The organism is Streptomyces sp. DT2A-34, assembly GCF_030499515.1.
GTDB lineage: Bacteria > Actinomycetota > Actinomycetes > Streptomycetales > Streptomycetaceae > Streptomyces.
In genome coordinates this window covers 2,978,237-3,034,845 of the sequence record NZ_JASTWJ010000001.1, presented here as the reverse complement: position 1 = coordinate 3,034,845, position 56,609 = coordinate 2,978,237, and the positions used below count along the sequence as shown (strand labels likewise).

Genomic DNA, 56,609 nt, shown 5'->3' with positions numbered 1-56,609 from the left:
TTTGAAGGCTCGTTTTCTGCTCCTGGTAGTCGAGCTTCCAGAAGGCTTCAGGATTTTCTGGTGACAGCACGGTAGGCGTCCCAGGGCCGTGACTCCAACTTCCCGAAGGGCCTATCGAGAAGCGTCCTTACGGATCTGCAAGCCCCCAACTCATGATTACTGCGGTTCCGCGCCCGATGTTGACGGCGTGAACACAAACGCACGAGCGGCTTGTGCCGTCTTCGAACGGTCCTACTATTGCTGTTGAAGCCTTGACGATTACCTTGCCTCCCTCTCTTCGCCATCGGGCATGTTCAGCGACAGCGGTCGCAATCGATATAACGATTGCTGTGACAGCAAGTGCGGTTTCCATAGGCGTGTCGAGTCCCGCTCCTCTTCGCAAGTTGTTTCAAGCATGCACCGCAGCACACCTCGATCGTAGTGAAGGAGGTATGGGGCGTCTGGCACTCAAGGTGACGACTCCCGGGGCGGGGGTCGGGGAGGTCGATGACTGCCCAGTTGTAGACGCGGTGGCCCTTGGCCCCGGCCCCTGCGGAGAGCTTCTGCCAGGCCCGCTTGGGCACCTTCTTGGCCAAGATGTCCGCACGGAACTTCCCCGCACCGGTGGTGACTTCGTGCGAGCAGGCCACCGCGAGGACGTAGCCGGTGCCGCGTTCCTCCAGTGCGGTTCGCAGCTTCGGGTTGCCGCCGTAGACCTCGTCGCCGGCAACCCATGCGGCCTGGTGGCCGGCGTCCAGGAACCGGGCGACCATACGACCAGCTCCGGCTTGGTGGCGAAGGTGGTTTCCTCGGCAAGGCCCGCGGCGCGGCAGCGGTCGGGGTCGGAGGTCCAGCAGCGCGGAACGTAGAGTTCCCGGTCCACTGCGGCGTGGCCGCGCTTGCCTGCGTAAACCAGGTAGACGGCGACTTGGGAGTTCTCGATCCGGCCGGCAGTACCGGTGTATTGGCGCTGGACGCCGACCGTGCCAGTGCCCTTCTTCACATCGCCGGTCTCGTCGACGACCAGCACCGCCCGGTCGTCGTGCAGGTGCTCCACCACGTAGCCGCACACGTCGTCGCGGACCTGATCGGCATCCCACTTGGCCCTGCCCAACAGGTGCTGCATGCCGTCCGGAGTGGTCTCGCCAGCCCACTCGGCGATGGTCCAGCAGTTCTTGCGCGGCAGGTCGGCCAATAGACCGAACACCAACCGCGCCGCCCTGCGCCGGGGTTCGACCCGGGCGAAGCGCCCCGCGATCCGGCCCATCAGGCCCTCGAACGCGTCCCGCCAACGGGTGGGTTCTATGCTGTGACCTGCGGCCACCGTCTCTTCGTCAGTCCACACAACTCACGATGATCAACGGTGGCCGCACCCGTCTCCACAACGCGTCAGGGTCGCGCAGTTCCGCCTGCCGTCCTGAGTCAGGAGGACATGTGCAACGTGGCGAAGTCTGGTGGGTGGAGTTCGACGAGCGGCGGCTGGTCGTACTGCTGGCGGCAGACGACGCGTCCAGGATCCGAGCGATGCAGGTCGTCACTCCTGCGGGCGTCGACATCAGCGGTCTGGGCGTCGAAGTGCAAGTAGGTGCCATGGAAGGACTGCCCTTTGAAGGTGTGCTGCGGTTCGCGTTCCCGCGCCCGGGCTTTACCCCCTGCACGTGGCTGACCACCGTGTCCCAGGACGACCTGATCGAGCGGGCGGGCGTCCTGTCCTCCGCGAAGCTCAGCGAGATTGAGGACGCCCTCCGTCTCGGCGAACAGGCGAAGGAACGGACCCCGGCGACAACCGCGAAGCTCAGCGAGATAAGGGACGCCCTCCGTCTCGGTGAACTCGGGTAGGCGGAGAGGCGCCACTCACCATCGAGATCACGATCTACGGCTGGAGTACTAATACTCCAGCAGGATTTCGCTGTCTGACCTGGTCTTTCGCCGGTGGCGGGAGTGTAGCGGGACTTCGATCGTGCGGGGGCGGTCTCACGGAGACCGCCCCTCGATCGTGCGACAACGCCGCAGGAAGTGACAGCGGCGGGCGACTGCTTGGCGTCGGCGGCGCCAGTTCGACCAGCTCAGCGCGTGGTGTCGTCCGCGGTGTCCGCTCAGGTGCAGGGGCCGGGCACGACAAGCTGCCAGGAGTCGCCGAACCTCCGCCACTGTGAGCCCGATGGCCCCGGTTGTATCACCTGTTCCGCCCCCTTTTCCCAGGGCTGGTGCGCCGTGGCGGCCAGGAAAGCGTGCGCGAGCATGGCCAAAGTGATGTGCCGATACCAGCCCGTGTAACGGCGGACCTCGTACTGGTCCAGGCCGCATTCGTTCTTCGCGGCCTGGAAGCACTCCTCGATCGCCCAGCGCGCCCCGGCGACCCGCACCAGCTCCTGGACGGTGACCTGAAGGGGCGTGTAGGCGAGGTAGTAGGCGATCTCCTCGGGCTTGCTGATACTGCGCCGGGCCAGTGCCCACCGCATCCGGTAGGGGACCTCGCCCTGATAGTCGAACTCGGCGACGGCCGGCAGCCGCACCGCTGCCCAGTGGTAAACGCGGGGCCCCTTCGCGCCGTCGCCGCAGGAGATCTTCTCCCACGCTTCGTCCGGGGCCTGCGCGAATAGGCCCTCGATCCGTGAACAGCCCACGCTGAACTGGGACTTGGGGACGGCCAATACGTAGCCGACACCCGACTGCTCCAGCAGCCGGCGGAATCGGTTGTCCTGACCGTAGGCGGAATCCGCAGTGACCCAGGCAATGGGCAGCGGCGAGGCGAGGGCCCGCAGCACCATGCGCCTGGCCAGTTCGCCTTTGGTGGCGAACTCCCGCTCGTCGGGGACCCTTGCGGTGCGGCAGCGTTCCCGGTCCTCAGTCCAGGACTTCGGGAGGTAGAGCTCACGGTCGACCAGAGCCCGGCCGTGGGCGGAGGCGTAGGCGGCGAAGACGCCGATCTGGCAGTTCTCGGTCCGGCCGGCAGTTCCGGAGTACTGGCGCTGGACCCCGGCTGAGGTGGTGCCCTTCTTGATGAACCCGGTGTCGTCGATGATCAGCACGCCGCCAGCCTCGCCGATCTTGTCGGCGACGTATTCCTGCAGGTCGTCGCGGATGTCATCGGCCTCCCACTTCGATCCGGCGAGAAGGTGCTGCAGGCCGTCGGGCGTGCGGTGGCCAGCCTGTTCGGCCAGCTGCCAGCTGTTCTTGCGGGCCACCGGAGCGAGCAGCCCGCGTACGTAGTCACGCATGCGGCGGCGGAGCTCGACCCGGCCGAACCGATGCCCGATGGTCAGGAAGAGATCGTCCAGTTCGAGGGCCCACTGCGCGGCGGCATACTCGGTGATCACCCTTGGAGGCTGCCCCGCCGCTGTCACTTCCTGCGGCGTTGTCGCACGATCGAGGGGCGGTCTCCGTGAGACCGCCCCCGCACGATCGAAGTCCCGCTACACTCCCGCCACCGGCGAAAGACCAGGTCAGACAGCGAAATCCTGCTGGAGTACTAAAGAACCGGCCCGTGGAAGAGGTCCGGCCCGTGCCGATTCCGCCTCATCTCGTTGCGATCCTGCGGGATCACATCGACACCTTCGGTGTAGCTGATGACGGACGCCTGTTCACCAACGAGCGCGGGGGAGTGGTCGGCTCCTCGACGTACTTCCGGGTCTGGCAGGAGGCTCGCGCGCTGGCACTCCCGCCGGCCGTTTTGGCCTCCCCGCTCGCCGCCCGCCCGTACGACCTGCGGCACTCGGCACTGTCGACCTGGCTCAACTCCGGCGTGGACGCGACCGAGGTCGCCGAGCGCGCGGGCAACAGTGTTGAGGTCCTCCTGAGCCGCTACGCGAAGTGCATCGACGGTCGGCAGGAGATCGCCAACCGCAAGATCGAAGAGCTGTTGCGCGAGTACGAGTGATGCCATACGCGCCGCGCTAGGCTTCACGCCCCTGGATTCGTCCGGGGGCCTTCGCCGTTCCTGAGGCTGACCAGGGACGATGCCTCAAGATCGTGTCCACGAATAGTCCACGGACGCCGACATAGAGCCGCTCAGAGCGGCATACGGCTGCACATACGCGAAGACCCCGTACTCAGCGAACTCGCTGGTCACGGGGTCTTTAGGCACCTCAGAAAGGGTGCCCCCGGCAGGATTCGAACCTGCGCACACGGCTCCGGAGGCCGTTGCTCTATCCCCTGAGCTACGGGGGCGTGTCGGGCGCCTTGCTTGGCGGCGACGGGTAGAACCCTACCAGTTCCTCCGGGGTGTTCATGAACGGTTTCCCGGGTGGTGGCACCGGGCGCGACCTGGGGTGGCTCGTCCTCAGGGGGTGGAAGTGGGGAAAACCCGGACGCGGTGGCCGGTCTCGACCTACTCTCGAGTTGTGCCAGGGGCGTCGGGCCGGGTGCTTGTTGTGGACGACAACAAGGTCATCCGGCAGCTGATCAGGGTCAATCTCGAACTGGAGGGGTTCGAGGTGGTGACCGCGGCCGATGGTGCCGAGTGTCTGGATGTCGTTCATCAGGTGCGGCCCGATGCGGTCACCCTGGATGTCGTCATGCCGCGGCTCGACGGGCTGCGGACCGCCGCGCGGCTGCGTGCCGACCCCCGTACCCGCGATCTACCCCTCGCCATCGTCAGCGCCTGCACCCAGTACGAGGTCGACAGCGGCCTCGACGTCGGCGTCGACGCCTTCCTCGCCAAGCCCTTCGAGCCCGGCGAACTCGTCAGCCTCGTACGGCGGTTGATCGAGCGGGAGAGGAGCGGGGAGAGGGGCGCGGAGCTGAGTGGAGAGCGGGGCGGGAACGCCGAGAGTAGGGCCGAGGCCGCGGGGGGCGGCGAGATCGTATTCGGGAGCGTCTTCGGCGCCGGTGAGGCCGCCGGGCGCACCGGCGGCTGACACTCCTGCCGGCAGCGCGGCCGCAGACAACGTTGCGCGGCCCGCGCCGTACAAGGCCCCCGTACCCCGTCCGCCCCACCCCCGCTGACCCACGCCCCCACCCGTCCACATCGCGGGACCCCGCCCAAACCCATTCGCATACCCACCCCCCTCCTCCCCTACGCTTGTCCCGTGACCCCCGTCGAGCTCTCCCGTACCGTGCTGCGCGCGGTGCGTCGTGCTGTCGATGAGGGGGAGCTGCGTGTCACCGTGCCGGAGCGGGCCGTGGTGAGCGCTCCCGGGCCCGGTGGGTGTGGTGACTACGCCACCAACATCGCCCTCCAGCTCGCCCGCCCTGCCGGACAGCCGCCCCTGCGCGTCGCCGAGATCCTGCGGCCGCACCTCGCCGGCGTGGACGGTGTCGCCGACGTCGTCGTCACCGGGCCCGGCTTCCTCAACATCAGCCTGGGCGGCGCCGCGCCCGTCGCGCTCGTCGAGGAGATCCTGCGGCGCGGCACCCGGTACGGGCACGCCCACGGCCCCTCCGCGGACGTCGTGTCGCTGTACTGCCCCCGCGAGGTACGGGCGGTGGTCGTGATGGACGCCGTCGCCCGGATCCTGCGGTCCCAGGGCGCCCTCGTCCGCACGCGTTGCGAGGCCGCGCTCGACCCCCAGTGGGCCGACATCCTGGGCGTACGTGTCGACGCGCACGGCGCGCAGGACTCGCCGGCCCCTCCCCACTTCCTCGTGCGTCCGGTGCCCGCCCCCGCCGACCCCCTCCCGCTCGGCCGCGACGCCGCCCGCTGGGCCCTGCTGCACCCGGCCGCCCACGACCGGCCTCGCATCACCGAGGACCACCTCGTCCAGCGCGAGGGCAACCCCCTCTTCCGCGTCCGCTACGCCCACGCCCGCACCCGGGCCCTCGGCCGCAACGCCGCCGACCTCGGCTTCGCCCCTGAGCCCGGGCAACCAGGCCAACCCGGGCAACCCGGTCCCGGCGAGGACGCGTACCCCCTCCTCGCCGCCCTCGCCGACCACCCCCGCGTCCTGGCCCGAGCGGCAGCGGACCGCGCCCCCGACCGTCTCGCCCGGCACCTCGTCACCGTCGCCGATGCCGTCCTCCCTCTGCTGCCCGCCGTCCTGCCCCGCGGTGCGGAGAAACCCTCGGCCACCCACCGCGCCCGGCTCGCCCTCGCCGAAGCCGCCGGGACGGTGCTGGCCGGTGGCCTGTCCCTGCTCGGCATCGACGCACCCGAACACCTCTGAGAGAGCCCACGACAGTCATGAGCCGTTCCGCCCACCCCGCCGGGCCCCGCCACGCCGACGTCCTCCCCGAGGGGCACTACTCCGCCCCGCCCACCGACCTCAACGCCCTCGACCCGAAGGTGTGGGCCCAGACCGTCGCCCGTAACGCCGACGGCGTCGTCACCGTCGGCGGTGTCGACGTGAAGACGCTCGCCGAACAGCACGGCACCCCGGCCTACTTCCTCGACGAGGCCGACTTCCGGGCCCGGGCGCGGGCCTGGCGCGGCGCCTTCGGGTCCGACGCCGACGTGTTCTACGCCGGCAAGGCGTTCCTCTCCCGTGCCGTCGTACGGTGGCTGCACGAGGAAGGGCTCAACCTGGATGTGTGCTCCGGGGGCGAGCTCGCCACCGCCCTCTCGGCCGGCATGCCCGCCGACCGCATCGCCTTCCACGGCAACAACAAGTCCAAGGAAGAGATCCACCGGGCCATCGAGGCCGGCGTCGGGCGTATCGTCCTCGACTCCTTCCAGGAGATCGTCCGCGTCGCCCACATCGCGCAGGAACTCGGCAAGCGGCAGCGCGTCCAGATCCGGATCACCGTCGGGGTCGAGGCGCATACGCACGAGTACATCGCCACCGCCCATGAGGACCAGAAGTTCGGCATCCCGCTCGCCGGGGGGCAGGCCGCCGAGGCCGTGCGGCGTGCGCTGAAGCTCGACGGGCTGGAGCTCATCGGCATTCACAGCCACATCGGGTCGCAGATCTTCGACATGTCCGGGTTCGAGGTGGCCGCGCACCGCGTCGTCGGGCTGCTGAAGGACATCCGCGACGAGCACGGCGTCGAGCTTCCCGAGATCGACCTCGGGGGTGGCCTCGGTATCGCGTACACGAGTGACGACGACCCCCGCGAACCCCACGAGATCGCCAAGGCGCTCACCGAGATCGTCACCCGCGAGTGCGAGGTCGCCCGCCTCCGTACTCCCCGGATCTCCGTCGAGCCCGGGCGCGCCATCGTCGGGCCGACCGCCTTCACGCTCTACGAGGTCGGCACCATCAAGCCCCTCGACGGGCTGCGGACGTACGTCTCCGTCGACGGCGGCATGTCCGACAACATCCGTACGGCGCTGTACGACGCCGAGTACAGCGTCGCCCTCGTCTCGCGCACCTCCGACGCCGAGCCCATGCTCGCCCGTGTCGTCGGCAAGCACTGCGAGAGCGGGGACATCGTCGTGAAGGACGCGTTCCTTCCCGCCGACCTGGCACCGGGTGACCTCATCGCCGTACCGGCGACGGGTGCCTACTGCCGGTCCATGGCCAGCAACTACAACCACGTGCTGCGGCCGCCGGTCGTCGCCGTGAACGACGGCGAGGCCCGGGTGATCGTCCGCCGTGAGACGGAGGAGGACCTCCTGCGTCTCGACGTCGGGTAACCCCGGAGACAGGCCCGGGTAGAGCCGGGGGCGGAAGATCTCCTGTCATCCGCCCCCGTACAAATGAAATAGATGTCTCACGATCCGGACGAAGGGCAGAAACTCCCGTCCGGTGAGTGAGACTGGTGCAACCGTAGACGGTATGAGGAAACGAGGTCGGATGATGCGTACGCGTCCGCTGAAGGTGGCGCTGCTGGGCTGTGGAGTTGTCGGCTCAGAGGTGGCGCGCATCATGACGACGCACGCCGACGACCTCGCCGCCCGGATCGGGGCTCCCGTGGAGCTCGCGGGAGTGGCCGTACGGCGGCCGTCCAAGGTCCGTGAGGGCATCGACCCCGGGCTCGTCACCACCGACGCCACCGCCCTCGTCAAACGCGGTGACATCGATGTGGTGGTCGAGGTCATCGGCGGCATCGAGCCCGCCCGCACCCTCATCACCACCGCCTTCGAGCACGGCGCGTCCGTCGTGTCGGCGAACAAGGCGCTCCTCGCCCAGGACGGCGCCGCCCTGCACGCCGCCGCCGAGCAGCACGGCCGCGACCTCTACTACGAGGCCGCCGTCGCCGGCGCCATCCCGCTGATCCGCCCGCTGCGCGAGTCCCTCGCCGGCGACAAGGTCAACCGCGTGCTCGGGATCGTCAACGGCACGACGAACTTCATCCTCGACAAGATGGACTCGACCGGCGCCGGGTATCAGGAGGCCCTCGACGAGGCCACCGCCCTCGGGTACGCCGAAGCCGACCCGACCGCCGACGTCGAGGGCTTCGACGCTGCCGCCAAGGCCGCCATCCTCGCCGGAATCGCCTTCCACACGCGCGTGCGCCTCGACGACGTCTACCGCGAGGGCATGACCGAGGTGACCGCCGCCGACTTCGCCTCCGCGAAGAACATGGGCTGCACCATCAAGCTGCTCGCCATCTGCGAGCGGGCCGGGGACGGCCAGTCGGTCACCGCGCGCGTGCATCCCGCCATGATCCCGCTGACCCACCCGCTGGCCTCTGTACGCGGCGCGTACAACGCCGTGTTCGTCGAGTCCGACGCCTCCGGGCAGCTCATGTTCTACGGCCCCGGCGCGGGCGGCTCCCCGACCGCGTCCGCCGTACTCGGCGACCTCGTCGCCGTATGCCGCAACCGGCTCAGCGGGGCAACGGGGCCCGGCGAGTCGGCGTACGCCGCCCTGACCGTGTCGCCCATGGGTGACGTCGTCACGCGCTACCACATCAGCCTCGATGTGGCGGACAAACCGGGTGTTCTCGCCCAGGTGGCGACCGTGTTCGCCGAGCACGGAGTCTCGATCGATACGGTTCGCCAGCAGGGCAAGGACGGCGAGGCCTCCCTCGTCGTCGTCACCCACCGTGCGTCCGACGCGGCCCTCGGCGGGACCGTGGAGGCGCTGCGCAACCTCGACACCGTGCGGGGTGTCGCCAGCATCATGCGGGTTGAAGGAGAGTAACCAGCAATGACCCACCAGTGGCGCGGAATCATCGAGGAGTACCGGGACCGGCTGCCCGTCTCCGACACCACGCCGGTCGTGACGCTCCGCGAGGGCGGCACGCCCCTCGTGCCCGCGCAGGTGCTCTCCGAGCGCACGGGCTGCGAGGTCCACCTGAAGGTGGAGGGTGCGAACCCGACCGGGTCCTTCAAGGACCGCGGCATGACCATGGCCATCACCAAGGCCAAGGAGGAGGGCGCGAAGGCGGTCATCTGCGCCTCCACCGGCAACACGTCGGCCTCCGCCGCCGCCTACGCCGTACGCGCGGGCATGGTTTCGGCCGTTCTCGTCCCGCAGGGCAAGATCGCGCTCGGCAAGATGGGCCAGGCCCTCGTGCACGGCGCGAAGATCCTCCAGGTCGACGGCAACTTCGACGACTGCCTCACGCTCGCTCGCGACCTGAGCGACAACTACCCCGTGGCACTGGTCAATTCGGTCAACCCGGTGCGTATCGAGGGGCAGAAGACGGCCGCCTTCGAGATCGTGGACATGCTCGGGGACGCCCCCGACATCCACGTGCTGCCGGTGGGCAACGCGGGCAACATCACCGCGTACTGGAAGGGCTACACGGAGTACGCCGCCGACGGTGTCTCGAAGCAGACCCCGCGCATGTGGGGCTTCCAGGCCTCCGGCTCCGCGCCCATCGTGCGCGGCGAGGTCGTCAAGGACCCGTCGACCATCGCCACCGCCATCCGCATCGGCAACCCCGCGTCCTGGCAGTACGCGCTGGCCGCGCGGGACGAGTCCGGCGGCTTCATCGACGAGGTGACGGACCGTGAAATCCTGCGCGCCTACCGGCTGTTGGCCGCGCAGGAGGGCGTCTTCGTGGAGCCCGCGTCCGCCGCGTCCGTCGCCGGTCTGCTGAAGGCCGCCGAGCAGGGCAAGGTCGACCCGGGCCAGACGATCGTGTGCACCGTCACCGGCAACGGCCTCAAGGACCCCGACTGGGCCGTCGCCGGCGCCCCGCAGCCCGTCACCGTCCCGGTCGACGCGGCGACGGCGGCCGAGCGGCTCGGACTGGCGTAAGCGGGGCCACACCCCGTCGTAGCGGCGCCCGACCCCGTCGTACGGGGCTCGTGTCCGCGCGTAAGAGGGCGCTCACCCGGGGGACTTCCCTACGGGGGGTGCACAGGGGGCATACGACACGCATCGTGCGCCTCCTGTGCGCCCTATGTCGCCACAGAACCCACCTTCGATAGGCTGTACTGAACCCGCCCGCCGCATATGCCTCCGCAAGGGGCGCGGTGCCGCGCCGTCTCCGCGGCCCGGAAGCGGCCCCAGGGGTCTTCGTACGTCATCGAATGTCGTTCATCGAATGTCTTCGACAATCACCGCAGCTCAAGGAGAGTCATCGAGCGATGGCCGGTCCAGCCTTCCGCGCCGCCGCCGTCCGGGTGCGCGTCCCCGCCACCAGCGCCAACCTCGGCCCGGGCTTCGACGCCCTCGGCCTGTCGCTGGGGCTCTACGACGACGTCGTCGTCCGGGTGGCCGACTCCGGGCTGCACATCGACATCGCGGGTGAGGGCAGCGAGACGCTGCCGCGTGACGAAAAGCACCTTCTCGTACGGTCTCTGCGCACCGCCTTCGATCTGCTGGGCGGCCAGCCGCGCGGCCTGGAGATCGTCTGCGCGAACCGCATTCCGCACGGCCGGGGCCTCGGCTCCTCCTCGGCCGCCATCAGCGCCGGCATCGTCGCCGCCCGCGCCGTGACCATAGGCGGCGAGGCCAAGCTCGACGACACGGCCCTCCTGGAGCTCGCCACCGAGATCGAGGGCCACCCCGACAACGTGGCGGCCTGTCTGCTCGGCGGTTTCACCCTCTCCTGGATGGAGGCCGGTGCCGCGCGGGCGATCAGGATGGACCCCGCCGATTCCATCGTTCCGGTGGTTTTCGTGCCCGGAAAGCCGGTCCTCACCGAGACCGCGCGCGGCCTGCTCCCGCGCACCGTGCCGCACGTCGACGCCGCCACCAACGCGGGCCGTGCCGCCCTGCTCGTCGAGGCCCTGACCAGGCGCCCCGAGCTGCTGCTGCCCGCCACCGAGGACCGTCTCCACCAGGAGTACCGCGCGCCCGCCATGCCGGAGAGCGCGGCGTTGGTGGAGCGGCTGCGGGCCGACGGGATCCCGGCGGTCATCTCCGGCGCGGGCCCCACCGTTCTGGCGTTGGTCGATGCCGACAGCGCCGACAAGGTCGCCCATCTGGCAGGCGAGGGGTGGGCCGCGAACCGGCTCGACCTCGACGCCCAGGGAGCGAGCGTGCTGCCGCTCGCGCCCTCCAGTGACATTTAAAAGCCGGCGGTCGCCGGATTTCGAGAGGGGGAATGTTTGTTGGATCCGGTAGTGTTAACCTCAAGTCTGCACCCGACCCCACCATGGCGAGGTGCTTCGTGTCCCCGTCCGGGACAGACATTCTTCCGGGAGCCTCCCAAGCCGCACTGTGTTTCGTACGACGTACGCGGGCAGTACCTCGTACGCGGGCACTGAGCGACTTGCCGGGCACGCTCCGGAACCGGTGCGACCGAGCCCAGTGACACAGACACTCAGTGCCACGGCTCTGGGAAGCGCCATCACCAGATATTTCCTCCGCCGCTTCGGCGGAACACCGCCCCGGCACGGTCCACACACCAAGGACCGAAGCCGGACAGCACAACCGGTCGCCGAGCCAGACAGGCCGACGTCCGCTCCAGGGAAGGACCCTTCGTGAGCGACACCACCGATCTGATGGGCGCACGTGTCGAGGAGACCGCTGCCGCGCCCGCCACGGACGCCTCCGCGCCTGCCACCGGTGCCGGCTCCCGGCGGCGCCGCGGTACCGGCCTCGAGGGCATGGTGCTGGCCGAGCTGCAGCAGGTCGCATCCGGCCTCGGCATCAGGGGCACCGCGCGCATGCGCAAGAGCCAGCTGATCGAGGTCATCAAGGAGGCGCAGGCCGGGGGAGGTGCCGCGGCTCCCAAGGCCGCGTCCTCCTCCGCCGGGGACGCCACCGAGACCAAGCCCAAGCGCCGCGCCACCTCCAAGGCTCGTACCGGCGAAGCCGCCGAGAAGAAGGCGGACAAGGCGGCTGAGGCCCCCGCCGAGAAGGCCGTGGCCCAGCAGCAGATCGAAATCCCCGGCCAGCCGGCCAGCGATGAGGGCCCGGCCGAGCGCCGCCGTCGCCGCGCCACCGCCGACGCCGGTGCGCCCGCGGCCGCCCCCGAGACGGTTGCCGCCGAGGCGAAGAGCGAGCCGAAGGCCGAGACGCCCGCGCAGTCGCAGGCCCAGCAGGGTGACGCCGGTGAGGGCGGCGAGGGCCGTCGTCGCGACCGCCGTGAGCGCGGCCGGGACCGCGACCGCGGTGACCGCGGTGACCGTGGCGACCGCCGCAAGGGCGACGACCAGCAGGGCGGCGGTCGTCAGGACCGTCAGCAGGGCCAGCAGCAGGGCGGTGGCCGTCAGGACCGTCAGCGCGACAACGCCCCGCAGGACGACGACGACTTCGAGGGCGGCCGCCGTGGCCGTCGCGGGCGTTACCGCGACCGCCGTGGCCGTCGCGGCCGCGACGAGATGGGCAGCCCGGAGCCGCAGATCAACGAGGACGACGTCCTGATCCCCGTCGCGGGCATCCTGGACATCCTCGACAACTACGCCTTCATCCGTACGTCGGGCTACCTGCCGGGCCCGAACGACGTGTACGTCTCCCTCGCCCAGGTCCGCAAGAACGGCCTGCGCAAGGGCGACCACATCACCGGTGCGGTCCGTCAGCCCAAGGAAGGCGAGCGGCGCGAGAAGTTCAACGCGCTGGTGCGTCTCGACTCCGTCAACGGCATGGCGCCCGAACACGGCCGCGGCCGCCCGGAGTTCAACAAGCTCACCCCGCTGTACCCGCAGGACCGGCTCCGTCTGGAGACCGACCCGGGCGTGCTGACCACCCGCATCATCGACCTCGTGTCGCCGATCGGTAAGGGCCAGCGCGGTCTGATCGTGGCCCCGCCGAAGACCGGTAAGACCATGATCATGCAGGCGATCGCCAACGCGATCACGCACAACAACCCCGAGTGCCACCTGATGGTCGTCCTCGTCGACGAGCGTCCGGAAGAGGTCACCGACATGCAGCGGTCGGTCAAGGGCGAGGTCATCTCCTCGACCTTCGACCGCCCGGCCGAGGACCACACGACGGTCGCCGAGCTCGCCATCGAGCGCGCCAAGCGGCTCGTCGAGCTGGGCCACGACGTGGTCGTCCTGCTGGACTCCATCACGCGTCTGGGCCGTGCCTACAACCTCGCCGCGCCCGCCTCCGGCCGCATTCTGTCCGGTGGTGTCGACTCGACCGCGCTGTACCCGCCGAAGCGCTTCTTCGGTGCCGCGCGGAACATCGAGGACGGTGGCTCGCTCACCATCCTGGCGACGGCTCTCGTCGACACCGGGTCCCGCATGGACGAGGTGATCTTCGAGGAGTTCAAGGGCACCGGCAACGCCGAGCTCAAGCTCGACCGCAAGCTCGCCGACAAGCGCATCTTCCCGGCGGTGGACGTCGACGCGTCCGGCACCCGTAAGGAAGAGATCCTGCTCGCCCCTGACGAGCTCGCCATCGTCTGGAAGCTGCGCCGGGTGCTGCACGCCCTCGACCAGCAGCAGGCGGTCGAGCTGCTCCTCGACAAGATGAAGCAGACGAAGTCGAACGCCGAGTTCCTGATGCAGATCCAGAAGACGACGCCGACGCCTGGGAATGGCGACTGAGCACAAGCGCTCCCAGAAAGTCCCAAAAGGGCCGCTCCCCGTCAAATAGTGACGGGGAGCGGCCTTTTGGCGCTGATAGGGACGGGCGTATCAGTGCGCCCCTTCCTACTCTTGTGTCTCTGGGGGGACTTCTTGACCACCACCTTGTCCGGCAGCGGTCGTCACAGACGCCGGATGCGTATCGGGCTGCCCGTCGCCGCCGCCGGTGTCGCCGTGGCCGTCGCCGCCTCCCTGCTGACCTCGTCCGCGGGTGCCGCGACCGCGCTGCCCCACCCCACCGTGAAGCCCGCCACCAGTTCGGCCTCGCTCGCCGAGCTGGAGCGGCGCGTCGCGGGTGCCGTCGCCGGTGACGACACCGCGGGGGAGACGGCGAAGCAGTCGTCGTACAGCGCGAGCACCAGCGGCTCCTCCGGTGACTCCTCCGGTGACTCCACCGTGAGCCCCATGGTCATCGGCGGCACCGACACCACCATCACCTCGGCGCCCTGGATGGCGCAGCTCTGGTACTACGACGACCAGGGCACCGCCGACGAGGCCGACGACCTCGGGTTCTTCTGCGGTGGCGCCGTCGTCGCGCCGACGAAGATCCTCACCGCCGCGCACTGCGTCAAGGGCTACGACTGGTACGACTACGGCGCCGTCATCACCGGCACCGCCCAGCTGCCGACCACCGACGACGCCGGCAACACCGACCTGCACGGCGGCACCGTCACGCTGCCGCACCGGCAGTGGAACCACCCGTCGTACAGCGCGACGACGATCGACAACGACATCGCCGTCATCACGCTGGCGAACCCGGTCAAGGCGACGCCGATCCGCATGACGACGTCCGGCGACACCGCCTCGTACGCCGCCGGGACGAGCGCCAAGGTCTACGGCTGGGGCCGGACCAGCTCCACCAGCCAGGACATCTCCGAGACGCTGAAGACGGCCACGCTGCCCGTCCAGTCCGACAGCACCTGCACGGGCTACTACGGCAGCAAGTTCATCAAGGGCCACATGGTCTGCGCGGGCCCGCCGGCGAGCGGCAGCGACAGTGGCACCACCTCCGCCTGCAACGGTGACTCCGGCGGGCCGCTCGTCGTGAACGGCCGGATCGTCGGTGTCGTGTCGTGGGGTGTGCAGACCTGTGTCGCCAAGGGGGCGTACAGCGTCTTCGCCAAGGTCAGCAGCTACGTCGGGGCCGTCTACCCGCGGGTCGACGACACCAACATCAGCGGTGACCACCGGGCCGACATGTGGGTGCGCAACGCCTCCACCAGGACCGGTTACTCGAAGAACTCCAACGGCACCTCGTTCGCCGCGCGCGAGTCCTGGGGCGACTGGAGCGGCGTGAACGTCGTCCTGCAGACCGACCTCGACCGGGACGGCTACCAGGACCTGGTGTTCCGGCGCAGCTCCGACGGTGCCATGTTCTGGGCGCACTACGTGCCGGCCAGCGGCTCCTGGGCCACCAAGACGCTCTTCAGCAACTGGAAGACCCGCACCCGCGTCGTCGCCCCGGGCGACGTCACCGGCGACTACCTGCCCGACCTGCTCTCGGTCGACTCCGGCGGCGCCCTGTGGATCTACCCGGGCAAGGGCAACGGCTCCTTCGCCACGCCGGTCAAGGTCGGCACGGGCTGGAACCAGTACAACTCCCTGCGCGGACACGGCGACTTCACCGGCGACGGCAAGGCCGACCTGATCGCGCGCAGCAAGACGGGCGGCTACATCTACCTGTTCAAGGGCACCGGCAAGGCCGGCACCGGCGCCTTCGCCACCCGCATCAAGGTGCGCACCTGGTCGACCTACACCGGCTTCGACGCCGTCGGTGACGTCACCGGCGACGGAAAGGCCGACTTCCTGGCCCGCAACTCCTCCGGCACGCTCTACCTGTACCCGGGCACCGGAAAGGCCACCAGCGAGATCTTTGCCACACCGAAGTCCGTCGGCACCGATTTCAAGCAGTACGACATCTTCGGCTGAAATCGCAGGTGAGACGGGTATACCCGGGTATCACCGAATACGCCCCGTGCCCACCGCTCCTCGGCGGTGGGCACGGGGCGTTGTGCAACCCTTCTCCGAGTTTCCCCGTCTGACCGGACGGGGTGACGATGGTGTGGTACGGGCCAAATGGCCACGCCTGACCCTGAAAGCAGGGGGTAACCGACCGGACGAGAACCGAGGAGCACATGTCCGCCGAGAGCACGCCGGAGCCCGGCATACCGGGCGAGACCGGCACCACAGGTCCGCGCCGCCGCGCCAGAGGCCGCCGTCGCAAGCCCCGCGACAAGCGCAGGAGCCTGCTGATCACGGCCTGGACGGCCGCCGGGATCGTGGTCCTGGGCGGCACCGGAGCCGGGTACCTGTACTTCAAGCTCAACGGCAACCTCAAGAGCGTCGACATCGACCAGGCCCTCGGCACCGAGCGGCCGAAGAAGGTCGACAACGGCTCGGAGAACATCCTCGTCCTCGGCTCCGACACCCGTTCCGGCAGCAACAAGGCGCTCGGCGGCGGCACCGACGACGGCAGCGCCCGCTCCGACACGGCGATGATCGTGCACGTCTACGAGGGCCGCAAGAAGGCCAGCGTGGTCTCCATCCCGCGCGACACCCTCATCGACCGCCCCCGGTGCACCGACACCAACGGCAAGACGCACGACGCCGCGTCCGGCGTGATGTTCAACGAGTCGTACTCCACGGGCGGCGCCGCCTGCACCGTGAAGACCGTCGAGTCCATCACCGGCATCCGCATGGACCACTACCTGGAGGTCGACTTCTCCGGCTTCCAGAAGCTCATAGACGAGCTCGGTGGCGTCGAGGTCACGACGACCAAGGACATCAACGACCCCGACAGCCACCTCGACCTCAAGGCCGGCACCCACCAGCTCACCGGCAAGCAGGCCCTGGGCCTGGTCCGCACCCGGCACGGCGTGGGCGACGGCTCCGACCTCGGCCGCATCCAGCTCCAGCAGGCCTTCATCAAGGCGCTGATCAACCAGGTCAAGGACATCAACCTCTTCGGCAACCCCAAGAGGCTCTACGACCTGGCCGACACCGCCACGAACGCCGTGACCGCCGACTCCGACCTCGGCTCGGTCAACAAGCTCCTGTCCTTCGCCAACGGCTTGAAGGGCATCAGCTCCAAGAACATGAACATGGTCACGATGCCGGTCCAGTACGACCCGGCGGACCCGAACCGGGTGCTCGTGGCGAAGACCAAGGCCCAGCTGGTGTGGGACGCCCTGAAGAACGACAAGGCGATCCCGAAGGCGGCCACCGAAGGCACGGCCACAGGTGATGCCAAGGGCGTGGTGAGTTAGTCGGGGGACCTCGGGGAATACCCCACAGCCACCCCCGGTTTTGGCTGATGGACACCAGTCCTGGCAGACTGGTACGTCGGCTCCGGTTCACGCTCCCGCATCCCGCGGCTGCGACCCGGCGCCCTCCCGAAACTAGGAGACACCTTGAAGCGCGACATCCACCCCGAGTACGTCGAGACGCAGGTCAGCTGCACCTGTGGCGCGTCGTTCACCACCCGTAGCACGATCGAGAGCGGCACCATCCGCGCCGAGGTCTGCTCCGAGTGCCACCCGTTCTACACGGGCAAGCAGAAGATCCTCGACACCGGTGGCCGTGTGGCCCGCTTCGAGGCCCGCTTCGGCAAGGCAACTGCCGGCTCCAAGAAGTAGCGAGCTCCAATTCGCCGGTCCACGGTTCGCGGGCCCTCCCCTCCGGAGGAGCCGCACCGGGACCGGCGTTTTTGGTCGCCCGCCCTTCACCCACGTACGTACAGGAGCCCAAGATGTTCGAGGCCGTCGAGGACCTGGTCGTTGAGCACGCCGACCTGGAGACGAAGCTCGCCGACCCGTCGGTCCACGCCGACCAGGCGAACGCGCGCAAGCTGAACAAGCGCTACGCCGAGCTCACCCCGATCGTCGCCACGTACCGCTCCTGGAAGCAGACCGGCGACGACATGGAGACCGCACGGGAACTCGCCGCCGACGACCCGGAGTTCGCGGCCGAGGTCAAGGAGCTGGACAAGCAGCGCGAGGAGCTGACGGAGAAGCTCCGCCTGCTGCTCGTCCCGCGCGACCCCAGCGACGACAAGGACGTCATCCTCGAGATCAAGGCGGGCGCGGGCGGCGACGAGTCGGCACTGTTCGCCGGCGACCTGCTGCGGATGTACCTGCGCTACGCCGAGCGCGTCGGCTGGAAGACCGAGATCATCGACTCCACCGAGTCCGAGCTCGGCGGCTACAAGGACGTCCAGGTCGCCGTGAAGACCAAGGGCGGCCAGGGTGCCACCGAGCCCGGGCAGGGCGTGTGGGCGCGGCTGAAGTACGAGGGCGGTGTGCACCGTGTGCAGCGTGTGCCGGCGACCGAGTCCCAGGGCCGTATCCACACCTCCGCGGCCGGTGTGCTGGTCACGCCGGAGGCCGAGGAGATCGACGTCGAGATCAACCCGAACGACCTTCGGATCGACGTGTACCGGTCGTCCGGCCCGGGTGGTCAGTCCGTCAACACCACCGACTCCGCCGTGCGCATCACGCACATTCCCACCGGAGTCGTGGCCTCCTGCCAGAACGAGAAGAGCCAGCTGCAGAACAAGGAGCAGGCTATGCGTATCCTGCGCTCCAGGCTGCTCGCAGCGGCGCAGGAGGAGGCCGAGAAGGAGGCCGCCGACGCCCGCCGCAGCCAGGTCCGCACGGTCGACCGCTCCGAGAAGATCCGCACCTACAACTTCCCGGAGAATCGCATCTCGGACCACCGCGTCGGCTTCAAGGCGTACAACCTGGACCAGGTCCTGGACGGCGACCTCGACGCGGTGATCCAGGCCTGCGTCGACGCGGACTCGGCCGCCAAGCTCGCGGCCGCGTAAGGCACGTACGAGTACGACCGGAGGACTTGCGTGCAGCAATTCATTGGGGGGCGATCCCCAAGCCCCCGCAGCGTGCTGCTCGCGGAGGTGGCCCAGGCCACCCAGCGGCTGGCCGACGCCGGTGTGCCCTCGCCGCGCAACGACGCGGAGGAGCTCGCCGCGTTCGTGCACGGCGTGAAGCGGGGCGAGCTGCACTCCGTGAAGGACTCGGACTTCGACGCCCGCTACTGGGAGGTCATCGCCCGGCGTGAGCAGCGCGAGCCGTTGCAGCACATCACCGGGCGGGCCTACTTCCGGTATCTCGAACTCCAAGTCGGGCCCGGTGTGTTCGTGCCCCGCCCCGAGACCGAGTCGGTCGTCGGGTGGGCCATAGACGCCGTACGCGCGATGGACGTCGTCGAGCCCTGCATCGTCGACCTGTGCACCGGCTCCGGCGCCATCGCGCTCGCCCTCGCCCAGGAGGTCCCGCGCTCGCGCGTGCACGCCGTGGAGCTGTCCGAGGACGCCCTGCACTGGACCCGCAAGAACGTGGCGGGGTCCAGGGTCGACCTGCGGCAGGGCAACGCCCTGGACGCCTTCCCGGACCTGGACGGCCAGGTCGACCTGGTCATCTCCAACCCGCCCTACATCCCGCTCACCGAATGGGAGTACGTCGCTCCCGAGGCGCGGGACTACGATCCCGAACTCGCCCTGTTCTCGGGGGAGGACGGCCTCGACCTCATCCGCGGCCTGGAACGGACCGCACACCGGCTCCTGCGCCCCGGCGGCGTCGTCGTCATCGAACACGCCGACACCCAGGGCGGCCAGGTGCCGTGGATCTTCACCGAGGAGCGGGGCTGGGCCGACGCGGCCGACCACCCCGACCTCAACAACCGCCCGAGGTTCGCGACCGCCCGCAAGGCGCTGCCGTGACCACCCCCCAGAGTCTTTTCCCGAAGTACGTGTACGAGGAGGCCCGCTGATATGGCACGGCGATACGACACCAACGACGCGACCGACCGCACGACGGGTCTGCGTGAGGCCGCGTCCGCCGTCCGCCGTGGCGAGCTCGTGGTCCTCCCGACCGACACGGTGTACGGCATCGGCGCCGACGCGTTCTCCAAGGAGGCCGTGGGCGACCTGCTGGAGGCCAAGGGCCGTGGCCGCACCATGCCCACCCCTGTGCTGATCGGCTCCCCGAACACGCTCCATGGTCTCGTCACCGACTTCTCCGAGCTGGCCTGGGAACTGGTGGACGCGTTCTGGCCGGGCGCGCTGACCCTGGTCGCCAAGCACCAGCCGTCCCTGCAGTGGGACCTCGGCGACACCCGGGGCACGGTCGCCGTGCGCATGCCGCTGCACCCGGTCGCCATCGAGCTCCTCACGGAGGTCGGCCCGATGGCGGTGTCGTCGGCGAACCTGACGGGCCACCCGGCCCCCGAGGACTGTGACGCCGCGCAGGAGATGCTCGGCGACTCGGTCTCCGTCTACCTGGACGGCGGCCCGACCCCCGGCAACGTCCCGTCGTCGATCGTCGACGTGACCGGCGAAGTGCCCCTCCTCCTGCGCGCGGGCGCCATCTCCGCGGACGAGCTGCGGAAGGTCGTACCCGACCTCGAGGTGGCGAATTGACAGCCCCTGAGGCGGGGCGTGGCATAGGCAACGGGGAAAGCGCGGCGGAGATCACGACGACCTTCGTGGGACTCCCGCGCGACAGCTTCCGCATCCTCCACGTCAGCACCGGAAATGTCTGCCGCTCGCCGATCACCGAGCGGCTGACCCGTCATTTCGTGGCGCAGCGGCTCGGTGTGCTCGGCGGCGGGCTGATCGTGGAGAGCGCGGGCACCTGGGGCCATGAGGGCGCGCCCATGGAGGCCAACGCGGAGACGGTCCTCGCCGACTTCGGCGCGGACGCCGCCGGCTTCGTCGGCCGCGAGCTCCTCGACGAGCACGTCATCCGCGCCGACCTGGTCCTGACGGCCACCCGCGACCACCGCGCCCAGGTCATCTCCATGGGCCATTCGGCGGGCCTGCGCACCTTCACGCTGAAGGAGTTCACCCGCCTGGTCCGCGCGATAGACCCGGCGACCCTGCCGCCCCTGGAGGACGGCGTGGTGGCACGCGCGCGCGCACTGGTCCGGGCCGGGGCGGCTCTACGCGGGTGGCTCCTGGCGCCGACCGCGGAGGCGGACGAGGTGTACGACCCGTACGGCGCCCCGCTGCCCTTCTTCCGTTCCGTCGGGGACGAGATACACCAGGCGCTGGACCCGGTGGTAACGGCTTTGACCGGGGTACCCGCTCGCACTTGATGCCTGTGCAGAGCGCGATGAGCGTCTTGGATCGGGCTCCGGTCGTCACAGCGCTCACCGGAGCACCCGCGAGGGCGTAACAACCGGGCGTCCCTGTCGCCCCGGGCCTACATTGGACGTACGTCACCGTCGACGCCGGGAGCCCACCATGACGGTTGCCCATGCCATCGAGGCCGACGTCCTGCGCCGCCAGGACCCGCAGCTCGCCGACATCCTGCTCGGAGAGCTCGACCGGCAGTCGACGACGCTCCAGCTCATCGCCGCCGAGAACTTCACCTCGCCCGCGGTGCTGGCGGCTCTAGGGTCGCCACTCGCCAACAAGTACGCCGAGGGGTATCCGGGCGCCCGATACCACGGTGGCTGCGAGCTGGTCGACGCCGCCGAGCGGCTCGCCGTGGAGCGGGCCAAGCTGCTGTTCGGGGCCGAACACGCCAACGTGCAGTCGCACTCGGGGTCTTCGGCCGTCCTCGCCGCGTACGCCGCCCTGCTGCGGCCCGGTGACACCGTGCTCGCCCTCGGGCTGCCGTACGGCGGACACCTCACGCACGGCTCGCCGGCCAACTTCTCCGGGCGCTGGTTCGACTTCGTGGGATACGGGGTGGACGCCGAGACCGGGCTCATCGACTACGACCAAGTGCGCACGCTCGCCCGCAATCACCGGCCCAAGGCCGTCGTCTGCGGGTCCATCGCCTACCCGCGCCACATCGACTACGCCCTCTTCCGCGACATCGCGGACGAGGTGGGCGCGTATCTCATCGCCGACGCCGCCCACCCGATCGGGCTCGTCGCCGGGGGAGCGGCGCCGAGTCCGGTGCCGTACGCCGATGTCGTGTGCGTCACCACACACAAGGTGCTGCGGGGGCCCCGTGGCGGCATGATCCTGTGCGGCTCGGACCTCGCCGAACGGGTCGACCGCGCCGTGTTCCCGTTCACCCAGGGCGGTGCGCAGATGCACACCATCGCGGCCAAGGCCGTCGCGTTCGGCGAGGCGGCAACACCGGCGTTCACGGCGTACGCCCATCAGGTGGTCGCCAATGCGAGGACCCTGGCGGCGGGGCTGGCCGCGGAGGGGCTGGTCGTCACCACGGGCGGGACCGACACCCACCTCATCACCGCCGACCCGGCACCGCTCGGCGTCGACGGCCGTGCGGCGCGCGGACGGCTCGCGGCGGCCGGGATCGTGCTGGACTGCTGCGCGCTGCCGCACGGCGACGCCCGCGGCCTGCGCCTGGGCACGGCGGCCGTGACCACCCAGGGCATGGGGGAGGAGGAGATGGTGTGGCTCGCCGCGTTGCTGGCGGGTGTGCTGCGCGGGGAGACCGAAAGTCAGAAGGCTCGTGAAGAAGTGCGGGAGCTGGCCGGTAGATTTTCGCCGTATCCCGGCTGAGTGCAACCATCGTCGCTACCGTTCCTGGCATTGTTGGCCGGTGCTGGCCAACTCGCCATAATCCGGACGTGTGGTCCGGTGGCCCTCCGAACGGTCTTGAGGGCCGGGGAACAACACGAGCTGGTCACCTCGGCACGGTCGGGTCTTGCCGCCCCTAAGGGGCATGCCCGCCGTCCTGGGTGGGCCCGTGGTCCCGCGTGGAGGGGGGACGGGTACGGTCTGGCCGGTAGCTCTCCGTTGCCCGATCCTCTGGTCGGGTACGGTCACACCTGGCCGACGCCGGACTCGATGGCCCAGGCCACGCCTGCCGATCGCCACAGCAGCACCGTGATGCCGCGTGGCGGAGGTCTTTGTCTGCCGCTGGAGCGGGGCCTGCCAGTGCTGGCCGCCCCAGCGTGAGGTGTACGCGGGATCGACCGCCACGACCACCAGGCCTTGGTGGTAGGCCATGCCGCGCAGGCGTTCCCGGAAACGTGTGGTGGGGATGCCCGCGACTGTGCGGCGGAACTTTTTGCCGCGCTTGCCGCGGCCCAGGGTCTCCCGGCCGGTCTGCCGGGCGTCGCTGAAGCCCAGGTCCTCGATCACGATCCCCGCGCAGCCGTGACCCCGCGCGCTGTCGAGGAGTTCGGTGATTGCGGCGCGCAGCTGCCCGTCCCGACGACTGGAACGGCCGGTCAGATCGAGTGGCACAGTGAGCGGTTCGCCGACCGGGTTGCCGTGTGTATCGAGCACGATGGCGGCGAGGTGGTCGGCGTTGAGGTCCACCGCTAGTAGGCGCTCGCCCGACGCCCTCAGCTCGTCCGGGTCGGGTACGACGGTATGGTCGGCCGCCCAGGAGGCGTCCAGATACCAGCGGCCCCGGGCTGGGTCGTGGACGATGTCGTATCGCACGGCCCTGCGGGCGATCACGCGGTCCAGCCACTCCTCCCGGCGGTGCGAGAACGTGACCGTGCAGGTCAGCTTGTACCGACCGCGCGGGGCATTGGCCAGGTGTCGCAGCGGCTCGGGCAGTACGAGCGTCACTGATCCGTCGTGCGGGTCGGCGGTGATGGTGTAGTTGCCGTACGGGGCGCCGGATTCTCCGTCGGCGGTCAGGAACAGCCGAGCCGCGTCCCAGCGCTGCCGCCACTCCGGCTCGGTGAGCCGGGCCTCGGCGAGGTGGTGCCGCGTCTTGAGTAGCCGCCTGCCGCCGTCCACGATGGCTGGGTGGCCATCCTCGATCCGCTGTTCCACGACGGCCAGCCTGGTCGTTAGCGCCTGCACGCGGCGCTGCTTGTGGAACCGCTCGTTCTGGTCGGCGTAGCCCCGTGTCTTGCCCTTGCGCTGTCCGCACGGCACCGACAGCCGTTTACAGATCGAGATGATGGCGCGGCGCAGGCCAGCGCGCTCGTCGAACAGGCAGCGCATGGAGAGCTGGTACTGGTCCTCGGACGCGCGGGTCATCGCCCCCGCCCAGCGCGATGACGACACCGCCGTCAGTGCTCTCTTGCGCCTTGCACGTCCGGTGTCCCTCATCGGCACGTTGCCCAGGGCGATGCGTGCGGCCAGGTCGGAGCGCTGGTGCTGGCCGAGATGGTCACCGGCCAGGGTGAGGACCTCGATGTCGGCCCCGGAGAGGCGTAGCCGGTCCCGGACCCGGGCGCCAGAAGGTGCAGCCACGGTGAAGGGGGCCGCGATCGCTCGCAGCTCGCTCTTCCCCCCACGCCTGGACATGCGGCAACCCTCCCCCAACGTCTCGGTCAACCTCGCCACGAGCAACGTACTGGCCGTCACCGACGACCGTCGTCCGCCGAGATCCATTCACTCTTATGAGGGACCCGATGCCCGTAGCGGCAACAACCGCATCAGTGAATTCCCACACCTGCGGCCAAACGACGTCGGCCAATGACAGGGGGGCGGTCCTACCCCCAAGCTGGGGCCGGCCAGGCCGCGACCCCGGTGCCTGACAGATGCCCGATGCGACCGGACGAGCCGCCTGGCGGTTGGCTGGAGGAGAGCCGGTGCCGCAAGGGCCGCTGACTGTGCGCCAAGGGGGCCGCCAGGCGGGCTCTCCAGTCGGGCAAGGGACTATCGTGAGGGCCTGGATCGGCTACCGGAACTGGTGGAGCTACTCTGTGCGCGAATACCTGCTGACGCTCTGCATCACTGCTGCGGTGACGTATCTGCTGACAGGGCCGGTACGTAAGTTCGCGATCGTGGCCGGGGCGATGCCGGAGATCCGGGCACGTGACGTGCACCGGGAACCCACTCCGCGGCTCGGCGGTATCGCGATGTTCTTCGGCCTGTGCGCGGGCCTGCTGGTCGCCGATCACCTCACCAACCTCAGTACGGTCTTCGAGAAGTCCAACGAACCGCGGGCGCTGCTCTCCGGAGCGGCGCTCATCTGGCTGATCGGCGTCCTGGACGACAAGTTCGAGATCGACGCCCTGATCAAGCTGGGCGGCCAGATGATCGCCGCCGGCGTCATGGTCATGCAGGGTCTGACGATCCTGTGGCTGCCGATCCCCGGCTTCGGCTCGGTCGCGCTGACCCAGTGGCAGGGCACCCTGCTGACGGTCGCCCTGGTCGTCATCACCATCAACGCGGTCAACTTCGTCGACGGCCTGGACGGCCTCGCGGCCGGCATGGTGTGCATCGCCTCGGCCGCGTTCTTCCTCTACGCCTATCGCGTCTGGGTGTCGTACGGCATCGAGGCCGCCGCCCCGGCCACCCTGTTCGCGGCGATCCTGATGGGCATGTGCCTGGGCTTCCTGCCGCACAACATGCACCCGGCGCGGATCTTCATGGGCGACTCCGGCTCGATGCTGATCGGCCTGGTGCTCGCCGCGGGCGCGATCTCCATCACGGGACAGGTCGACCCGGACGCGCTGAAGCTGTTCGCCGGCTCCGAGAAGGAGGCCGTGCACCAGACGGTGCCCGTCTACATCCCGCTGCTGCTGCCGCTGACGATCATCGCGATCCCGGCCGCCGACCTGGTGCTGGCGATCGTGCGCCGCACCTGGCGGGGCCAGTCGCCGTTCGCCGCCGACCGGGGCCACCTGCACCACCGCCTCCTGGAGATCGGCCACTCGCACAGCCGGGCGGTGCTGATCATGTACTTCTGGTCGGCGCTGATCGCCTTCGGCGCGCTCGCCTACTCCGTGAACTCGGCGTCCATGTGGATCGTGCTGAGCGTGGTGTTCCTCAGCGCCATCGGGCTCGGGCTGCTTCTGCTGCCCCGCTTCACTCCGCGCGCCCCGCGCTGGGCCGAGGCGTTCGTGCCGCCGCGCTACCGCCGTCGCGACGCCGTTGCCGAGCCGGCGGCCACCACGCCGCAGACCGCCGCCGCCGAGGCACCGGCCGACGCCGCGGCCGACTCCGGGTCCGACGAGGACGCGCGCACCCCGGTCGCCGCCGGTGTGGCCGGCGTCAACGGCGCGACCGCGATCGGTGCCCGTTCGCGCTTCCTGGACCGGCGGAAGGCCGCAACGTCGCGCTGATTTGTGGGGTGCTCCTGACAGCGCACGAGTCTGGCGACGCTTTCACGCTGGTGAACGAGATGCTGACGCTCACGGGCGGCCTCAACTCAGTCACTTCCGCGAGTCGTGCCTCCCCGTTGCTGCCGAGACGGCAGTGACGGACGTCACCTGCGTGATTCCCTCGCGCGGCATTTGTTGATCAGTGGGGTGTTGATCGACCACGCCGCAAAGCGGCACACAGATCGATTAGGGGATGACATGCGCAGATCACGGGGTGCCTGGCGGGCTGGCGCAGTGGCTGGGGCGGTACTTACCGTCGCCCTGGGCAATGCGATACCTGCCTATGCAAGTGCGCACAACTGCACAGGTGGTGGCAGTAACTGCATCATCGTGGATGGTTCGGGCCTGAAGGTTACGGGGATCACGGCCAACTACTCCCCGGCGCCTAAGACACTCTCGGGGAAGATCGCGAAGCTGAGGATCAAGCTCCCCGGGAAGCCTGCCAAGACCTACTGGGAGAATGACAGCGTCCGTCAGGGGCGCTCAGAGGATCACAACTGGGATTCGTACGCGAAGAAGTACCCCGACGGCACGCAGCTCTGCACGGGCTGGAAATGGACTGACGGGCTGGCCTGCGCCACCGTGCACGACTGACCACTAACTGACCGCGGGATCTATTGGCGGGGCGCTCGGATCGACCGAGCGCCCCGCTTCGCTGTCGGGCGGCACGTAGCGCTGACGGCAGGTTAAGAACGCGTTCTAGGTAAGAATCTGACTAGAGCATTGCCAAGTCATGGGGGAGCGAAGCGCCCCTATACCAGACAAACCGGCCGCGTTTTTGCACAGACGCGCACTGTCACTCTCATGTGTGACACCGGGCACACCCTCCAGGTAAAGACCTCATCAAATAGTTTGTGATACGGTTCACGAGAACCCCCGGATAGAGCCGAAGGACCGCAGTGCGACGGTCCGTTGGCGTGAGGTCCCCTCTTAGCCCGGGACTACGCTCGTCCATGACGACACCCTGCCCCCACCGTGAAAGCGGAGTTGCCGCCATGCCGTCCAATGACGCCCGGATTCTCCTTCAGGCTGCCGTGCCCACGGCTGCCGTCGGTGCGATTGCCGCCGTCGTCAGTGGTGTGCTCGTTGGCGGCAAGGGGGCTGTCGGGGCTGTCGTGGCAGCGGTGCTCACGATTCTCTTCATGGGGATCGGGCTCTACGTTCTGCAGCGCACTGCCAAATCGCTTCCGCATCTGTTCCAGATGATGGGCCTGATGCTCTACGCGGCGCAGATCCTGCTGCTGTTCATCTTTCTGAGCGTGTTCAAGAACACCACGCTGTTCCACCCCAAGGCTTTCGCGATCACCCTTATCGCGACCACCCTCGCGTGGATCGCATCCCAGACTCGGGCTCACATGAAAGCCAAGATCCTCTACGTCGAACCCGACTCCTCGGGCGACAAGCCCGAAAAATCGGGGCACTCGTCGTGAGGGGTAGGGCTGAGATAAGTGCGTGTGAGAAGTCCTGCTATCGTCCGGTGCCAACTGCGGCATCGCGGGCGCGGGCATCTGAGCTGACGCCTGCTCATTCGCGAGGCTTGATGCCCCACAGCCGCCCCCACATCCGTAACACCAGTCCCGTGCCGAACTGCGGCTGCGCGCCGCGCCGACACAACGAGGTTGCCGTACCCATGCGTCACGCCGAAGGAGCCCGCGGTGAGTGCTGACCAGACCCAGCTCGCCTTTGACTGGAGCTGTCGGATCATGTCCGACAACGGCTGTGGCTTCCCGGCTCCGGGCCTGCACTCGTTCCTCTTCAAGCCGATCGCCACAGTCGGGGGGTTCGAGTTCAACAAGGTGATGCTGCTTGCCCTCATCACCACGCTCCTGGTCATCACCTTCTTCACGCTCGCCTTCAGCAAGGCGAAGGTGGTGCCGGGCAAGCTTCAGATGGTCGGCGAAGCCGGTTATGACTTCGTGCGCCGCGGCATCGTCTACGAGACCCTCGGCAAGCGTGAGGGCGAGAAGTACGTCCCGTTCATGGTCTCGCTCTTCTTCTTCATCTGGATCATGAACATCTGGTCCGTGATCCCGCTGGCCCAGTTCCCGGTCTCGTCGATCATCGCGTTCCCGATGGTGCTGGCCGCCATCGTCTGGCTCATCTGGGTCTCGGTGACCTTCAAGCGGCACGGCTTCGTCGGGTTCTTCAAGAACGTCACCGGCTACGACAAGTCGCTGGGTGCGGTGCTGCCGCTCGTGATGGTCATCGAGTTCTTCTCGAACCTGCTGGTCCGCCCGTTCACGCACGCGGTGCGACTGTTCGCCAACATGTTCGCCGGTCACCTGATGCTGGTGATGTTCACCGTCGCCTCCTGGTACCTGCTGAACAGCTGGATGATCCCGGCGGCCGGTGTCTCCTTCGTCATGACCATGGTCATGATCCTCTTCGAGCTCTTCGTGCAGGCCGTCCAGGCGTACGTCTTCGTGCTGCTGGCCTGCTCGTACATCCAGGGCGCTCTCGCCGAGCACCACTGAGCCCCGCCGCACCGCAAGCCCCCAAGAACGTCCGGTGGCCAACCCCCGCCGGTCCATGAAAGAGAAGGAAGAATCAGCATGGCTGCCCTTGAGACCCTCGCCGCCGTCGAAGGCAACATTGGTTCCATCGGCTACGGCCTGGCCGCCATCGGCCCCGGCGTCGGCGTCGGCATCATCTTCGGCAACGGCACCCAGGCCCTCGCCCGCCAGCCCGAGGCTGCCGGCCTGATCCGTGCCAACCAGATCCTCGGCTTCGCCTTCTGTGAGGCGCTCGCCCTCATCGGCATCGTCATGCCGTTCGTCTACGGATGATCGAGCCCTGACGAGCCAACCTTTCCACGAAAGGCACTGATGTGATCGACAACCTGGTGCGGCTTGCGGCGGAGGAGGAGCAGAACCCGCTCATTCCTCCGGGCCCCGAGCTGCTCGTCGGCACCATCGCCTTCGCCATCGTGTTCTTCTTCTTCTGGAAGAAGCTGCTTCCGAACATCAACAAGGTTCTGGAGGAGCGCCGCGAGGCGATCGAAGGCGGAATCGAGAAGGCTGAGGCCGCTCAGGTCGAGGCCCAGAGCGTCCTTGAGCAGTACAAGGCGCAGCTCGCCGAGGCCCGGCACGAGGCCGCGCGTCTGCGCCAGGAGGCGCAGGAGCAGGGCGCCGTGCTCATCGCCGAGATGCGCGCGGAAGGCCAGCGGCAGCGCGAGGAGATCGTCGCCGCCGGTCACGCGCAGATCGAGGCCGACCGCAAGGCCGCGTCCTCCGCGCTGCGCCAGGACGTCGGCAAGCTCGCCACCGACCTGGCGGGCAAGCTCGTCGGCGAGTCCCTCGAGGACCACGCCCGGCAGAGCCGCGTCATCGACCGCTTCCTCGACGAGCTCGAGGAGAAGGCCGAGGCCGGACGATGAACGGAGCGAGCCGCGAGGCCCTGGCAGCCGCACGTGAGCGTCTCGACGCGCTGACGGACAACACGTCCGTCGACGCGGCCAAGCTCGCCGACGAGCTGGCCGCCGTCACCGCGCTGCTCGACCGCGAGGTGTCGCTGCGTCGGGTCCTGACCGACCCGGCGCAGGCCGGCGAGGCCAAGGCGGAGCTGGCCCAGCGCCTGCTCGCCGGCCAGGTCAGCGGCGAGGCCGCCGATCTGCTGGCCGGCATGGTGCGCTCCCGCTGGTCGCAGTCGCGCGACCTGGTGGACGCGCTGGAGGAGCTGGCGGACACCGCCGACCTCACCGCCGCGCAGAAGGCGGGCACGCTCGACGATGTCGAGGACGAGCTGTTCCGGTTCGGCCGGATCGTCGCCTCGAACACCGGGCTGCGCGCCGCGCTGACCGACCGGTCCGCCACTACCTCGGCCAAGGGCGAGCTGCTGCGCAGCCTGCTCGGCGGCCGGGCCAAGGCGACCACCGAGCGTCTGGTGACGCGTCTTGTGACCGCGCCGCGTGGACGTAGCCTGGAGTCGGGACTGGAGTCCCTGTCCAAGCTCGCCGCCGAGCGCCGGGAGCGCATGGTGGCCGTCGTCACTTCGGCGGTACCGCTGAGCGGCCCGCAGAAGCAGCGCCTGGGCGCCGCCCTCGCGAAGCTCTACGGCCGCCAGATGCACCTCAACCTCGACGTGGACCCCGAGGTCCTCGGCGGAATCCGGGTGCAGGTCGGCGACGAGGTCATCAACGGCTCCCTCGCGGACCGCATCGAGGACGCCGGCCGCCGCCTGGCGAGCTGACCAGCAACTCAATAGGCAGTACGTACTTACGGCCCTGGTTGGGCCGTGCAGAAGAATCCTGGGGGTCGCCCCCAGACCCCCAAAGTGAAACTTCGGGCCCAACAAGGAGAGCAGGGAACCCAGATGGCGGAGCTCACGATCCGGCCGGAGGAGATCCGGGACGCGCTGGAGACGTTCGTCCAGTCGTACAAGCCGGACGCGGCCTCGCGCGAGGAGGTCGGTACGGTCACCCTTGCCGGCGACGGCATCGCGAAGGTCGAGGGTCTGCCCTCGGCCATGGCCAACGAACTGCTGAAGTTCGAGGACGGCACCCTCGGCCTCGCCCTCAACCTCGAGGAGCGCGAGATCGGTGCCATCGTCCTCGGTGAGTTCAGCGGCATCGAGGAGGGTCAGCCGGTCTCCCGTACCGGTGAGGTCCTCTCCGTGGCTGTCGGCGAGGGCTACCTCGGCCGCGTCGTCGACCCGCTCGGCAACCCGATCGACGGCCTCGGCGAGATCGAGACCAGCGGTCGCCGCGCCCTTGAGCTGCAGGCTCCGGGCGTCATGGCCCGTAAGTCGGTGCACGAGCCGATGGAGACCGGCTACAAGGCCGTCGACGCGATGACCCCGATCGGCCGTGGCCAGCGTCAGCTGATCATCGGTGACCGCCAGACCGGCAAGACCGCCCTGGCCGTCGACACGATCATCAACCAGCGTGACAACTGGCGCACCGGCGACCCGAACAAGCAGGTCCGCTGCGTCTACGTCGCCATCGGCCAGAAGGGCTCGACGATCGCGTCGGTCCGCGGCGCGCTGGAGGAGAACGGCGCGCTGGAGTACACGACCATCGTCGCCGCCCCCGCGTCCGACCCGGCCGGCTTCAAGTACCTGGCGCCGTACACCGGTTCGGCCATCGGTCAGCAGTGGATGTACGAGGGCAAGCACGTCCTCATCATCTTCGACGACCTCTCGAAGCAGGCCGACGCCTACCGCGCCGTGTCCCTGCTGCTGCGCCGCCCGCCGGGCCGTGAGGCCTACCCGGGTGACGTCTTCTACCTGCACTCCCGTCTGCTGGAGCGCTGCGCGAAGCTCTCCGACGCCATGGGCGCCGGCTCGATGACCGGTCTGCCGATCGTCGAGACCAAGGCCAACGACGTCTCGGCGTTCATCCCGACCAACGTCATCTCCATCACCGACGGCCAGTGCTTCCTGGAGTCGGACCTGTTCAACGCCGGTCAGCGCCCCGCGCTGAACGTCGGTATCTCCGTCTCCCGAGTCGGTGGTTCCGCGCAGCACAAGGCGATGAAGCAGGTTTCGGGCCGTCTGCGCGTCGACCTCGCCCAGTTCCGTGAGCTGGAGGCGTTCGCCGCCTTCGGTTCCGACCTGGACGCCGCGTCGAAGGCGCAGCTGGAGCGCGGTCAGCGCATGGTCGAGCTGCTGAAGCAGGCCCAGTACGAGCCGATGTCGACCGAGGACCAGGTCGTCTCGGTGTGGGCCGGCACCACCGGCAAGATGGACGACGTGCCGGTCGCCGACATCCGCCGCTTCGAGAAGGAGCTCCTGGAGTACCTGCACCGCAAGGAGCAGGGCCTCATGACCTCCATCAAGGAGGGCGGCAAGATGTCGGACGACACGCTCACCGCCATCGCCGACGCCATCGCGGAGTTCAAGAAGCAGTTCGAGACCGCGGACGGCAAGCTCCTCGGCGAAGAGGCTCCGGCCGCCCCGAAGGCGACCAGCGCCTCCAAGTGACGTAAGGAAGGGACCTGACTCATGGGAGCCCAGCTCCGGGTCTACAAGCGTCGCATCCGATCCGTCACCGCGACCAAGAAGATCACGAAGGCGATGGAGATGATCGCCGCCTCGCGCGTCGTCAAGGCGCAGCGCAAGGTGGCGGCCTCCACGCCCTACGCGACCGAGCTCACCCGCGCGGTCACGGCGGTCGGCACCGGCTCGAACACCAAGCACCCGCTGACCACGCAGGCCGAGACGGTCACGCGGTCCGCGGTGCTGCTCCTGACGAGCGACCGCGGTCTGGCCGGCGCCTTCAACTCCAACGCCATCAAGGCGGCGGAGCAGCTGACCGAGCGCCTGGAGCGCGAGGGCAAGCAGGTCGACGTGTACATCGTCGGCCGGCGCGGTGTCGCCCACTACAACTTCCGTGAGCGCAAGATCGCGGAGTCGTGGAGCGGCTTCACCGACGAGCCGACGTACGCGGACGCCAAGAAGGTCGCGGCTCCGCTGATCGAGGCGATCGAGACGGAGACGGCTCAGGGCGGCGTGGACGAGCTCCACATCGTCTACACCGAGTTCGTCTCGATGATGACCCAGCAGGCGCTGGATGCGCGTCTGCTGCCGCTCAGCCTCGAAGAGGTCGCGCAGGAGGCTCCGTCCAAGGGCGAGATCCTTCCGCTGTACGACTTCGAGCCCTCGGCGGAGGACGTCCTCGACGCCCTTCTGCCGCGCTACGTGGAGAGCCGTATCTACAACGCGCTGCTCCAGTCGGCCGCCTCCAAGCACGCCGCCACGCGGCGCGCGATGAAGTCGGCCACCGACAACGCCGGAGAGCTCATCGAGACGCTGTCCCGGCTTGCGAACGCGGCCCGCCAGGCCGAAATCACCCAGGAAATCAGCGAGATCGTCGGTGGCTCCGCAGCCCTGGCCGACGCGACCGCGGGGAGTGACCGCTAATGACCACCACTGTTGAGACCGCGACGGCCACGGGCCGCGTCGCCCGGGTCATCGGCCCGGTCGTCGACGTGGAGTTCCCCGTCGACGCGATGCCGGAGATCTACAACGCCCTCCACGTCGAGGTCGCCGACCCGGCGAACGCGGGCGAGAAGAAGATCCTGACCCTGGAGGTCGCCCAGCACCTGGGTGACGGCCTGGTCCGCACCATCTCCATGCAGCCCACCGACGGTCTGGTCCGCCAGGCCGCGGTCACCGACACCGGCAAGGGCATCACCGTCCCGGTCGGCGACTTCACCAAGGGCAAGGTGTTCAACACCCTCGGTGAGGTGCTGAACGTCGATGAGACCTACGAGGGCGAGCGCTGGTCCATCCACCGCAAGGCCCCGAACTTCGACGAGCTCGAGTCGAAGACCGAGATGTTCGAGACCGGCGTCAAGTGCATCGACCTGCTCACCCCGTACGTCAAGGGTGGAAAGATCGGTCTGTTCGGCGGCGCCGGTGTCGGCAAGACGGTGCTCATCCAGGAGATGATCTACCGCGTCGCCAACAACCACGACGGTGTGTCGGTGTTCGCCGGTGTCGGTGAGCGTACCCGTGAGGGCAACGACCTCATCGACGAGATGAGCGAGTCGGGCGTCATCGACAAGACCGCCCTGGTCTTCGGTCAGATGGACGAGCCCCCGGGCACCCGTCTGCGCGTCGCGCTGGCCGGCCTGACCATGGCCGAGTACTTCCGCGACGTCCAGAAGCAGGACGTGCTGTTCTTCATCGACAACATCTTCCGCTTCACGCAGGCCGGTTCCGAGGTGTCGACCCTGCTCGGCCGTATGCCCTCCGCGGTGGGCTACCAGCCGAACCTGGCCGACGAGATGGGTCTCCTCCAGGAGCGCATCACCTCGACCCGTGGTCACTCGATCACCTCGATGCAGGCGATCTACGTCCCCGCGGACGACCTGACCGACCCGGCCCCGGCCACCACGTTCGCCCACCTCGACGCGACGACGGTGCTGTCCCGTCCGATCTCCGAGAAGGGCATCTACCCGGCGATCGACCCGCTGGACTCCACGTCCCGCATCCTGGACCCGCGCTACATCGCGGCGGACCACTACAACACCGCCATGCGTGTCAAGGGGATCCTCCAGAAGTACAAGGACCTCCAGGACATCATCGCGATCCTCGGTATCGACGAGCTCAGCGAGGAGGACAAGCTGGTCGTCCAGCGTGCCCGCCGCGTCGAGCGCTTCCTGTCGCAGAACACGCACGTCGCCAAGCAGTTCACCGGTGTGGACGGCTCCGACGTGCCGCTGGACGAGTCGATCACCGCGTTCAACGCGATCTGCGACGGTGAGTTCGACCACTTCCCGGAGCAGGCGTTCTTCATGTGCGGTGGTCTCGAGGACCTCAAGAAGAACGCGAAGGAACTGGGCGTCTCCTGACGCACCGGTGCTCTTGAGCCATTGAGCTCTTGATGGAGGGGGCGGGGGTTCGTCCCGCCCCCTCTCTCACGCCTACTAGACTTGTAACCAACACCCGGCAGAACCGCCGGGTGGTGACCCGAGGAGCCACCTTGGCTGCTGAGCTGCACGTCGCGCTGGTCGCCGCCGACCGTGAGGTCTGGTCGGGCCAGGCCACCCTGGTCGTCGCGCGCACCACGTCCGGCGACATCGGCGTCATGCCCGGTCACCAGCCGCTGCTCGGTGTGCTGGAGTCGGGCCCGGTGACCATCCGTACGAGTGACGGTGGAACTGTCATCGCCGCGGTGCACGGCGGTTTCATCTCGTTCGCGGACGACAAGCTGTCGCTGCTGGCCGAGATCGCCGAGCTGTCGGACGAGATCGACGTCCAGCGCGCGGAGCGGGAGCTCGAGCGCGCGAAGGCGGAGGGCGACGACGTCGCCGAGCGTCGCGCGGAGGTCCGTCTGCGGGCGGCGACGGCGCGCTGACCCCTGGGGGTACCGCCCAGTGCCCTTAGGCTCTGGGACAGTGCACGCGACGACGTCACTCAGCCGCGGCTGGGACCGGAGCAATCCGGTGCCGGTCGCGGCTGAGGCAGATATGGAAGTTTTTTCCGTTCCGTTACCTAGGAGACGAGGAGGTCGGTGTCGATGGTCCTCGCTCTGACTGTGTGCGGAATCGTTGTCGCCCTCGTGGTGCTGGGGCTGTTCGTCTTCGGCCTGCGCCGCAGGCTCATCCAGCGCTCCGGCGGCACTTTCGACTGTTCCCTGCGCTGGGACGTGCCGGAGAAACCCGACACCAGCGGCAAGGGCTGGAGCTATGGCGTCGCCCGCTACAACGGCGACCGCATCGAGTGGTACCGCGTCTTCTCCTACGCCTACCGCCCGCGCCGCATCCTGGAGCGCTCCGCGATCGAGGTGGCCGGCCGCCGGGTCCCCGACGGCGAGGAGGAGCTGGCGCTGCTCTCCGACGCGGTGATCCTCACCTGTCTGCACCGGGGTACGCGCCTCGAACTCGCCATGAGCGAAGACGCGCTGACCGGTTTTCTCGCGTGGCTTGAGGCAGCCCCGCCCGGACAGCGAGTGAATGTGGCGTAGCCACATTCACTCGCTGGGTGGGGGTCCCCCCGGACGAAGTCTGGGGGAGTGTCAATGTCGCTTGGTACGTCGGCTAGTTGAGCCCGCTGTTGATGGCGCTCACCAGCTCGCCGTTGCTGGTGTCACCGCTGAACTCCCAGAAGAACGCGCCGCCCAGACCCTGGGTCTTGGCCCACGACATCTTCGTACCGATGGTGGCGGGAGTGTCGTACGACCACCAGTTGCTGCCGCAGTGCGCGTACGCCGTGCCCGCGATCGTGCCGGTGGCCGGGCAGGAGCTCTTGAGGACCTTGTAGTCCTCGATGCCGGCCTCGTAGGTGCCGGTGGCCGGGCCGGTGGCCGTGCCGCCGGGGGCGGACTGGGTGACGCCGGTCCAGCCGCGGCCGTAGAAGCCGATGCCGAGCAGCAGCTTGCTCGCCGGGACGCCCTTGGCCTTGAGCTTGGCTATGGCGGCGGCGGAGTTGAAGCCCTCCTTCGGGATGCCGGAGTACGACGTGAGCGGCGAGTGCGGGGCGGTCGGGCCGGTCTTGTCCCAGGCGCCGAAGTAGTCGTACGTCATCACGTTGTACCAGTCGAGGTACTGGGCGGCGCCGCCGTAGTCGGCCGCGTCGATCTTGCCGCCCGACGAGGCGTCGGCCGTGATGGCGGCGGTGATCAGGTAGTTCGAGCCGAACTCGGCACGCAGTGCCTGCGAGAGGTTCCTGAAGGCCGCGGGGCCGGAGGTGTCGCAGGTCAGGCCGCAGGCGTTCGGGTACTCCCAGTCGATGTCGATGCCGTCGAAGACGTCGGCCCAGCGCGGGTCCTCGACCACGGCCTTGCAGGACTTGGCGAAGGCTGCGGCGTTGGCCGCCGCCTGGCCGAAGCCGCCGGAGTAGGTCCAGCCGCCGAAGGAGTACAGCACCTTGATGTGCGGGTACTTGGCCTTCAGCTGGCGCAGCTGGTTGAAGTTGCCGCGCAGTGGCTGGTCCCAGGTGTCGGCGGTGCCGCTGACGGACTGGTCGGCGGTGTAGGCCTTGTCGTGGGCGGCGTAGGTGTCGTCGACGACGCACTTGCCGTCCTTGACGTTGCCGAACGCGTAGTTGATGTGCGTGATCTTCGAGGCGGAGCCCGAGGTCACCAGGTTCTTGACGTGGTAGTTGCGGCCGTAGACGCCCCACTCGGTGAAGTAGCCGAGCTTGACCTTGGATCCGGGGTTCGGGTCCGGGTCCGGGTCGCCGCCGGTGGTGCGCACCGCGCGGGCGCCGCTGACCGGGCCGGTCTGGTCGGCGGTGTCGCGGGCCTGGACGGTGTAGGAGTAGTCGGTGCCCGCGGTCAGGCCGGTGTTGGTGTACGACGTCGTCGTCACGGTGGCGACCTTGGCGCCGTCGCGCAGGACGTCGTAGTTCTTGATGCCCTTGTCGTCCGTGGCGGCGTTCCAGGACAGCTTCACCGAGGTGTTGCTGATGTCGGAGGCGGTGGGCGTACCGGGGGCGGACGGCGGGTTGTCGCCGGGGACGCTGCCGCCGTCGCAGCTGCCGCCGTTCAGCTTGCAGTTCGCGGGGGAGCCGGAGCCGGTGCCGTTGAAGCCGAAGGTGACGGAGGCGCCGGGGGCGAGGGTGCCGTTCCAGGACTTGTTCTTGGCGGTCCGGTGGGTGCCGGAGGAGGTGACGTCGGCGTCCCAGGCGGAGGTGACGGACGTGCCGGACGGGAAGTCCCACTCGACGGTCCAGGAGCTGAGGGAGGTCGTGCCGGTGTTCTTCACCGTCCACTTGCCCTCGAAGCCGGAGCCCCAGTCCTGTGTCTTGGCGTAGGTGGCGGTGGCGGACGTCGCGGCCTCGGCGGGGCCCGCGAGGCCGACCAGGCCGGCGAAGGGGAGCAACAGGGTCGCGAACCCTGCCGCGGCTCTGTGTCTGAAGCGCATGCTGCGCCTCCTTGTCGGGGAGTTGGGGGGCATGCTGAGCCTCACGCCCACTCATGGTGCGGTGAGAATAGAAAGGTCTGGACCACGGGTCAATAGGTCTGGACCACTTGCCCCTCGCGGATTCGCTCCGTTCCGCTAGATCCCCAACTCCTGCGCCAGTACGGCCGCTTGCACCCGGCTGCGCAGCTCCAGCTTCCCCAGCAACCGGCTGACGTGCGTCTTCACCGTCGCCTCGGCCATGTCGAGACGGGTCGCGATGGCGGCGTTGGACAACCCCTCCCCGAGGCAGGCCAGCACCTCGCGTTCGCGGCGCGTGAGACTGTCCAGCACCGACGGGTCGGCCGTCGGTTCCCGTACGGGCTTCGCGGCGAACTCGGCGATCAGGCGCCGGGTGACCGCCGGGGCGATGAGGCCCTCCCCGCGTGCCACTGTCCGGACGGCCTCGATCAGATCCCTCGCTTCCGTGTTCTTCAGCAGAAACCCCGCGGCCCCGGCCCGCAACGCCCCGAACACATACTCGTCGAGGTCGAAGGTGGTCAGCACGAGGACGTCCGCCAGCCGCTCGGCGACCACCTGCCGCGTCGCCGACACCCCGTCCAAGCGCGGCATCTGAACGTCCATCAGCACCAGGTCGGGCCGCAGCTCGCGCGCCAGGGCCACCGCCTGCGCGCCGTCCGCCGCCTCGCCCACCACCTCGATGTCGGGCGCGCTGCGCAGGATGAGGACGAGCCCGGCGCGGACGGCCGACTGATCCTCGGCGACCAGGACGCGGATCATTCTCTGTCTCCTTGGGTCACGGGAAGCGTGGCGCGTACGGCCCAGATCTTGCCGTCGACCGAGTCCGGGTCCTGGACGGGGCCGGCCTCGAAATTGCCGCCCAGCAGCGCGACCCGCTCCCGCATCCCGACCAGCCCGGCACCCGAGCCGGGCGCGCGCGGGCCCTCGCGGTCGCCGCCGAACGGGCTGGTCACGGCGACGGTGAGGCAGCCGTCCCGCTGGGCCACCGCCACCCTGACCCGGCCGGGGGAGGCGTGCTTGAGGGCGTTGGTCAGGGACTCCTGGACGATGCGGTAGGCGGCGAGTTCGACCGGGGTGGGGACGGCGGGGCAGGAGGCGTCGAGCGTGACGTCGAGGCCGTTGGTGCGGGCGCCGTCGACCAGGGTGTCGAGGCCGTCGAGCGTGGGGGCGGCGACCGGCTCGGTGTCGCCGGTGGAGTCGCGCAGGATGCCGATGAGCCGGCGCATCTCGGCGAGCCCTTCGACGCTGTTCTCGCGGATGACCGACAGGGCCTCCTGGGAGGTCTTCGGGTCGTCGATGGAGAGCGCGGCCGTGGAGTGGATGGCGATGGCGGAGAGGTGGTTGGCGACCATGTCGTGCAACTCACGTGCCATGCGGGCGCGTTCCGAGGTCACGGCCTGGGCGCGGTCCATCTCGGCCAGCAGAGCGGTCTGTTCGGCCCGCAGGCGGGCGGCCTCGGCGGCGTCGCGATGGTTGCGGACGATCCAGCCGGTGGCGGCGGGCGCGTACGCCACGACACCGACGACCACGCCGATCAGCAGCGCCTCCGGAACGCGCCACACCGCGAACGGCACCAGCGTTCCGGCCACCGTGAGCAGACCGGTGATCCACTGGATACGGCGGGCCGAGGCGAGCGGACCGTACAGCACGGCCGCGTAGACGATGTCGGTGAACATCAGGACCGTGGCCAGGTTGCCCTGGGTCACGACGTCCACGCAGATCGCGGGCGTGCCGATCAGCAGGGCTGCGCGGGGGGCCGTCCGGCGCAGCAGTTCGCAGCCGGCCATCACGGTGAGCGGTACCAGGATCGGCCAGGGACCGTCGAAGAGCGTGATCGGGTCCTTGGCGGTCCGCGTGCCCAGGCCGATGCCCACCAGCAGCAGACCGCCGAGCAGCCCGCCGATGCCGATGTACACGTCGAAGCGGTGCGGGCGGGGGAGGGCCATGACTCCATCCAACACGGCGCCCGCGGGCGACGCCTGATTCAGGGGGAGGGTCCTGGACTGCATCTTTCGATGTACGGCGGTTTCGTCACCGCCGACGACGAAAGGGGGCGTGGCCGCCGGGAGCCTGGACAGGTGACCGAAGGGAGCAAGTCGTGATCGTCGCCCTCATCATCGCCTGCGAGGTCGGCTTCTGGGTGCTGCTGGCCCTGGGCCTGGCCGTGCGCTACCTGCTGACGTGGCGCCGCACCAGCGTGGTGCTGCTGCTGTGCGAGCCGGTGCTGGAGCTGGTCCTGTTCGTCGCGACGGCGATCGACCTGAAGAACGGCGCCGAGCCGAGCTGGGAGCACGGCGTGGCGGCGCTCTACATCGGCTACACGGTGGCCTTCGGCCACTACACGATCCGCTGGCTCGACGGCCACGCCGCCCACCGCCTGGCCGGCGGCCCGCCCCCGCCGAAGCCGCCCCGCTACGGCCGCGCCCGCGCCCGGCACGAGGCGAAGCTGTGGCTGCGGGCGGTGTTCGGGGGAGCGGTGGCGCTGGGACTGCTCCAGCTCGCGGTCTGGTACGTCGGCGACTCCGGGGACGTCAGCTCCCTCCGGGCCTTCCAGTGGGTGGCGATCCGCATGGTCGGCATCTACGGCCTGATCGCCCTGGGGTACTGGATCTGGCCGAAGAAGGCCCCCGCCGGCGCCGAGAAGGAGTCCGGGCTCACGAGCGGCGAGGAGCGTGTCCGGTCATGAGCCAGGCGTCGAAGAACCTGCTGGAAGGCATCGTCACCTTCCTGACCGGCCTGCCGCTTTGGTTGTTCACCGAGGACGTGGACGTGCCGGTCGTCACGCTGACGAAGTTCGGTCTGGTGATGATGTGTGTCGGCGGCGCCCTCGTCCTCGTGGGCCTGTACCAACGGGTGCGGGAGAACAGCTGAGCGCTCCGCTGGAAGCGCCGTGCTGGGCCGTTGTTCGTCCGCGGCCTCGTCGAGGCTGGTCGCGCAGTTCCCCGCGCCCCTTCAGGGTGCTGCCGAACCGCAGTCGACTTCGCCAAGGCTGCTTCAGCGCTCCCCGCCGGGGACCCAGAGGACGTCGCCCTCGGACTTGTTCGCCGTCCGCGCCAAGATGAACAGCAGGTCCGACAGGCGGTTGAGGTAGGTCGCCGTCAGCGGGTTCATCGCCTCGCCATGCACCTCCAGCGCGGCCCACGTGGAGCGCTCGGCCCGGCGTACGACCGTGCAGGCCTGGTGCAGCAGGGCCGCGCCCGGCGTGCCGCCCGGAAGGATGAAGGACCGCAGCTTCTCCAGCTGCTCGTTGAAGCGGTCGCAGTCCGCCTCCAGCTTGTCGATGTAGAACTGCTCGACCCGCAGCGGCGGGAACTCCGGGTTCTCCACCACCGGCGTCGACAGGTCCGCACCCACGTCGAACAGGTCGTTCTGCACGCGGGTGAGGACCTTGACGACCTCCTCGTCGAGCCCGCCCAGTGCGATCGCCGTGCCGATCACCGCGTTCGCCTCGTTGGCGTCGGCGTACGCCGAGATCCGCAGATCGGTCTTGGCGACCCGGCTCATGTCGCCGAGGGCGGTGGTGCCCTGGTCGCCGGTCCTGGTGTAGATGCGCGTCAGATTGACCATGTGGCCAGCGTAGTTACGCTCCGGCGGTTCGGAACACGCGTGTGCCGACTGTCACGGCCAGTGCGGTGAAGGCGAGCGCGACCAGGACGCCGTACAGCATGTGCGCCGTCGCGTACGAGCCGACGTAGGCGTCCCGTACCGCGTCCACCAGATAGCGGAACGGCACGAAGTGGGAGAGGACGTCCAGCCACCTCGGCCCCAGTGTCATCGGCAGCATCAGGCCCGACAGCAGCATCATCGGCATCGTCATGGCGTTGATCGCCGGCCCGACCTCCTGCGGTGTGCGGACCTTCATGGCGAGCGCGTACGACAGGGAGGCCAGCGACACCGTCAGCAGCGCGACGAACGCGAAGCCGATCAGCACGCCGGGCACGGGAGCCCTGAGGCCCATCGCCAACGCCGCCAGCACCAGCAGCACCGCCTGGAAGACGAAGACGGTGGCGTCGCGCAGGACGCGGCCCAGCAGCAGCGCCAGGCGGCTGACGGGCGTCACGCGCATGCGCTCCACCACGCCCTGGCCCTGCTCGATGATGACCGAGAAGCCCGCGAACGACGCCCCGAACAAGCCGAGTTGCAGCAGCAGCCCGGGCACCAGCATCTGCCACGAGCTGCCGCGCCCGCCGAGCGGCAGGTCGGTCAGGAGCGGGCCGAAGAAGAGCAGGTACAGCAGCGGCATCAGCACGCCGAAGAGCAGGGCGAAGCGGGAGCGCAGGGACTGGCGGAGGTAACGGCCGTAGATGAGGGCCGTGTCCTGGAACAGCATCCGGGGATTCCTATACGGCTACGGGGGCGGCGTCGGCCGGCGTGGCGCTGCGGCCGGTGATGGCGAGGAACGTGTCCTGGAGGGAGGCGTCGATCGAGCCGCCGTACTGCAGCTTCAGCGCGCTCGGTGTGCCCTCCGCGACGACCACGCCCCGGTCGACGACGACCAGGCGGTCGGAGAGGGCGTCGGCCTCGTCGAGGTAGTGGGTGGTCAGGAAGACCGTGGTGCCGTGCTCGTCGCGCAGGCGGCGGATCAGGTCCCACAGGTCGGCCCGGCTGCCGGGGTCGAGGCCGGTCGTCGGCTCGTCGAGGAACAGGACCTTCGGGCGGTGCGTGAGCGCCATCGCGATGTCGAGGCGGCGTCGCTGGCCGCCGGAGAGGGCGCCGGCCTTGCGGTCGAGGAGGTCGGTCAGGCTCAGGTCGCGGGCCAGCTCCTCGGCCCGCCGGGTCGCCTGCGTCTTCGTCAGGCGGTACAGGCGGCCCTGAGTGACCAGCTCCTCCCGCACGGTGATCTGCGGGTCGACCCCGCCGGACTGGGCCACGTATCCGCACGCCCGGCGCACCCCGGCGGGGTCGGTCGCGAGATCGCAGCCCGCCACGGTGGCCGCGCCCCCGGTGGGCGCCAGCAAAGTCGTCAGCATCCGCAGGGTCGTCGTCTTGCCTGCCCCGTTCGGGCCCAGGAAGCCGAGGATCTCGCCCTCGCGGACGGCCAGGTCGATGCCGCGCACGGCTTCCACGATGCCCTTGCGGGCGGCTTGAGCGGAGGCTGAGACGCAGGGAGGCTGGGTGGGAACCCTTGGGGTACCGCTCAAATGTGCGGCACCGGGTCGCTCAGGGGAATGTGCAGTATCTGGTTGACCGGGATATATGCGGCAGCGGGGTGCGCGCCGCACCCCGCTGCCGCCCGCCTCGCCGGAGGCGCCCGCCGGCGTCGTCGAGCAGCTCTCCCGCTGGGTGCGCGGACGGGTTCACGGGGAGTCGGCCGCCCGGGCCGTACTGCGCGAGCTGCGTGCCGAGGCCGAGGCGGTCTCCCCGAGGCTCGGCCTCATGGAGGGCTACGACCGCTTCATGCGCGTCATCCACGAGGCGCCGCCCTTGCGCTCCCGACTCTGGAGCCTCCAGCAGGAGATCCACGACCACCTCGAAGCCACCCTCAGCGAGGAGGCCGGCGCGCCCGAAGGCGACCCGCTGCCGGGCCTGATCGCCGGTCAGATCTCCTGGTGTCACCAGACGGTTTTCGTCGCCGTCGGCCGCGAGATGCTCAAGGGGTGCAATCCGGACGAAGTATCACGTGAGGTGCTCGTGCTTCTCGACGACATCGAGGAGCTGTTGAGCGAAAAGGTGCTCAACTACGCCGTCCGACGCGCGGAATGACCCGTGCCGGTGTGATGTCCGTCAGATGAGACGTGACTCGCGTTACTAACCGGTCACACAGTCCCTCACGACCGCTAAGGTCCGCCGAAGAGGCAACCTAAACAGGGTGTAAGGCGTTTCAAAGGGGAGTCGCAACAGTGGCACGGAAGCTTGCCGTCATCGGCGCCGGCTTGATGGGTTCCGGGATCGCCCAGGTCTCCGCTCAGGCGGGCTGGGACGTCGTCCTCAGGGACGTCACCGACGAGGCTCTCAAGCGTGGCACCGACGGCATCAAGGCGTCGTACGACAAGTTTGTCAGCAAGGGCAAGCTGGAGGCGCACGACGCCGACGCGGCCCTCGCCCGGATCACCGCGACCACCGACCTGGACGCCGCCGCCGACGCGGACGTCGTCGTCGAGGCCGTCTTCGAGAAGCTCGAGGTCAAGCACGAGATCTTCCGCACGCTCGACAAGATCGTGCGCGAGGACACCGTGCTGGCCTCCAACACCTCCGCCATCCCGATCACCAAGATCGCGGCGGCCACCGAGCGTCCCGAGCGGGTCGTCGGTGTGCACTTCTTCTCGCCGGTCCCGATGATGCAGCTCGTCGAACTCGTCCGCGGTTACAAGACGAGTGACGAAACCCTCGCCGCCGCACGGGAGTTCGCCGAGTCCGTCGGCAAGACCTGCATCGTCGTCAACCGGGACGTCGCCGGCTTCGTGACCACCCGTCTCATCTCGGCCCTCGTCGTCGAGGCCACCAAGCTCTACGAGTCGGGCGTCGCCACCGCCGAGGACATCGACCTCGCCTGCAAGCTGGGCTTCGGTCACGCCATGGGCCCGCTCGCCACCGCGGACCTCACCGGCGTCGACATCCTGCTGCACGCGACCAGCAACATCTACACCGAGTCCCAGGACGAGAAGTTCGCCCCGCCGGAGCTGATGCGCCGGATGGTGGACGCGGGTGACATCGGCCGCAAGAGCGGGCAAGGCTTTTACAGCTACTGAGGTTTCGTAGACCACCGCACAGCCCCCGCGCCCATCACGCGATGGGGTGAATTCGGTATCGGTTCGCTTACAGACGGCAACCTCTGACGGCTCAACGCAGTCAGAGGTTGCATCACCCGTCACAGCGAAGACTCATAGCGAACACAGGCACAGCTACAGCAGCCACAGCCACAGACAACTCATCGCGGAGCACGAACGCACGCTTGGGGAGCGCATATGCACATCAGGGGCGACCACGCCGAACTGGTCGTCGGGGGCGTCCTCGACGTCCGCAGCGCGGCGGACGCCCGTACGGTCCTGCACTCGGCCGTCGACGACGGAGTCGGCGATCTGGTGCTCGACCTGTCCGAGCTGGACTCCTGGGACGCCACCGGACTCGGGGTGATCATGGGGGCCCATCGGCGGGCCGGCCGCTGCGGCCGGCGCCTGGTGCTGCGCGGCGTGCCGCCGCAGATGCAGCGCCTGCTGGTGGCCACCCGGCTGCACCGGATCCTGGCGATCGAGGGCGGCATCGGGGTGGAGTCCCTGCCCCGGGTGTGACCCCCGGCACGGGTGGGGCGGGACAGTCGGGCGTTCCGTCTGCGAAGCGTACGTCGGGCACAATCCTCACGAGACTGTGATGTCTCGGGCGGCGCGGTACCCCGACCTGTCGTAGATACTGTGCGAAGGTTTAGGGTTCGGCTGCCCGCCGACTAGACAAACCCCTTCGAGCGGGCCCGGACCAGAAGCGACAGCGCGGTGTGCAAAGGCCGGGAGGGGCCAGGACCCGCAGCACACGACGCTTTTGGGGGGCTTGAAGCTATGGACCCGAACAACCGGGGACCCGAGGAGTACGGACACGATGGCGACGGTCAGGCGTCGCGCCAGCGCCCGCCCAGGGATCCCCTCACACCCGACTTCGGACAGCACGCGCCCGGACTTGCCCGCACGGTGCAACTGGTCTCGGGCGACTTCCTGCTCACCGTCAACCCCGTCGACGGCAGCGAGATAGAGGTCTGCCCGCCCGCGGAGCGCCCCGGGCGGCCCGAGAAGCTGAGCCCGGCCGACCGCGCCGAGGCCGACCGCGCCGTCAGACCGCCCGTCCCACCCGGCCCGCCCCGTCCCGCACAGCCGCTGCTGTCCCGCCAGGACGAGCGCGAACAGCTGGTACGGCTGCTCGCCCGCGGCCGCTCCGTACGCCTCGTCGGCTCCCCGGGCGCCGGCCGCACCAGCCTCCTCGACCTCGTCGCCGAGGACTGCGCGGACCTCGCCCCCGACGGCGTGGTCCGCCTCACCGGCTTCCACCGCACGCCCACCGACCTGCTGCACGACCTCTTCTACGCCGTCTACAGCGCCCCCCTGCACCGCCCGGAACAGGACGAACTGCTCGCCTTCGTCCGTGAGATCGGCGCGGTCGTCGTCCTGGACGACCTCGAGTTCGGCGGCGCCGCCCTCGACGAGTTGCTGGACGCGACCCCCGAGTGCGCCTTCGTGCTCGGCGTCCCGCCCGACGCGCCCGCGCCGTCCGTCGAGTCCGGCATCGAGGACGTCGCCCTCGACGGTCTCGACCGGGCCGCGAGCGTGGAGCTCCTGGAGCGGGGCGTCGACCGGGTCCTCACCGAGGACGAGTTGAACTGGGCGGGCGACCTGTGGTTCGAGTCGGAGGGCCTGCCGCTGCGGTTCGTCCAGGCCGGGGCGCTGCTGCGGCAGCGGGACCGGCTGCGGGCCGGCGCGGACGCCGTCGACGAGTTCGGGGTCTTCGAGGACGCGCCGCCGCTGGTGGACGCGCCGGTCGACGCCCCCTTCGAGGCGCCGTTCGGCGACGAGGCCGGCCGCGAGGAAGTGCCGCTGCCGTCGCTCGGCGAGGCGGCCGGCCCGGCGCCGCTGCTCGCCTCACGGCTCAGCGCCTCGGCCCGCGCCACCCTGAAGTTCGCCGTCGCGCTCGGCGGCGAGGTGCCGCACCAGGCCCATCTGCCGGCGCTGGTCGGTGACACCCACGCCGACGCCGCACTGGGCGAGCTGGCCGAGTGCGGGCTGGTCACGCCGGTCGGCTCCCGCTACCGGCTCGCCGCCGGCGTCCAGGCCCAGCTGGAGGCCGTCGGATACGCCGAGGACGTCCAGGACAGCGCCCTCACCGCCGCCCGGCACTACGCCTGGTGGGCCGGGCACCCCTCGGTCACGCCGGAGCGCGTGTGCGCCGAGGCGGACGCCGTGCTCGCCACCCTGGGCGTGCTGGTGCCGGCTACGACACCGCCCGCCGAGGGCGACGAGAGCCCGGCCGTGCAGCTGGCCCGTACGGCCGCGCCCGCGTTCGCCGCGGGCCTGTACTGGAGCGCCTGGGAGCGGGCGCTGCGGGCCGGCGCCGAGGCCGCTCGCCTCGCCGGTGACGTCTCCGAACAGGCCTACTTCCACCACGAATTGGGCATCCTCGCGCTCTGCGGCGGCCGGCTGGACCGGGCCCGGGCCGAGCTGGAGACCTCCATCGGCCTGCGCGGCGCCCTCGCCGACAAGCGCGGCACGGTCGCGGGCCGCCGCGCCCTCGCGCTGGTCTCGGACCGCTCCGGTACGACGCCGGGGGTGGCCGGGTTCGGGGCCACGGCGGGGGAGGAGGTGTCGGGCGCGCGGTACGAGGAGTCGCAGTCGCCGCCGGGAGGAGTACCGGCCGCCGCCTTCCCGCCCGCCGGGGACGCCACGACGCTGGTCACCCACCGGGCGTCGTCGCCCTCCTCGCCGTCGTCCCAGGGGACCTCGCACAAGGGCCGCGGCGGCGTCCGGAACTTCGCCCGGCGCAACCTCGTCGCGGCCGGCTCGGGCGCGCTGCTCGTGGCCGTGCTCGGCACGGTGGTGACGCTCGGCGCGACCTCCGACAACGACCCCGGCACCCCGTCCACCCAGGTCGGCGTCAACCCGTCCGCCAGCCAGGGCCTCGGCGACGACAGCATCGGCGCCGACAAGGCGGAGGGCGACGACGGCAAGGGCTCCGGCGACACGGGCACGGCGACGAGCCGGCCCACGGACCCGGGCCCCGACGGCACGTACGGCACGTCCGACGACCCGACTCCGACGGGGACGGACGGGCCGTCGGACGACCCGACCGGTACGCAGGGCTCGGGCGGAGGTTCGAGCTCGCCGACGAAGCCGCCGTCGTCGACGACCAAGCCACCGTCCACGACCAAGCCGCCGACGGACGATCCGACGGACGACCCCACCGACGATCCGACGGACGACCCGACGACGACACCGACGGACGACCCGACGACGACACCGACGGACGACCCGACGACGCCGCCGACGGAATCCCCGTCGACCTCCACGTCGGCCAGCGGCCCGGCCCCGTCCGGCCCGACGGAGACCACCAGCTCCGCGAGCGCCCCGCAGAGCACCGACGCGGGTACGCCGAGCACCGGCTCGGACGCCGTGATCTGACCATCGATCAAGACAGAAGGGCCGGGTCCACCCTGCGGACCCGGCCCTCGTCGTCGTACAACCGCCCAGAACGGGCGCGTCAGAACAGCCGCAGCTTGTCGTCCTCGATCCCGCGCATCGCGTCGTAGTCCAGGACCTGGCAGCCGATGCCGCGGTCCGTGGCGAGGACGCGGGCCTGCGGCTTGATCTCCTGTGCCGCGAAGACGCCCCGGACGGGCGCCAGATGGGGGTCCCGGTTCAGCAGCTCCAGATAGCGCGTGAGCTGCTCCACGCCGTCGATCTCGCCGCGCCGCTTGATCTCGACGGCGACCGTCTGGCCCTCGGCGTCCCGGCACAGGATGTCGACCGGCCCGATGGCCGTCATGTACTCGCGGCGGATGAGCGTGTAGCCCTCGCCGAGCGTTTCGATGCGGTCGGCGAGCAGTTCCTGGAGGTGCGCTTCCACGCCGTCCTTGATCAGGCCGGGGTCCACGCCGAGTTCGTGCGAGGAGTCGTGGAGGATTTCCTCCATCGTGATGATGAGCTTCTCGCCCGCTTTGTTGGTGACCGTCCAGACGTCCTGCTGCTCGCCGTCCCCCTCCTTCAGGGTGCAGGGCGGCGACATCCAGTTCAGAGGCTTGTAGGCCCGGTCGTCCGCGTGGATCGAGACGCTGCCGTCCGCCTTGACCAGGATCAGACGGGGCGCCGAGGGCAGGTGGGCGGTGAGCCGGCCCGCGTAGTCGACGGAGCATCGGGCAATGACGAGACGCATGGTCGGCAACGCTACTCGACGGGCCGGTGTCGACGCGATTCGCCCTGGGGGAGTCCGTATGACCCCGGACTGCCCCTGTTCATTTCTGGCCGATTGTGTGCCTAACGAGGACTGCGCATGTACCCATTCTCCTGGTGCCGTCACCGTCTGTTGCCTACGGTATTAAACGGGAGGTCGCGAGGCGTGTACGCAGAGTGTCCGATATCGCGAACTCCCTTATCTGTCCGGCAACCCCTGGTGTTCTGGGGGTGCGAGAGGAGAACCCATGTCGCTCGACGTCTCACCGGCCCTACTCGAACAGGCCGAGCGAGGCGAGGTCGACGAAGCCGAATTCGTCGACTGCGTCCGGACCTCCCTGCCTTACGCATGGGAGATGATCAGCTCCCTGGTGGCTCAGCTGAAGGTCGACGGCGGTCAGTTCGCCGACAACCAGACGCCCCCGCCGGACGAGCAGGCACGTGGCCAGCTGCTGCGTGCGCTTGCGAGTGACGCGATACGCGGCGCGCTGCAGCGGCACTTCGGGGTGCGACTGGCCTTCCAGAACTGCCACCGGGTGGCGGTGTTCCCGCTTGACGCCTCGGTCGACGAGACGCTCGCGCGCTTCACCTCGGTCCGCAGTCAGCTGCTGAACCAGTCCCCGGAATTCAGGGACTGCTGACGCGCTGAACCGCTTGCTTGCCGCTCCGTACGCGGGAGGTGCAATCAGTACTGGGGCGGCAAGCCCTTCTGGCGGACCGGGAGTTCGGACGTGTGGGAGCCGTGCATCCTCGGCGAGGCGGTTCAGCCGAGGTGCGGCAGTACTTCGGCGCCCAGTCGCCGTACGTTCTCCTCGGTCGCCGCCAGATCGCCCGAGCCCTCCACGAGCAGGGCGAAGCGGGAGATGCCGGTCCGTTCGCTGGTCGCCGCCAGGCGGTCGGCGCACAGACGCGGGGTGCCCACCGGGTGCAGCCCGCAGAGCAGTTCGGTGTAGGCGAGCGGGTCGCGCATCACGCGATGGCGGCCGTCCACCGTCACGTGGGCCTCCAGGCCCTGCCGGAGCCAGCCCGGCATCGCCTTCGTCAGGGTCTCGACCGCATCCGTGCGCCGGTCCGCGATCTGGCAGACGCCGGCCGAGACATGGGCCGCGCCGAGGATCTCCTCCGCGGGCCGCCCGGCCGCGCGGGCGAGCTCCCGCCACAGGGCGACCATCTCGGCCTTCTCCTCGTCGCCCACATGCATCCCCAGCAGCATCGGCAGCCCGCGCTCGGCCGCGAGGCGCACGCTGGCCGGCGAGGTGCACGCGACGACGACCTCGGGTCCCTCGACATCCGTGAGGCACTCCGACGGCCTTGGTACGACGGGGACTTCACGGAAACCGAAACGGTCCCCGGCGGCCGCGACCGACGGTTCGCGCAGCCAGCGCATGAGCAGATCGAGTGATTCCGGGAACCCCTCCTCGTACGCCTCGAGGCCCTGGCCGAACACCTCCAGGTCGACCCACGGCCCGCCGCGCCCGACCCCCAGCGAGAACCGCCCGCCGGAGGTGATGTGCAGCAGCGCGGCCTGTTCGCCGAGGGCCACCGGGTGCGCGGTGGGCAGCACGCTGACCGCCGTGCCGACCCGCAGGCGCTCGGTGCGGCCGAGCAGTAACGCGGCCAGCGTGATCGCGGACGGACAGGTGCCGTACGGCACGAAGTGGTGCTCGGCCAGCCAGACCGTGTCGAGCCCCGCTTCCTCGGCGACCTCGGCGGAGCGGACCGCGCGGTGCAGCGCCTCCCCGTCGCCCTGTCCCGGGAACCGGGCCGCCAACACGAAACTTCCTACGTGCATTGCCTTTTCCTGCTTCCTTGGCTCCGACGCGGAGCTCCCCCGCCCGGCATAACCGTCTGACACGTGCCGAGGACACGGCTTGGCGAAGAGATTTGCGGATTGTCTGCAGAATGGAGCGCCGGAGCGAGGGACTTGTGGGGGTTGGTGCCGTACGACTACCCCTGTCCGTGCCGCGTAGGCTGGACATGACCCGTGCATCCTGTATAGCCCCGAGAGGTGTTCCGTGTCCCCGCGTCGCAACCGACCCAACGGCCCCAAGGGAGCTGTCTCGTCCGGACGCAGTGCCGAGGACGACCGCCCCGGCCGTTACGGCGGCTGGCAGTCGGCCGAGAACTGGCAGGGCGAGGACTGGAACGTACGGCATGTGGCGGGCGCGAGCGCGCAGGGCAAGGCGTACCGCTGCCCCGGCTGCGACCAGCTGATCCCGGACGGCGTCCCGCACGTCGTCGCCTGGCCGGACCGCGTGGGCGTCGACGACCGCCGCCACTGGCACAAGGCGTGCTGGAACGCGAAGGACCGCCGCACCACGCGGGTGCAGCGGTCCCGTAACGCGCCGAAGTTCTAGAGGGTCCGGCCGGACCGGCTCACACGTCCCGCCGCTCCAGCAGGGCGTAGGCGCCGGCGAACGCGGCGGCCGTCACGACGAGCATGATCCACAGCGGGTCCCAGCCGGACGGGCCGGAATCGCTGAGGGACTGCTCGTAGAAGACGCTGAGCTGGTTCGGGATCGAGTACTCGAACAGGGCCCGCTGCAGGTCCTCCAGCGACTGCGAGAACATGAACAGCGCGATGACCAGTGGTGCCAGCAGCACGCCGGTCATGATCGTGATCGCGCCCGCCGAGTGCCGGATCATCGACCCGACGACGAGCGAGAGCAGGCCGAGCAGCGCGATGTAGAGCGAGATGCCGACCGTGCCCTTCAGCCACTCCTCGCCGCTGGGCTCGCGCGCGTCCAGCATGGCCACGTCCGCGAGGGCGACGAGGCCGGCCGACACCAGCGTCACCACGAACGCGACCGCGAAGAACACGATCGACTTCGCCGCCAGGACCCGGCTGCGGGACGGGCAGGCGGTCATCGTGGTCCGGATCATGCCGGTGCCGTACTCCGAGGCGGTGGTCAGCACGCCGAGCGTGATGATGCACATGCTGCCGAGCAGCAGCCCGAAGAAGCCGAACGAGAGCGGGTTCTCCTGGCTCAGACTGCCGTCCGAGGAGTTGCCGGCGACCAGCGCGGCGGCCGCCAGGCCGATGCCGACGACGAGCACCACGAACACGCCGAGCGTCCACATCGTGGAGCGCACCGACCGGATCTTCGTCCACTCCGAGGCGAGCGCGTGCCCGAGGTGCGTGCGCACGACGGGGATCGGCGAGGTGTAGGTGGGGTTCGACGAGCCGGGCGCCGCCTGCCAGTTCGGTGCGGCGGTCTGCGGCATCGGGGGCTGGGGCGTGCTCATCGGGCGTCCTCGGGCTTGGTCGGGGCGGCGGGGGCAGAGGGGGCGGCGGGCGGCTTTGCCAGGGCCTGCGGGGGTGCGGCAGGGGGCTGAGCCGGGGCCTGGGGAGGCGTGGCAGGGGGCTGGGTCGGGGCCTGGGGCGCCTGGGGCGCCTGCTGGGCGTACGGGTTGGGCGCACCCGCTCCCGGCGCCGCAGCGGGCGCGCCAGGGGCGCCGTACGGTCCCTGCCCGCCCTGCTCGGGCGGCGGCGGGGCGTACCAGCCGGGCTGGCCCTGACCCGGGACCGGCATCGGCGGCTGCGCGCCCGGCGGCAGCTGCTGCATCAGCCCTGCCTTCTGGTCGGCCGTCGAGCGGTAGTCCACCGCGCCCTGCGTCATCCGCATGTACGCCTCCTCCAGCGAGGCCTGGTGCGGTGACAGCTCCCACAGCCGTACGTCGGAGTCGTGCGCGATGTCGCTGATGCGGGGGAGCGGCAGCCCGGTCACCCGGAGCGCGCCGTCCTGCTCGGGCAGCACATGCCCGCCCGCCTCGGTGAGCGCGCCGGCCAGCTTCTCGCGCAGCTGCGGCTCGGTGTCGGGCGTCCGGATCCGGGCGAACCCGGCGGAGTTCGCCGAGATGAAGTCCTTCACGCTCATGTCGGCGAGCAGCTGTCCGCGCCCGATGACGATCAGGTGGTCGGCGGTCAGCGCCATCTCGCTCATGAGGTGCGAGGAGACGAAGACGGTCCGGCCCTCGGCCGCCAGCGACTTCATCAGGTTGCGCACCCAGAGGATGCCCTCGGGGTCGAGGCCGTTGACCGGCTCGTCGAACAGCAGCACCTGCGGGTCGCCCAGCAGCGCGGCGGCGATGCCGAGCCGCTGGCCCATGCCGAGCGAGAAGCCCTTCGAGCGCCGCCTGGCCACGTCCTGGAGACCGACCACGCCCAGCACCTCGTCGACCCGCCGGGCCGGGATGCCGGACAGCTGGGCCAGGGACAGCAGGTGGTTGCGGGCGGCCCGGCCGCCGTGCACGGCCTTGGCGTCCAGCAGGGCGCCGACCTGGCGGGGGGCGTTGGGCAGCTTGCGGTACGGGAAGCCGCCGATGCTCACGTGGCCGGCGGTCGGGTTGTCCAGGCCGAGGATCATGCGCATCGTCGTCGACTTGCCCGAGCCGTTGGGGCCCAGGAAGCCGGTGACGGCACCGGGCCGCACCTGGAAGGACAAGTTGTACACAGCGGTCTTGTCGCCGTAGCGCTTGGTCAGGCCGACAGCCTCGATCATGCTCCGCACCCATCGAAAGGTTCAGGACAGCGGGGCACACGCCCCCCGTAAGGGTTAGGAGGATACCGAGGCGCTGACGGTTCCACCCAAGGGCCGGTAAAACCTTGCGCCGGCGCCTCCCCCGCCCGGGGCGTCCCCCTACGCGTCCCGTTTCCTGAGCGTGGCGTAACCGCCCGCGAGCGCCGCGATCACCCAGAGCACCATGATGCCCAGCCCGCCCCAGGGGCCGTACGGGGTGTCGTCGTCGACCGGGGTGACCACCTGCATGATCTTGCTGCCGGCCTGGTCGGGCAGATAGCGGCCGATCTTCTCGGTGGCCGGGACGTTGCCCAGGATGTTCGAGATCAGGAAGAAGAACGGCATCAGGATGCCCAGCGACAGCATCGGCGAGCGCAGCATCGCGGCGACGCCCATCGAGAACATCGCGATGAGGGTCATGTAGAGCCCGCCGCCGATCACCGCCCGCAGCACGCCGGGGTCACCGATGGCCGCCTTGTGCTCGCCGAGCATCGCCTGCCCGAGGAAGAAGGTGACGAAGCTGGTGGCCATGCCGACGACGAGCGCGAGGCCGGTGGCCACCGCGATCTTGCTGAACAGGAAGGTGCCCCGCCGCGGTACGGCGGCCAGTGAGGTGCGGATCATGCCGGTGCTGTACTCGTTCGAGACGACGAGCACCCCGAACACGATCATCGCGAGCTGGCCGAGGGTCATCCCGGCGAAGCTGATGAAGGTCGGGTCGAAGGAGAGCCTGTCCCGCTCGCTCATGTTGTCGAACTCGTTCGCCGACAGGCCCGAGATCAGCATGCCGAGAGCGATCGTGACCACCACGGCGAGGGAGAGCGTCCACACGGTGGAGGCCACGGACCGGATCTTGGTCCACTCGGAGCGGATCACCTGCGTGGCTGCCATGGTCAGCTCCTCCTCCAGCCTTCGCCCCACGGGCGCTGCTCGGCAGGCGGCGCCTGCGGAGCCTCGGAGTGCGCGTGGTACTCCACCGACTCCGCGGTCAGCTGCATGAACGCCTCCTCCAGCGAGGCCTGTTGCGCGCTCAGCTCATGCAGTACGACCCCGTGCCGCGCCGCCAGCTCCCCGATCTGCTCCGCCTTGCCACCGTCGACCTCGAGCGTGCCGTTGCCCGTCTCCACGGCCGTGATCCCGGCCGTGTGCAGCACGTCCAGCAGCAGCTCCCGCTGCGGGGTGCGGATCCGGACGTACGACTTCGAGTTCCGCGCGATGAAGTCCGCCATGGACGTGTCGGCGAGCAGCCGGCCCTGTCCGATGACGACGAGGTGGTCGGCGGTCAGCGCCATCTCGCTCATGAGGTGCGAGGAGACGAAGACCGTACGGCCCTGCGCGGCGAGGGATTTCATCAGGTTGCGGATCCAGTGGATGCCCTCGGGGTCGAGCCCGTTGACCGGCTCGTCGAACATCAGGATCCGCGGATCGCCCAGCAGCGCGCCCGCGATGCCGAGCCGCTGCCCCATGCCCATCGAGAAGCCCTTGGTCTTCTTGCGCGCGACCGCCGTGAGTCCCACCGTCTCCAGCACCTCCCGCACCCGCCGCTTCGGGATGCCGTTGCTCTGCGCGAGGCACAGCAGGTGGTTGAAGGCGCTGCGCCCGCCGTGCCAGGCCTTCGCCTCCAGCAGGGCGCCGATGTACGTCAGGGGGTCCTTGAGCTCGTCGTAGTGCTTGCCGTCTATACGGACATCGCCGGCCGTGGGGTGGTCGAGGCCGAGGACCATCCGCATCGTGGTGGACTTCCCGGCGCCGTTGGGGCCGAGGAAGCCGGTGACGATGCCGGGTCTGACGGTGAAGGTGAGGTTGTTGACCGCCACCTTCTCGCCGTACCGCTTGGTCAGCCCCTCGAGCTCGATCATGCCGCCCACGCTAAAACGCCACAAAGCCCCCTGCCACCGGAGTGGCAGAGGGCTTCGCAGATGTTCAGACGACGTACGCCGAACGGTTACCGGGTCTGCTGCGCCGGGACACCGCGGGAGATCGGCTCGTCCTCGGCCGGGGTGCCGGCGGCGGCCACCGCGGCGCCCGTGAGGGTCGCCAGCATCTCGCGGACGTTCGTCAGCTGAGCGTTGATGCTGTCGCGGCGGTTGGTGAGCGCCGCGAGCTCGCGCTCGGATTCCGAACGGATCCGGTCGGCCTTGGCGTTGGCGTCGGCCACGATGTCCTCGGCCTGACGCTGAGCCGTCTCCACCGTCTGGCGGGCGCGGCGCTCGGCGTCGGTGCGCAGCTTCTCGGCCTCCAGGCGGAGCTGCTCCGCGCGGTGCTCGATCTCCGCGAGGCGCTTCTCGGCCTTGGCCTGACGGGACGCCAGGTCGCGCTCGGACTGCTCGCGGCGCTTGGCGAGGTTCGTCTCGAAGTCGGCGGCGGCCTGCGCGGCCTTGGCGCGGGTCTCCTCGAAGAGGGCGTCGGCCTCCTCACGCTTGGACTGCGCGTCCTTCTGCGCCTCGGAGCGCAGCTGGGACGCGTCACTCTTGGCCTTCTCGACGATTCGGACGCCTTCGTCCTCGGCCTTGGCCTTGCGCTCCGCAGCGAACGATTCTGCGTCGTTGCGGACCTGCTGGGCCGCCGACTCGGCGAGCTCGCGGTGCTGCTCGGCGGCGCGGCGGGCCTCCTCGCGCAGATCCTTGGCCTCTTCCTCGGCGAGGCGGAGGATCTTCTCGACACGCGCGCCGAGACCGGCGTACGACGGCTCTGCGTCGGTTACCTGGGCCTGGGCGTTCTGCGTCTCGAGGTGGAGCTCCTCGATGCGCTTTTCCAGAGCGGTGATGCGGGCGAGAGCGCTGTCACGGTCGGAGACGAGCTTGGAGATTCGTTCGTCCACCTGAGCGCGGTCGTACCCACGCCGCACAAGCTCGAAGCCGTAGGGGGAAGTGTCGCTCATGGGGTTCCTGTCGAATGAGACCGGTGAGGTGATAAGTGGAATCCTAGGGGCCGAAGCGGTGTGTCATCGAGCGGATACGTGTTTGATCTGGAGAATGAGACCCCTTTTGGGTGGCTAACCGTCGGACGGCTTGCCAAAAACTTGGTCAAAGGCCCCAGGAGACACCGGAACCCGGTCGCTGCGCTAGCTCTCTGACGACTTGCCACCCGATCGGGGGGCACCCACCGTCGCACCGGCCTTGACCCCGCCGTCCTTGCCCGCGGACGGTGCCTCGAAGGACTCCAACGCCTCCAGGACGTCCTGGACGCGCGAGATTTCGGCGTTGATGTCCTCGCGGCGCCGGACGAGCACCTCCAGCTCGCGCTTGCCCTCCTCGACCGTGCGCTTGGCCTCGCGGATCGCCTCGGCCTTGAGCTCCTCGGCCTCCTTGATCAGCGTGGACCGCTTCTGCTCGGCCTCCTTCAGGAGCCCCTCGGCCTTCTTCACGGCGGCGATACGGACCTTGCCCGCCTCGGAGTTGGCCTCCGAGACGATCTCCTTGGCCTTCGCCTGCGCCTTGGCCAGCTGCTCCTCGGCGGCCTTGATGAGCGCGTCGCAGCGGTCACCGGTGGACTTCATCGTCTCGGCGGCCTCGCGGCGGGCCCGCTCGTGCAGCGCCTCGATCTCGCTCGTGATGCGGTCGCGCAGCTCCTCCGCGCGCTCCCTGATCGCGGTGGCGTCCCGGCGGGCGCCGACGAGCAGCTCGTCCGCGTCCGTACGGGCCTTCTCCACCATGGAGTTGCCCTCGACCGTCGCCTCGGAGACGAGCCGGTCGGCCTCCTTGCGGGCGGCGCCGACCATGGTGTCGGCCTGTCCCTCGGCGTCCGCGGTCGTCTTGTGCGCCTGCTGCTGCGCCTCGGTGAGCAGCTTGTCCGCCTCGGCCGTGGTCTCCGAGATGAGCTTGTCGACCTGCTCCGCCGCCTCGGAACGCCGCTTGTTGGCGGCCTTGCGGGCCTCGTCGAGGGTGCGCTCGGCCTCCTCGCGCGCGGACGTCACCAGCCGCTCGGCCTCCGCCGCCGCCTCGGCCTTGACCCGCTCGGAGTCGCTGCGGACCCGCTCGGCGTGCTGCTGCGCGGACCCGACCGTCTCCGCGGCCTCGGCGCGCAGCCGCTCCGCCTCCGACGTGGCGTCCCCGACCAGCTTCTCGGCCTTGGCGAGCGCGTCGGTGCGCACCCGGTCGGCCTCCGCGATCGTCTCCGACTGGAGCCGCTCCGCCTCGTTGCG

At 69.5% G+C, this 56,609-nt stretch carries 52 protein-coding genes, 1 tRNA gene and 2 pseudogenes (1 of these 55 cut by a window edge); 37 read left to right on the top strand and 18 right to left on the bottom strand.

Translation table 11 applies throughout. The features are described 5' to 3' along the window. Window positions 1-455: 455 nt before the first annotated feature. Window positions 456-1,246: pseudogene (locus QQM39_RS13085) on the bottom strand (IS701 family transposase); the annotation flags it as partial. Window positions 1,247-1,413: 167 nt separating this feature from the next. On the opposite strand from QQM39_RS13085, the gene QQM39_RS13080 reads away from it, so the two are divergent. Further along, window positions 1,414-1,818, top strand: a complete 405-nt coding sequence (locus QQM39_RS13080) for a type II toxin-antitoxin system PemK/MazF family toxin (protein WP_266841859.1) — start codon at window positions 1,414-1,416, stop codon at window positions 1,816-1,818. A 257-nt stretch (window positions 1,819-2,075) separates the two neighbouring features. On the opposite strand, the gene QQM39_RS13075 is transcribed toward QQM39_RS13080, so the two are convergent. After that, entirely contained in the window at window positions 2,076-3,260 is a 1,185-nt protein-coding gene (locus QQM39_RS13075) for an IS701 family transposase (protein WP_302003571.1), read from the bottom strand. A gap of 191 nt (window positions 3,261-3,451) precedes the next feature. Here QQM39_RS13075 and QQM39_RS13070 point away from each other — a divergent pair. Further along, a pseudogene (locus tag QQM39_RS13070) lies at window positions 3,452-3,859 on the top strand (site-specific integrase); the annotation flags it as partial. Window positions 3,860-4,077: 218 nt separating this feature from the next. Here QQM39_RS13070 and QQM39_RS13065 read toward each other — a convergent pair. After that, window positions 4,078-4,149, bottom strand: a tRNA-Arg gene (locus tag QQM39_RS13065). A gap of 125 nt (window positions 4,150-4,274) precedes the next feature. On the opposite strand from QQM39_RS13065, the gene QQM39_RS13060 reads away from it, so the two are divergent. From QQM39_RS13060 to glyA, 15 genes are all read left to right on the top strand, one after another. After that, window positions 4,275-4,838 carry a response regulator gene (locus QQM39_RS13060; protein WP_301996874.1) on the top strand — a complete coding sequence of 188 codons (564 nt, stop codon included), beginning with the start codon at window positions 4,275-4,277 and terminating at the stop codon, window positions 4,836-4,838. Between the two features lie 171 nt (window positions 4,839-5,009). Next, window positions 5,010-6,083: an ArgS-related anticodon-binding protein NrtL gene (gene nrtL / locus QQM39_RS13055; RefSeq protein ID WP_301996873.1), complete on the top strand. Its 1,074-nt coding sequence runs from the start codon at window positions 5,010-5,012 to the stop codon at window positions 6,081-6,083. A gap of 17 nt (window positions 6,084-6,100) precedes the next feature. After that, the gene (gene lysA / locus QQM39_RS13050; RefSeq protein ID WP_301996872.1) at window positions 6,101-7,492 is read left to right on the top strand and encodes a diaminopimelate decarboxylase; all 1,392 of its coding nucleotides are present in this window, start codon (window positions 6,101-6,103) and stop codon (window positions 7,490-7,492) included. A 163-nt stretch (window positions 7,493-7,655) separates the two neighbouring features. Beyond that, window positions 7,656-8,945: a homoserine dehydrogenase gene (locus QQM39_RS13045; RefSeq protein WP_302003570.1), complete on the top strand. Its 1,290-nt coding sequence runs from the start codon at window positions 7,656-7,658 to the stop codon at window positions 8,943-8,945. Between the two features lie 6 nt (window positions 8,946-8,951). After that, window positions 8,952-10,010 carry a threonine synthase gene (gene thrC / locus QQM39_RS13040; protein ID WP_301996871.1) on the top strand — a complete coding sequence of 353 codons (1,059 nt, stop codon included), beginning with the start codon at window positions 8,952-8,954 and terminating at the stop codon, window positions 10,008-10,010. Between the two features lie 332 nt (window positions 10,011-10,342). Further along, window positions 10,343-11,272: a homoserine kinase gene (gene thrB / locus QQM39_RS13035; RefSeq protein WP_301996870.1), complete on the top strand. Its 930-nt coding sequence runs from the start codon at window positions 10,343-10,345 to the stop codon at window positions 11,270-11,272. 411 nt (window positions 11,273-11,683) lie between these two features. Continuing rightward, entirely contained in the window at window positions 11,684-13,699 is a 2,016-nt protein-coding gene (gene rho, locus QQM39_RS13030; protein ID WP_301996869.1) for a transcription termination factor Rho, read from the top strand. 174 nt (window positions 13,700-13,873) lie between these two features. Next, window positions 13,874-15,667, top strand: coding sequence for a trypsin-like serine protease (locus QQM39_RS13025; protein WP_301996868.1), 1,794 nt, complete (start codon window positions 13,874-13,876; stop codon window positions 15,665-15,667). 206 nt (window positions 15,668-15,873) lie between these two features. Then, entirely contained in the window at window positions 15,874-17,004 is a 1,131-nt protein-coding gene (locus QQM39_RS13020; RefSeq protein WP_301996867.1) for an LCP family protein, read from the top strand. A gap of 144 nt (window positions 17,005-17,148) precedes the next feature. Then, entirely contained in the window at window positions 17,149-17,373 is a 225-nt protein-coding gene (gene rpmE / locus QQM39_RS13015) for a 50S ribosomal protein L31 (RefSeq protein WP_062709720.1), read from the top strand. A 113-nt stretch (window positions 17,374-17,486) separates the two neighbouring features. Further along, window positions 17,487-18,563 (top strand): peptide chain release factor 1, encoded by a 1,077-nt coding sequence (gene prfA, locus QQM39_RS13010; RefSeq protein WP_301996866.1) that lies wholly within the window; start codon window positions 17,487-17,489, stop codon window positions 18,561-18,563. A 72-nt stretch (window positions 18,564-18,635) separates the two neighbouring features. Continuing rightward, window positions 18,636-19,475, top strand: a complete 840-nt coding sequence (gene prmC, locus QQM39_RS13005) for a peptide chain release factor N(5)-glutamine methyltransferase (RefSeq protein ID WP_234762223.1) — start codon at window positions 18,636-18,638, stop codon at window positions 19,473-19,475. A gap of 51 nt (window positions 19,476-19,526) precedes the next feature. Further along, entirely contained in the window at window positions 19,527-20,174 is a 648-nt protein-coding gene (locus tag QQM39_RS13000) for an L-threonylcarbamoyladenylate synthase (RefSeq protein WP_301996865.1), read from the top strand. Then, the gene (locus QQM39_RS12995) at window positions 20,171-20,851 is read left to right on the top strand and encodes a protein-tyrosine-phosphatase (protein ID WP_301996864.1); all 681 of its coding nucleotides are present in this window, start codon (window positions 20,171-20,173) and stop codon (window positions 20,849-20,851) included. Before QQM39_RS13000 ends, QQM39_RS12995 begins: the two co-directional genes overlap by 4 nt. 148 nt (window positions 20,852-20,999) lie before the next feature. After that, on the top strand, window positions 21,000-22,238 hold the full coding sequence (gene glyA / locus QQM39_RS12990) for a serine hydroxymethyltransferase (protein ID WP_301996863.1): 1,239 nt from the start codon (window positions 21,000-21,002) through the stop codon (window positions 22,236-22,238). Window positions 22,239-22,253: 15 nt separating this feature from the next. Here the strand turns inward: glyA and QQM39_RS12985 are convergent, their stop codons facing one another. Beyond that, complete coding sequence (locus QQM39_RS12985; RefSeq protein ID WP_301996862.1) at window positions 22,254-23,951, bottom strand: hypothetical protein; 1,698 nt, start codon at window positions 23,949-23,951, stop codon at window positions 22,254-22,256. Window positions 23,952-24,352: 401 nt separating this feature from the next. Between QQM39_RS12985 and QQM39_RS12980 the strand changes: the two genes are divergently transcribed. The 12 genes from QQM39_RS12980 (at window position 24,353) to QQM39_RS12925 (ending at window position 35,165) form a co-directional block, all read left to right on the top strand. Further along, entirely contained in the window at window positions 24,353-25,717 is a 1,365-nt protein-coding gene (locus QQM39_RS12980; protein WP_301996860.1) for an MraY family glycosyltransferase, read from the top strand. A gap of 237 nt (window positions 25,718-25,954) precedes the next feature. Then, entirely contained in the window at window positions 25,955-26,350 is a 396-nt protein-coding gene (locus QQM39_RS12975) for a hypothetical protein (protein ID WP_301996859.1), read from the top strand. Between the two features lie 401 nt (window positions 26,351-26,751). After that, window positions 26,752-27,186, top strand: a complete 435-nt coding sequence (locus QQM39_RS12970; RefSeq protein WP_301996858.1) for a hypothetical protein — start codon at window positions 26,752-26,754, stop codon at window positions 27,184-27,186. A gap of 273 nt (window positions 27,187-27,459) precedes the next feature. Next, entirely contained in the window at window positions 27,460-28,230 is a 771-nt protein-coding gene (gene atpB / locus QQM39_RS12965) for a F0F1 ATP synthase subunit A (RefSeq protein WP_302003569.1), read from the top strand. Window positions 28,231-28,308: 78 nt separating this feature from the next. Beyond that, window positions 28,309-28,542: an ATP synthase F0 subunit C gene (gene atpE, locus QQM39_RS12960; protein WP_031485821.1), complete on the top strand. Its 234-nt coding sequence runs from the start codon at window positions 28,309-28,311 to the stop codon at window positions 28,540-28,542. 41 nt (window positions 28,543-28,583) lie between these two features. After that, on the top strand, window positions 28,584-29,132 hold the full coding sequence (locus tag QQM39_RS12955) for a F0F1 ATP synthase subunit B (protein ID WP_301996857.1): 549 nt from the start codon (window positions 28,584-28,586) through the stop codon (window positions 29,130-29,132). Then, window positions 29,129-29,944, top strand: a complete 816-nt coding sequence (locus tag QQM39_RS12950; protein WP_301996856.1) for a F0F1 ATP synthase subunit delta — start codon at window positions 29,129-29,131, stop codon at window positions 29,942-29,944. The genes QQM39_RS12955 and QQM39_RS12950 overlap by 4 nt, the downstream gene beginning before the upstream one ends. Before the next feature lie 123 nt (window positions 29,945-30,067). Then, window positions 30,068-31,675 (top strand): F0F1 ATP synthase subunit alpha, encoded by a 1,608-nt coding sequence (atpA, locus tag QQM39_RS12945; protein ID WP_301996855.1) that lies wholly within the window; start codon window positions 30,068-30,070, stop codon window positions 31,673-31,675. Window positions 31,676-31,696: 21 nt separating this feature from the next. Continuing rightward, on the top strand, window positions 31,697-32,614 hold the full coding sequence (locus QQM39_RS12940; RefSeq protein ID WP_301996854.1) for a F0F1 ATP synthase subunit gamma: 918 nt from the start codon (window positions 31,697-31,699) through the stop codon (window positions 32,612-32,614). Next, the gene (atpD, locus tag QQM39_RS12935; protein WP_217213150.1) at window positions 32,614-34,050 is read left to right on the top strand and encodes a F0F1 ATP synthase subunit beta; all 1,437 of its coding nucleotides are present in this window, start codon (window positions 32,614-32,616) and stop codon (window positions 34,048-34,050) included. The genes QQM39_RS12940 and atpD overlap by 1 nt, the downstream gene beginning before the upstream one ends. Before the next feature lie 131 nt (window positions 34,051-34,181). After that, window positions 34,182-34,556 carry a F0F1 ATP synthase subunit epsilon gene (locus QQM39_RS12930; RefSeq protein ID WP_301996853.1) on the top strand — a complete coding sequence of 125 codons (375 nt, stop codon included), beginning with the start codon at window positions 34,182-34,184 and terminating at the stop codon, window positions 34,554-34,556. A gap of 162 nt (window positions 34,557-34,718) precedes the next feature. Continuing rightward, the gene (locus tag QQM39_RS12925) at window positions 34,719-35,165 is read left to right on the top strand and encodes a DUF2550 domain-containing protein (RefSeq protein WP_062709764.1); all 447 of its coding nucleotides are present in this window, start codon (window positions 34,719-34,721) and stop codon (window positions 35,163-35,165) included. Between the two features lie 73 nt (window positions 35,166-35,238). Here the strand turns inward: QQM39_RS12925 and QQM39_RS12920 are convergent, their stop codons facing one another. From QQM39_RS12920 to QQM39_RS12910, 3 genes are all read right to left on the bottom strand, one after another. Further along, window positions 35,239-37,065 carry a glycoside hydrolase family 18 chitinase gene (locus QQM39_RS12920; RefSeq protein ID WP_301996852.1) on the bottom strand — a complete coding sequence of 609 codons (1,827 nt, stop codon included), beginning with the start codon at window positions 37,063-37,065 and terminating at the stop codon, window positions 35,239-35,241. Window positions 37,066-37,200: 135 nt separating this feature from the next. Further along, the gene (locus QQM39_RS12915; protein WP_301996851.1) at window positions 37,201-37,842 is read right to left on the bottom strand and encodes a response regulator transcription factor; all 642 of its coding nucleotides are present in this window, start codon (window positions 37,840-37,842) and stop codon (window positions 37,201-37,203) included. Then, on the bottom strand, window positions 37,839-39,029 hold the full coding sequence (locus tag QQM39_RS12910) for a sensor histidine kinase (protein WP_301996850.1): 1,191 nt from the start codon (window positions 39,027-39,029) through the stop codon (window positions 37,839-37,841). The genes QQM39_RS12915 and QQM39_RS12910 overlap by 4 nt, the downstream gene beginning before the upstream one ends. 152 nt (window positions 39,030-39,181) lie before the next feature. Between QQM39_RS12910 and QQM39_RS12905 the strand changes: the two genes are divergently transcribed. Together QQM39_RS12905 and QQM39_RS12900 are read left to right on the top strand one after the other, a co-directional pair. Further along, the gene (locus QQM39_RS12905; protein WP_301996849.1) at window positions 39,182-39,769 is read left to right on the top strand and encodes a hypothetical protein; all 588 of its coding nucleotides are present in this window, start codon (window positions 39,182-39,184) and stop codon (window positions 39,767-39,769) included. Beyond that, window positions 39,766-39,954 (top strand): DUF5708 family protein, encoded by a 189-nt coding sequence (locus QQM39_RS12900; RefSeq protein WP_301996848.1) that lies wholly within the window; start codon window positions 39,766-39,768, stop codon window positions 39,952-39,954. Before QQM39_RS12905 ends, QQM39_RS12900 begins: the two co-directional genes overlap by 4 nt. A gap of 123 nt (window positions 39,955-40,077) precedes the next feature. On the opposite strand, the gene QQM39_RS12895 is transcribed toward QQM39_RS12900, so the two are convergent. The 3 genes from QQM39_RS12895 to QQM39_RS12885 are packed head-to-tail and all read right to left on the bottom strand — an operon-like array spanning window position 40,078 to window position 42,152. Then, window positions 40,078-40,650 (bottom strand): cob(I)yrinic acid a,c-diamide adenosyltransferase, encoded by a 573-nt coding sequence (locus tag QQM39_RS12895; protein ID WP_301996847.1) that lies wholly within the window; start codon window positions 40,648-40,650, stop codon window positions 40,078-40,080. Between the two features lie 13 nt (window positions 40,651-40,663). After that, a complete protein-coding gene (locus tag QQM39_RS12890; RefSeq protein WP_301996846.1) occupies window positions 40,664-41,413 on the bottom strand; it encodes an ABC transporter permease in 750 nt (249 codons plus the stop codon). Between the two features lie 10 nt (window positions 41,414-41,423). Beyond that, window positions 41,424-42,152: an ABC transporter ATP-binding protein gene (locus QQM39_RS12885; RefSeq protein ID WP_302003568.1), complete on the bottom strand. Its 729-nt coding sequence runs from the start codon at window positions 42,150-42,152 to the stop codon at window positions 41,424-41,426. Window positions 42,153-42,279: 127 nt separating this feature from the next. Between QQM39_RS12885 and QQM39_RS12880 the strand changes: the two genes are divergently transcribed. The 4 genes from QQM39_RS12880 (at window position 42,280) to QQM39_RS12865 (ending at window position 47,177) form a co-directional block, all read left to right on the top strand. After that, entirely contained in the window at window positions 42,280-42,786 is a 507-nt protein-coding gene (locus QQM39_RS12880; protein ID WP_301996845.1) for a hypothetical protein, read from the top strand. A 137-nt stretch (window positions 42,787-42,923) separates the two neighbouring features. Next, entirely contained in the window at window positions 42,924-43,772 is an 849-nt protein-coding gene (locus QQM39_RS12875) for a 3-hydroxyacyl-CoA dehydrogenase family protein (protein WP_301996844.1), read from the top strand. A gap of 216 nt (window positions 43,773-43,988) precedes the next feature. Continuing rightward, entirely contained in the window at window positions 43,989-44,312 is a 324-nt protein-coding gene (locus QQM39_RS12870) for an STAS domain-containing protein (protein ID WP_030046661.1), read from the top strand. 261 nt (window positions 44,313-44,573) lie between these two features. Beyond that, window positions 44,574-47,177, top strand: a complete 2,604-nt coding sequence (locus QQM39_RS12865) for an ATP-binding protein (protein ID WP_301996842.1) — start codon at window positions 44,574-44,576, stop codon at window positions 47,175-47,177. 79 nt (window positions 47,178-47,256) lie between these two features. Here QQM39_RS12865 and nucS read toward each other — a convergent pair whose 3' ends face one another. Next, window positions 47,257-47,928 (bottom strand): endonuclease NucS, encoded by a 672-nt coding sequence (nucS, locus tag QQM39_RS12860; RefSeq protein WP_301996840.1) that lies wholly within the window; start codon window positions 47,926-47,928, stop codon window positions 47,257-47,259. Between the two features lie 265 nt (window positions 47,929-48,193). Here nucS and QQM39_RS12855 point away from each other — a divergent pair, with 265 nt between their 5' ends. Continuing rightward, window positions 48,194-48,586, top strand: coding sequence for an SCO5389 family protein (locus QQM39_RS12855; RefSeq protein ID WP_062709786.1), 393 nt, complete (start codon window positions 48,194-48,196; stop codon window positions 48,584-48,586). A gap of 122 nt (window positions 48,587-48,708) precedes the next feature. Here the strand turns inward: QQM39_RS12855 and QQM39_RS12850 are convergent, their stop codons facing one another. Then, window positions 48,709-49,737 (bottom strand): LLM class flavin-dependent oxidoreductase, encoded by a 1,029-nt coding sequence (locus QQM39_RS12850; protein ID WP_301996839.1) that lies wholly within the window; start codon window positions 49,735-49,737, stop codon window positions 48,709-48,711. A gap of 223 nt (window positions 49,738-49,960) precedes the next feature. Between QQM39_RS12850 and QQM39_RS12845 the strand changes: the two genes are divergently transcribed. Continuing rightward, window positions 49,961-50,302: an ATP/GTP-binding protein gene (locus tag QQM39_RS12845; protein ID WP_301996838.1), complete on the top strand. Its 342-nt coding sequence runs from the start codon at window positions 49,961-49,963 to the stop codon at window positions 50,300-50,302. A 19-nt stretch (window positions 50,303-50,321) separates the two neighbouring features. On the opposite strand, the gene QQM39_RS12840 is transcribed toward QQM39_RS12845, so the two are convergent. The 6 genes from QQM39_RS12840 to scy form a co-directional block, all read right to left on the bottom strand. Continuing rightward, window positions 50,322-51,191, bottom strand: a complete 870-nt coding sequence (locus QQM39_RS12840; protein ID WP_301996837.1) for an ABC transporter permease — start codon at window positions 51,189-51,191, stop codon at window positions 50,322-50,324. Beyond that, window positions 51,188-52,447, bottom strand: coding sequence for an ABC transporter ATP-binding protein (locus tag QQM39_RS12835; protein ID WP_301996836.1), 1,260 nt, complete (start codon window positions 52,445-52,447; stop codon window positions 51,188-51,190). Before QQM39_RS12835 ends, QQM39_RS12840 begins: the two co-directional genes overlap by 4 nt. Window positions 52,448-52,585: 138 nt before the next feature. Next, window positions 52,586-53,356, bottom strand: a complete 771-nt coding sequence (locus QQM39_RS12830; protein WP_301996835.1) for an ABC transporter permease — start codon at window positions 53,354-53,356, stop codon at window positions 52,586-52,588. A 2-nt stretch (window positions 53,357-53,358) separates the two neighbouring features. Continuing rightward, a complete protein-coding gene (locus QQM39_RS12825) occupies window positions 53,359-54,324 on the bottom strand; it encodes an ABC transporter ATP-binding protein (protein WP_301996834.1) in 966 nt (321 codons plus the stop codon). An 86-nt stretch (window positions 54,325-54,410) separates the two neighbouring features. Next, window positions 54,411-55,346 carry a hypothetical protein gene (locus QQM39_RS12820; protein WP_062709803.1) on the bottom strand — a complete coding sequence of 312 codons (936 nt, stop codon included), beginning with the start codon at window positions 55,344-55,346 and terminating at the stop codon, window positions 54,411-54,413. A 183-nt stretch (window positions 55,347-55,529) separates the two neighbouring features. Further along, window positions 55,530-56,609 carry the end of a polarized growth protein Scy gene (gene scy / locus QQM39_RS12815; RefSeq protein WP_301996833.1) on the bottom strand. 2,769 nt of this gene lie beyond the right edge of the window, so 1,080 of the gene's 3,849 nt are visible here — the last part of the coding sequence; the start codon falls outside the window, past its right edge; the stop codon is at window positions 55,530-55,532.

What these genes read in the sequence shown, in the direction of transcription:
- lysA (WP_301996872.1), top strand. Translation starts at nt 6,101, where the DNA reads ATGAGCCGTTCCGCCCACCCCGCCGGGCCCCGCCACGCCGACGTCCTC.
- QQM39_RS13045 (WP_302003570.1), top strand. Translation starts at nt 7,656, where the DNA reads ATGCGTACGCGTCCGCTGAAGGTGGCGCTGCTGGGCTGTGGAGTTGTC.
- thrC (WP_301996871.1), top strand. Translation starts at nt 8,952, where the DNA reads ATGACCCACCAGTGGCGCGGAATCATCGAGGAGTACCGGGACCGGCTG.
- thrB (WP_301996870.1), top strand. Translation starts at nt 10,343, where the DNA reads ATGGCCGGTCCAGCCTTCCGCGCCGCCGCCGTCCGGGTGCGCGTCCCC.
- QQM39_RS13025 (WP_301996868.1), top strand. Translation starts at nt 13,874, where the DNA reads ATGCGTATCGGGCTGCCCGTCGCCGCCGCCGGTGTCGCCGTGGCCGTC.
- QQM39_RS13020 (WP_301996867.1), top strand. Translation starts at nt 15,874, where the DNA reads ATGTCCGCCGAGAGCACGCCGGAGCCCGGCATACCGGGCGAGACCGGC.
- prfA (WP_301996866.1), top strand. Translation starts at nt 17,487, where the DNA reads ATGTTCGAGGCCGTCGAGGACCTGGTCGTTGAGCACGCCGACCTGGAG.
- QQM39_RS13000 (WP_301996865.1), top strand. Translation starts at nt 19,527, where the DNA reads ATGGCACGGCGATACGACACCAACGACGCGACCGACCGCACGACGGGT.
- glyA (WP_301996863.1), top strand. Translation starts at nt 21,000, where the DNA reads ATGACGGTTGCCCATGCCATCGAGGCCGACGTCCTGCGCCGCCAGGAC.
- QQM39_RS12985 (WP_301996862.1), bottom strand. Translation starts at nt 23,951, where the DNA reads ATGTCCAGGCGTGGGGGGAAGAGCGAGCTGCGAGCGATCGCGGCCCCC.
- QQM39_RS12975 (WP_301996859.1), top strand. Translation starts at nt 25,955, where the DNA reads ATGCGCAGATCACGGGGTGCCTGGCGGGCTGGCGCAGTGGCTGGGGCG.
- QQM39_RS12970 (WP_301996858.1), top strand. Translation starts at nt 26,752, where the DNA reads ATGCCGTCCAATGACGCCCGGATTCTCCTTCAGGCTGCCGTGCCCACG.
- atpB (WP_302003569.1), top strand. Translation starts at nt 27,460, where the DNA reads ATGTCCGACAACGGCTGTGGCTTCCCGGCTCCGGGCCTGCACTCGTTC.
- atpE (WP_031485821.1), top strand. Translation starts at nt 28,309, where the DNA reads ATGGCTGCCCTTGAGACCCTCGCCGCCGTCGAAGGCAACATTGGTTCC.
- QQM39_RS12950 (WP_301996856.1), top strand. Translation starts at nt 29,129, where the DNA reads ATGAACGGAGCGAGCCGCGAGGCCCTGGCAGCCGCACGTGAGCGTCTC.
- atpA (WP_301996855.1), top strand. Translation starts at nt 30,068, where the DNA reads ATGGCGGAGCTCACGATCCGGCCGGAGGAGATCCGGGACGCGCTGGAG.
- QQM39_RS12940 (WP_301996854.1), top strand. Translation starts at nt 31,697, where the DNA reads ATGGGAGCCCAGCTCCGGGTCTACAAGCGTCGCATCCGATCCGTCACC.
- atpD (WP_217213150.1), top strand. Translation starts at nt 32,614, where the DNA reads ATGACCACCACTGTTGAGACCGCGACGGCCACGGGCCGCGTCGCCCGG.
- QQM39_RS12925 (WP_062709764.1), top strand. Translation starts at nt 34,719, where the DNA reads ATGGTCCTCGCTCTGACTGTGTGCGGAATCGTTGTCGCCCTCGTGGTG.
- QQM39_RS12920 (WP_301996852.1), bottom strand. Translation starts at nt 37,065, where the DNA reads ATGCGCTTCAGACACAGAGCCGCGGCAGGGTTCGCGACCCTGTTGCTC.
- QQM39_RS12915 (WP_301996851.1), bottom strand. Translation starts at nt 37,842, where the DNA reads ATGATCCGCGTCCTGGTCGCCGAGGATCAGTCGGCCGTCCGCGCCGGG.
- QQM39_RS12910 (WP_301996850.1), bottom strand. Translation starts at nt 39,029, where the DNA reads ATGGCCCTCCCCCGCCCGCACCGCTTCGACGTGTACATCGGCATCGGC.
- QQM39_RS12900 (WP_301996848.1), top strand. Translation starts at nt 39,766, where the DNA reads ATGAGCCAGGCGTCGAAGAACCTGCTGGAAGGCATCGTCACCTTCCTG.
- QQM39_RS12895 (WP_301996847.1), bottom strand. Translation starts at nt 40,650, where the DNA reads ATGGTCAATCTGACGCGCATCTACACCAGGACCGGCGACCAGGGCACC.
- QQM39_RS12890 (WP_301996846.1), bottom strand. Translation starts at nt 41,413, where the DNA reads ATGCTGTTCCAGGACACGGCCCTCATCTACGGCCGTTACCTCCGCCAG.
- QQM39_RS12880 (WP_301996845.1), top strand. Translation starts at nt 42,280, where the DNA reads ATGCGGCAGCGGGGTGCGCGCCGCACCCCGCTGCCGCCCGCCTCGCCG.
- QQM39_RS12870 (WP_030046661.1), top strand. Translation starts at nt 43,989, where the DNA reads ATGCACATCAGGGGCGACCACGCCGAACTGGTCGTCGGGGGCGTCCTC.
- QQM39_RS12865 (WP_301996842.1), top strand. Translation starts at nt 44,574, where the DNA reads ATGGACCCGAACAACCGGGGACCCGAGGAGTACGGACACGATGGCGAC.
- nucS (WP_301996840.1), bottom strand. Translation starts at nt 47,928, where the DNA reads ATGCGTCTCGTCATTGCCCGATGCTCCGTCGACTACGCGGGCCGGCTC.
- QQM39_RS12855 (WP_062709786.1), top strand. Translation starts at nt 48,194, where the DNA reads ATGTCGCTCGACGTCTCACCGGCCCTACTCGAACAGGCCGAGCGAGGC.
- QQM39_RS12850 (WP_301996839.1), bottom strand. Translation starts at nt 49,737, where the DNA reads ATGCACGTAGGAAGTTTCGTGTTGGCGGCCCGGTTCCCGGGACAGGGC.
- QQM39_RS12840 (WP_301996837.1), bottom strand. Translation starts at nt 51,191, where the DNA reads ATGAGCACGCCCCAGCCCCCGATGCCGCAGACCGCCGCACCGAACTGG.
- QQM39_RS12835 (WP_301996836.1), bottom strand. Translation starts at nt 52,447, where the DNA reads ATGATCGAGGCTGTCGGCCTGACCAAGCGCTACGGCGACAAGACCGCT.
- QQM39_RS12830 (WP_301996835.1), bottom strand. Translation starts at nt 53,356, where the DNA reads ATGGCAGCCACGCAGGTGATCCGCTCCGAGTGGACCAAGATCCGGTCC.
- QQM39_RS12825 (WP_301996834.1), bottom strand. Translation starts at nt 54,324, where the DNA reads ATGATCGAGCTCGAGGGGCTGACCAAGCGGTACGGCGAGAAGGTGGCG.
- QQM39_RS12820 (WP_062709803.1), bottom strand. Translation starts at nt 55,346, where the DNA reads ATGAGCGACACTTCCCCCTACGGCTTCGAGCTTGTGCGGCGTGGGTAC.